Raw genomic sequence first — 57049 nt, forward strand, 5'->3', positions numbered from 1 at the left:
CTGATGGCTGCCTACGCTGCTGACTTCCTGAGGCTCATGGCGCCAGGCGACCACCGAACCGGCTACCGCCAGGATCATCAGGCACAACAGCAACACATACAGGGTTTCATGGCCGGCACCGGCCGGGCGGACGACGTGCGTGGTAGGCGTACTCATGGGGCTTCGATGTCCGCTTGGTCGATCTCGACGACGTGGCCGGGGCCTGCGTCGAACAGCACGTAGAATTCGGCACCGGGCTTCTTGAAAGTGAGGGTCGAATCGGCACCGAGCTTGCCCGGTACCAGGATGGTTTCGTCGTAGCCGATCACATCCAGCGTCACCCCCGGTGCGCCGCTGCCGTCGGAGAAACCGCCCGTGCATTTGATTTGTTCGGCGTCGATGGCTTTGCATTCGCACATCGGGTTGTGGGCCAGGGCGCTGGCGCTGAACCCGGCGCAGAGCACCAGTAAAACCGCGTTTAGAGAACGTAGCATCATGGTTTGCCTCCTTGTTTGTTCAGCCACGCGAGGGTGGCGGGGGATGCCTGGCTCAGGGGGATCGACGCTTGATGCATCGCGCCGTCCCAGCCTTCCATGGTGATCCACAGTTCGGCGTCGGCTTTGGTCTTTTCGGGGATCGGCAGCATCGCGCCCATGCGGTACGGCGTGCCGAAGAAAATCACCCCGGCGGCGCGCAGGCTGCGGGGTTTGCCGATGCGCAGATACGTCGCCTTGACCTGGTCGCGGCAGCTGTCGCACAGCGCCGCGTTGAAGCTCTTCATATGGCCGGCCGGGCCATCGAGGGTCGGGGCTTCGTTGCGCAACTCGGCGAGGCGCAGGCTCCAGGGCCCGACCTGCACTTCACCGATTTCCCGCTCACCCAGGCCGGTGTCGCCGCGAAACAGCGCCGCGTCGGCAAAGTATTTGGGCATGAACCCTAGCGGCACCAGCAGCAGCAGAACGTTGATGTGGAAGCGCCATTTGTGCCAGAAGCGGCTCAGTTTCGAGGCTGGTTTTTCAGCGGTGAACAGGCTCATTGGCTGACCTCCGTGGTTTCGCGGCGATCGACAGCGGCGGTGCGAGGACGTTTGTCTTTGCGCTTGAGGGCATTGGCCGTGGCCAGGGCGGTGCGCTTGGTCCAGATCAGCAGGCCGCTAAGGACCATCATGCTCAGGATCAAACCGAAGAAGAACCAGATCAGCTTGATCCAGAGGCCGCCGAAATCACCGGTGTGCAGCGGCCGCATGGATTCGGTCACCAGCTCCAGGCCGGATCGGTCGGACAGCAGGCGGGTGGCGGCGATATCGCCGGTGTACGGGTTGATCTCGGCAGTCTGGAACATCAACGGATACCAACTGCGACCGCCCACCGTGAGGTAGCTATAGGCGTTGGCGGGCAGGCTGACGAAGCTGTCTTCCAGACCCGGGATGCGTTCCTTGGCCTGGGCAATCGCGGCTTCCAGGCTGATCATCGGCGCTGGCGAGCCATCGGTGCTCACCGGCACGCTCTCACGCGGAACCACCAAGGCCACCGGCGCGGTGGAGATCGACACCTGGTTATCGAACATGAACGCCTGGATGAGGAACCAGGTGCTGGTGATGGAAATCACCGCGATGAACCAGATCGACCAGATGCCGCTCAGGCGGTGAAAGTCGCCCCAGAAAATCCGCGCGCCATGACGGATGCGTAACGTCGGTCTAAAGAAACCTTTCCAGAAGCGCTTGTAGACCACCAGCCCGGTCACCAAAGACGCCAGCAAAGGCAAGCTCAGGAACGACACCAGGTACCAGCCCCAGCTGTAACCGTTGGTGAACGGCACCAGCCACCAGCCATGCAATGCACGGGTGAAGGCCTGGAAATTGAATGGCGGGGCGGCGCCCTGAATCACGCCGCTGTACGGGTTGACGTAAACCTTCACCGAGCGCCCGTCGGGGTAGCTGACATCGACATCGAGCGCGAAGTGCGACTCGTCGGGCCGGCTGATGGCCTCGACCAGGGTGTTCGGTTCCGCCTTCTTGATGGCGGCGACGATCTGGTCATAACTGAGCAGCGGTGCGTCGTCGGTGGGTTGGCTGGCGCGCATCTGCGGGTTGGCCAGCCAGACAATTTCCTGACTGACCACCGCCAGTGTGCCGGTGACACAGACGATCAGTACGAAAAACCAGATCGGCAAGGCCAGCCAGCTATGGACCAGAAACCAGAGTTTGGAGCGGGATTTCTTCGACATGATTAAAGGTCTTGTATCGATGGGAAGGCCTCTGCTGCGGGCTTCCCAGCGATGAGGTCCATGAAAAGTCGTCCGTGGCTTTTGCCTACGCGGACTGACTGCATCTATATAGGACGGATGAGGAACGGAAATCCCGAACGACAATGTGAAAGAAAATGTTTCGCGTTCCGGTCGGCGCGCAGACAACCCCTGTAGGAGCGAGCCTGCTCGCGATAGCGGTCGTTCAGCCCGCTTCAACGTGACTGGCACACCGCTATCGCGAGCAGGCTCACTCCTACAGGGGGGAACCGATCCAACACGAACCATGGTTCACGGGATCACTGTCCGGCCATTGATGGCGATGTCCTACTCCCTAAGATGGAGCTCAGACGCCTTTCACCCGCGAGCCTGAGCGAGCCTTTCCATGCCTCCAGCAAGAACTCTCTACGACAAACACATCGATTCCCACACGGTGTGTCGCCTCGATGACCAGGGTCACGTCCTGTTGTACATCGATCGCCAGGTCATCAACGAATACACCAGCCCCAAGCGTTCAGCGGGTTGCGCGAGGCCGGACGCGGGGTCTGGCGGGCCGGCACCGCGCTGGCGGTGGTCGATCACGTCAACCCCACCGCCCCGGTGCGCATCGCCGCGATGCCGGACCCCGGCGGCGCGCGACAGGTGTCGTACCTGGCGGAAAACTGCCGTGATTTCGGCATCGAACTGCTCGACATCCTCAACAAACGCCAAGGCATCGAACACGTCATTGCGCCGGAGCAGGGTTTCATTCTGCCGGGCATGGTCATCGCGGCGGGCGACAGCCACACCACAACCTATGGCGCCCTCGGTGCGTTTGGTTTCGGCATCGGCACCTCGGAAATCGAGCACCTGCTGGCGTCTCAGACGCTGGTCTACAAACGCCTGAAAAGCATGCGCGTGACGGTGGAGGGGGCGCTGGCGCCGGGGCTGACGTCCAAGGATGTGATCATGGCGCTGATCGGCCAGATCGGCGCCTCGGGTGCCACCGGCTACGCCATCGAGTTTCGCGGTTCGACCATCGATGCCTTGAGCGTCGAAGCACGCATGACCATCTGCAACATGGCCGTCGAGGCCGGGGCGCGGGGGGCGTTCATGGCCCCGGACGAGAAAGTCTTCGCCTACCTCAAGGGAAAACCCCGCGCACCCAAAGGCGCGTTGTGGGAGCAAGCGGTGGAGAAGTGGCGCGCCTTGCACAGCGATGCGGGCGCGCACTTCGACCGTGAAGTCCAGGTGGACGCCAGCGCTCTGGAACCGATGGTGACGTGGGGCACCAGTCCGGACCAGGCTTCCCCGATCGGCGCGCGCGTGCCGGACCCGCAAGACGTCAGCGACTTGATCCTGCGTCAGGACATGCGCCGCGCCCTGAATTACATGGGCCTCGAAGCCGGGATGCCGCTGAGCGACATCGTCATCAGCCACGCCTTTATCGGCTCCTGCACCAACGCGCGCATCGAAGACCTGCGCGACGCCGCCAGCGTGGTGCGTGGCAAACATGTCGCCGGGCACGTGCGGGCGATGATCGTGCCGGGGTCCACCGAAGTGCGCAATCAGGCGGAGGCCGAAGGCCTGGCGGCGATCTTTATCGAGGCCGGGTTCGAGTGGCGTCAGTCCGGGTGCTCGATGTGCCTGGCGATGAACGACGACGTGCTGGCGCCGGGCGACCGCTGCGCCTCCAGCACCAACCGCAATTTCGAAGGCCGTCAGGGCGCGGGCGCGCGCACGCACCTGATGAGCCCGGCCATGGTCGCCGCCGCGGCGATCACCGGCCGCCTCACCGACATCCGTCACTTTGGAGACCGCGCATGAGCCTGCAACCCTTCACCCAGGTCACCGGCCAGGCGGCGCCGATGCTCGCCGCCAATATCGACACCGACGTGATCATGCCCAAGCAGTTTCTCAAGGGCATCGACCGCGCCGGGCTGGATCGCGGTTTGTTTTTTGACCTGCGATTTTTGCCCGACGGTTCACCAAACCCTGAGTTCGTGCTGAACCAACCCGCGTGGCAAGGCGCACGTTTCATGGTGGTCGGGCCGAACTTTGGCTGTGGGTCGAGCCGCGAACACGCGGTCTGGGGCTTGCGGCAGATGGGGATTCGGGCGTTGATCGGCAGTAGCTTTGCCGGGATTTTCTATGACAACTGCCAGCGAAATGGAGTGTTGCTGATCACCCTTGATGAGGCCGTATCGCAGCGGCTTGGGTACGTGGTCAGTCAGCCGGACAGCGCGCTCATCAACGTTGATCTCGAGGCACAGGAAATTCGCCTCCACGACGGTAAAGTCATCTCGTTCGAGATCGACACCCTGCGCAAAACCGCACTGCTGCTGGGCCTCGACGCCATCGGCAGCACCCTGCAGCGCAGCGAGCAAATCAAAGCCTTCGAACGTAATCACCTGGCTGCCAACCCCTGGCTGAGCTGAAATCGCCTTCGTGGGCAAGCCTCTCTTCTTTAGGTTCTGCGCAATCCTTGTAGGAGCGAGGCTTGCCCGCGAAAGGGCCCGCCCTGACACAACCAATCAAACCGACAACCCCTTGAAATGCACCTGCAAAAACTCCACACACGCCCGCAGCTTCCCCGAGTACGCCAGCCGCGTCGGGTACACCGCCCAGACGTTGGCGCTCTGACTGTATTCGGGCAGCAACTGCACCAGCCGCCCCTGATCCAGCAGCGGTTTCACGTCCCACAATGACCGCAGCACCACACCGCGCCCGTCCAGTGCCCACTGCAAGACAATCTCGCCGTTGTTGGATGACAGCGGGCCGCTGACCCGCACGCTTTCTTGAACCCCGTTGCGTTCCAGGTTCCAGATGCCGAACGCGTTGTCGCGCTCCTTGATCACCAGGCAATGATGCTGCTCCAGTTCATTTAAGGTCTGCGGCATGCCCTGCCGTTGCAGGTAACCGGGCGCCGCGCAGACAACCCGTCGATTGCTCACCAACTGCCGACCGATGTGCTGGCCGGGAATGTCGTCGCCAACACGGATCTCAAGATCGAAGCCTTCATTGACGATGTCCACCACCCGGTCGAACAGGTCGAGACGAATCTCCAGCTCCGGATAACGCTCGGCCAGCAACGAAACGGCTGGCGCCACGTGATGACGGCCGAAACCGAAACTGCTGCACAGATGCAGGCGCCCGCGAGGGCTGTCGTGGGCGTCGGAGAGTTCGTCGTGCAGTTGCTGGAAGTCATCGAGAATGCGCAACGCCCAGCGCTGGACCCGTTCACCGTCCTCGGTCAGGGCGATGCGGCGACTGGTGCGATGGAGCAGGCGGGTGCCGAGGGTGGTTTCGAGAATCTGGATGCGCTTGCTGACATAGGCGGGCGACAGGCCCAGCTCATCGGCCGCGGCGGCGAAACCGCTCTTGCGGATCACGGTGAGGAGTACACGCAGGTCTTCGGGTAGGGGCACGTTGTCTTTCTTGGTGGTCATGGCAGAACGAACACTGGCGGCATGAGCCGCCAGCATAGCAGCGGGACGCAGCGATCAGCGCAGGAAGCCCAGCACTTCGGCGAGCAGCAGTTCGGGGACTTCTTCAGCGATGTAATGGCCGGCGGGCAAGGCTTTGCCACGCACGTCGGTCGCCACGTGTTGCCATTCCTTGAGTGGCTCGAAACAGCGCCCGACCGTGCCTTCTGCACCCCATAGCACCAGTAACGGCAGGTGCAGATATTTACCTGCCTGGATATCGGCGCGGTCATGTTCCAGATCGATGCTGGCGCTGGCGCGGTAGTCCTCGCAGATGCCGCGCGCGGTGCCCTGCAGTTGCAGGCAGCGCAGGTATTCGCCGAAGGCATCGGCGGTGAACGGCTTGAGCCCGGCGCTGCGACTGCCCATCACGCTGCGCAGATAGGCGTCGGGGTCGGCTTCGATCAGGGTTTCCGGTAGCGGGGCCGGACGGATCAGGAAGAACCAGTGCCAGTAGGCGCGGGCAAAGGCTTCGTTGGTTTGCGCGTACATCGACAGGGTGGGAGCGATGTCCAGCAGCACCATGCGTTGCACGGCAGCGGGATGATCCAGCGCCAGGCGATGGGCCACGCGAGCGCCACGGTCATGGGCCAGCACCGAGAACTGCTCGAAGCCCAGGGTCTTCATCAGCTCGACGCTGTCCTTGGCCATTTCTCGTTTGGAGTAGTGGGTGTGGTGGTCGCTGGCCGGTGGTTTGCTGCTGTCACCGTAACCGCGCAAGTCGGCGGCGATCACGGTGAAGTGCTCGGCCAGTTGCTCGGCAACCTTGTGCCAGATGACGTGGGTCTGCGGGTGACCGTGCAGCAACAGCAGGCCAGGTCCGCTGCCGCCGATGCGGTAGGCAATGTCCACACCGTTGACGTGGCGCTGGTCTTTCAGGAATCCGGCGAACATGAGGCGAGTCCTTGTTGTAGTGGTCTGCATCCTGAAAGTGTTGCGCCGTGAGGGCAAGGCGTGAAACGTGGTGCGCTTGTTCATGAAGTGTGTTCGAGGGATCTGTGGTGTCAGGGATGCCGCCTCCGCGGGCAAGCCTCGCTCCTAAGGGGGATTGTTTCGTTCGCAAATATCCGGAACCACCCCCCTGTAGGAGCGAGGCTTGCCCGCGAAGAGGCACGCTCAGACATTGAATGATTCAACCCTGCTGAAACATCTCCTTGGCCCGCTGCTCGATCTGCTCCTGAGTCAAATCCTCCTTGCGCGTGGCCAGGAACCACAAATGCCCATAGGGATCTTTCAACGTCCCTGAACGGTCGCCATAAAACTGATCCTTGACCTCGGACACCACCGTCCCACCCGCCGCGATTGCCTGTTTATAGGACTTGTCCACATCGGTCACATACAAATGCAGCCCCACGGACGGCGATGTGTCGGGATTGCTTAACGGCCCTTGATCGCACGGCGTACCGAGCATGATCGGGCAATCGCCAATCCTCAGCTCGGCGTGGCCAATCCCGCCATCAGGCATGGACAGACGCATGACTTCCGTGGCGCCAAAAGCCTTCTTGTAGAACTCGATGGCTTCGGCCGCTTTTTGAATGCCCAGATAAGGCGTGATGCTGTGATAACCCTCTGGAATGGGTTTGACGCTCATGACGGTTCTCCCTTGTTGTTGTGAATTGAAGGTGTTCCTTCGCCGATTTCCGGTCGGATAACTATAGGTCAGCGCTTTTTGCGCCACTGAGTGCCCGACGAGCAGCAGCGCCACTGTTTGCAGAAACGGGCCATGGCGTTGAGCTCCGATGAGTTTCGGCAGTTCATCCTGACCCGCTGCAAAGGACAGATTGCGCCGGGTTTCTAAGCTTTCGGTCTGCCTTGAGGACGTCTTCGCGGGCAAGCCTCGCTCCTACAGGTTTTGTGTCGTTCGCCAGTAACACGCAATCCTGTAGGAGCGAGGCTTGCCCGCGAAGGCCACGCCGCTATTTCGGATCTGCCCCGGATTCCAACAGTTGCGCCCCCGGCCCCTGTTCCCCCAGCACATCGCCAAAGTTACGCAACGGACACGCCTCCATCGACAGACACCCGCAGCCGATACAGCCATTGAGCTTGTCCCGCAGCAAGGTCAATTGACTGATCCGCTCATCCAGATCCCGACTCCACTGCGCCGACATCACCTTCCAGTCCGCCGCCGTCGGCGCTCGGTTATCCGGCAAGGCTTTCAGTGCCTCGCCAATCTCAGCCAACGGAATTCCCAGGCGCTGCGCGACTTTGATCAACGCCACCCGCCGCAGCACTTCCCGCGGATAACGCCGCTGGTTGCCCTGATTGCGATTGCTTTTGATCAACCCCTTGGACTCGTAAAAGTGCAGGGCCGTGACCGCCACGCCGCTGCGCGCGGCCAATTGGCCGACAGTGAGTTCCTTGTGCAGATGGTCCGGGGTGATCATTTGAAAAATGCCTCTTGACCTCTAGTTAAGTCGAGGTTTTACCCTGCAAGCCTTCGGATCGCAAGGTCCGGCTTACACGTCAGTGGGGACTCTTCATGCAAGCGCCAGAGAAAAATCGCAGCTTCACCCAGTTGATCGAATTCGAGATCGAACCCCATCAGCAACCCGCGTTGGTGTCGGCCTTGTCAAAGCAGACCGAGCGCCTGGCCCAAGGCTACAGCGGGTTTTTGAGTGCGAGCATCCAGGCCAGCGACGACGGTCGGCGGGTGCTCAACTACCTGCAATGGCAAACTCGCGAGGCGGGGGAAGCTGCGTTTCAGAGCTTTGAAAGCGGCGAGCAGGATTTCTGGCAGCTGATTCGCGCGCATCAGGCGAAAACCGTGACGTTCGGCTCGTTCCAGGTGTTGCACAGTCTGGAACGTAGCCATGACTACGCGCTGCACTGCAATCTGGTGAGTTAAATCGACAATTGCATCAGGCGCTCGCCTTGCACGTTTTCCGTGGGCCGGCGCTTGTTCACCGCCCGTTCGCCGATCTTGATCAGTCGTGTGCGCGTGACGTTGCGGCTCAAGCGCAGCAGGGCAGCGGTGTGCACCTGGTTGTAATGGCTGAGGCGATACGCTGCGCGCAACAACGTGTGTTCGATGGTTAAACGGTATTAGCCAAATTCGATAGCCACTATCGAGAGCGTTGATTTCTGCCCTTTGAAGGGGGCGGGTAGCCTGTGTTCATTGCCCCGAACCCAGATGCCAGGACGCCACCCATGAAACCTCTAATCGCCATTTTCCTGCTGCTCGCGGTCTCCATTCTTGCCGGATGTGCCAGCCATGTTTCGCCCGAATTGCGACCCTATACCGCTGAAGAAACTCGGGAACTGGCGCTGGAGGACTTGAATCGTCGCGGTTTGTCCTTCGACGAGTACCATGCGAAAAAAGCCGAATTGCTCGGCCTGCCGCAAAAACCGGTCGGTTTCGACAAACATGGCGAGATGAACGCTGAACGTGCTGTACAGCTTCACGGTCGTCCAAGCTGATCTCAAACTGTACCGTTCGAAGTTTCACGTAACTGTCCATGGGTTTCCCCGGGGCGTGCGATAGGGTCAACACCTGACTGACCCTGATTGGACTGCCGCTCATGACGCTCTCGCTCGATCTGCTGCTGGGCTTCGCCCTGTTTGCCCTCGTCACCTCGATTACCCCTGGCCCGAACAACACCATGTTGCTGGCATCGGGCGTGAACTTCGGCTTTCACCGCACTATTCCGCACATGCTGGGCATCACTTGCGGCTTCTTTGTGCTCGTCCTCGCGGTCGGTTTCGGCCTGGGTGCTGTGTTTCAAACCTACCCGTTGCTCTATACGGTGCTTCGCTACGTCGGCGCGGCGTACTTGCTGTATCTGGCGTGGAAAATCGCCCATTCCGGTCCGGTCTCCGAGAGTGAAAAGGGCGACAGCAAACCCATCAGCTATCTCGGAGCGGCGGCGTTTCAGTGGGTCAATCCCAAGGCGTGGATCATGGCCATCGGTGCCATCAGCACCTACACGCCGATGCAGGGCTACTTCACCAATGTGATCGTGATTGCTGCGGTCTTTGCCTTGATCAATCTGCCGAGCGTCGGCGTCTGGGCCGGTTGCGGCACCTTGTTGCGCAATGTGTTGAAGGATCGACGCTGGTTGCGACTGTTCAACTGGGGCATGGCCCTGCTGTTGGTGGCTTCGCTGTATCCGTTGTTGCTCGAGAGCTTTAGCTGACACATCGCTTCAACCGGTTGGCCGATGCCTGTTAAGCTCGACTTCAGGAGCGTTCCTACGCACTTTTAAATGAAGTTGTCCTTCTTTAACGGCCTCCGATCAGGTATTTCTAACGCACTGAACGGTCAGCGCAGCTCACGAGGCTGCGCTTTGATGTTTCAGTGACGAGCCTCCTGATCCCGGAACATGCTCTGCGAGTCTTCTATGAATAAACGTCCTCTGTATTTTGACTACGCCGCCACCACGCCGGTGGATGAGCGGGTCATCAAGGTCATGGTCGAGTGCCTGGGTTTCAACGGAAACTTTGGCAACCCGGCGTCCAGCTCCCATGCCTTCGGCCAGCAGGCCCGGCAAACGGTCGAGCAGGCGCGGCGCCAGGTCGCCGAACTGGTCGGCGCTCAGGCGGACCAGATTGTCTGGACCTCCGGCGCCACCGAATCGAACAACCTTGCCCTCAAGGGCGTGGCCCAGGCCCGCGGGGTGTCCGGCGGACACATCATTACCAGCCAGATCGAACACAAGGCAATCCTCGACACGGCGAAGCAGTTGCAGGACACAGGCGTTGCCGTGACGTATCTGGTGCCTGACGCCGAGGGCCTGATTACCCCGCAAGCGGTCAGCGAGGCGATGCGCGAAGACACCTTTCTGGTGTCGCTGATGCTGGTCAACAATGAACTGGGCACGGTCAATGACATTGCAGCTATCGGCCAGGTGGTGCGTGATCGTGATGCACTGTTCCATGTCGACGCCGCCCAGGGCGCAGGCAAAGTGGCAATCGATCTTGCCCGCTTGCCGGTGGACCTGATGTCGTTTTCGGCGCACAAGATCTACGGCCCTAAAGGCATCGGCGCCCTGTACGTCGGCCCGCGCGCGCACCAGCGTTTGCTGGCGCAGATTCACGGTGGCGGTCACGAGGGCGGTTTGCGTTCCGGCACCTTGGCGACTCATCAGATCGCTGCGATGGGTGTGGCCTTCGCCTTGGCGGCGGCCGCATTCGACGAGGAAAAAGCCACGATCGTGCGGCTCCGCGAACGCTTGCTCGAGCAACTGCTGAGCATCCCCGGCGTGCGGCTCAATGGCAGCCCGACCCAACGCATTCCTCATACCCTGAGCCTGACCTTCAACGAAGGCGAGTTCAATTCTGCGGCGCTGAGCAGCTCGATCGCGTTTTCTGCGACCTCGGCCTGTAACTCCGCCAGCAATGCCCCGTCCCATGTGCTGCTGGCCCTGGGGCATGACGCCCGCTCGGCGGGTCGCACGATTCGCTTGAGCCTCGGCCGGTTCACCACCGAACAGGATGTCGACCAAGCGGCACAACTGATTAAAGCGGCCTGCGCCAGTGCTCCGGCATTCTGGCAATAAGGCCTGAAAGTGTCGGCACTGATCGGCACTCAACAATAATGATGAAGTGATTAGCAGGAGACATGATGAGTACGCAGCCTTCGATCAATGGATCGGTGCCCCAACGTTTGGCGCAAACCCGCGAGCTGATGAGCCGGGAGGGCATTCATGCCCTGCTGGTGCCGTCGGCCGATCCGCACTTGTCGGAATACCTGCCGGGCTATTGGCAAGGGCGGCAGTGGTTGTCGGGCTTTCATGGCTCGGTCGGCACACTGATCGTGACCCCGGACTTTGCCGGCGTCTGGGCCGACAGCCGTTACTGGGAACAAGCGAGCAAGGAACTCAACGGCAGCGGCATTGAACTGGTCAAGCTGCAGCCGGGCCAGCCTGGCCCGCTGGACTGGTTGGCCGAGCAAACCCCTGAAGGCGGTGTCGTCGCGGTAGATGGCGCGGTGATGGCCGTGGCGTCGGCGCGGACGCTGGGCGGCAAACTTGAAGAACGCGGCGCACGCCTGCGCACTGACATCGACCTGTTGAGCGAAGTCTGGAGCGACCGCCCGACGCTGCCGAATGAGCCGATCTACCAGCACTTGCCACCGCAGGCGACGGTCAGTCGGGGTGAAAAGCTCGCGAAATTGCGTGAGGTGTTGAAAGATCGTGGTGCTGACTGGCACTTCATCGCCACCCTGGATGACATCGCCTGGCTGTTCAACCTGCGTGGCGGCGACGTGTCGTTCAACCCGGTATTCGTGTCCTTCGCGCTGATCAGTCAAGAGCAGGCCACTCTGTTCGTGGCCCTGAGCAAGGTCGATGCCGAGCTGCGTGCGGTCCTCGAACAAGACGGCGTGACCCTGCGCGATTACAGCGAAGTGGCCGACGCCTTGCGCGCCGTGCCGAGCGGCGCGAGCTTGCAAGTCGATCCGGCGCGCGTGACGGCCGGTTTGCTGGATAACCTGAACAGCGGCGTGAAACTGGTCGAAGGTCTCAACCCGACCACGTTGGCCAAATCACAGAAAAGCCTGGCCGATGCCGGGCACATTCGTCAGGCCATGGAGCAAGACGGCGCGGCGCTGTGCGAGTTCTTCACCTGGCTGGACTCGGCGTTGGGTCGTGAGCGCATCACCGAACTGACCATCGACGAACACCTGACGGCCGCGCGTACCCGACGTCCGGGTTATGTGTCGCTGAGTTTCAACACCATTGCCGCGTTCAACGCCAATGGCGCGATGCCGCACTACCACGCCACCGAAGAAGAGCACGCGGTGATCGAAGGCGACGGTCTGTTGCTGATCGACTCCGGCGGCCAATACCTGGGCGGTACCACCGACATCACGCGGATGGTGCCGGTCGGTACGCCGACGGATGAGCAGAAACGCGATTGCACGCGGGTGCTCAAGGGCGTCATCGCGCTGTCCCGTGCGCAATTCCCTCGTGGCATTCTCTCGCCTTTGCTCGACTCGATTGCCCGCGCGCCGATCTGGGCTGAAAGTGTTGATTATGGACACGGCACCGGTCACGGCGTCGGCTACTTCCTCAATGTGCACGAAGGCCCGCAGGTCATTGCCTATCAGGCCGCCGCAGCACCGCAAACTGCGATGCAGCCGGGCATGATTACCTCCATCGAACCGGGCACTTACCGACCGGGCCGTTGGGGTGTACGGATCGAAAACCTGGTGTTGAACACCGAAGCGGGCAAGAGCGAATTCGGTGAGTTCCTGAAATTCGAAACCCTGACCCTGTGCCCGATTGACACTCGCTGTCTGGAACCGTCGCTGCTGACTGACGACGAAAAGCAGTGGTTCAACGCCTACCACGCCGAGGTGCGCCAGCGCTTGAGCCCGTTGCTCGAAGGCGCAGCCCTTGAGTGGTTGAACACCCGGACTGCAGCTATTTGACCGGTTGGAGTTCAGGCGCTGTTTCGAGCGCCTGACTCATGTAGTCGACAAAGGCTTTGACCCTGGCGGATTGGCGACGATTCGCCGGGGACACGGCATGAATCGGCAGCGACTGCGCGGTGTAGTCCTGCAAAATCGCAGTCACTCGCCCGGCGTTCAGATCCTCACTGAACAACCACACCGGCGACAAAGCAATTCCCAATCCTCCCAGCACCATCTCGCGGATCGCCTCTGAGTTGTTGCTTTTTGCATTGCCCTTGATCCGCACCTCATGATGCTGGGCTCCGCTTTCGTAAACCCATAGGTTCTGACTGTTCAGCAGGTTGAATTGCAGGCAATTGTGTCCGCGCAGTTCTTCTGGTGTTTGCGGCTGGCCGTGTTGCTTGAGGTAGCCTGGCGCAGCAACGGTCACTCGGTGGGTGGTGCCTATGCGGCGGGCGATCAGACCGCTGTCGGTCAATTCGCCGATTCTGAACGTGACGTCGAGGCCTTCGCTGACCAGGTCCTGATTCTGGTCACTGAGTTGCAGGTCTATCTGCACCTGGGGGTGTTGTTTCAGAAACTCAGGAAGCCGCGGTGCAATCTGCAATCGCCCGAAACTGACCGAGGAACCGATCTTCAGGTTGCCGGCAACGGTTTCGCGTCCTGAATGAAAACTGTGTTCCGCCGCGTCCACGGCCGCGAGGATTTGTCGGCACTCGCTGTAGTACCGCTGACCTTCGTCAGTCAGCGAGAGTTGACGCGTGCTGCGGGAAATCAGCTTCCCGCCCAGTTCAGTTTCCAGCGCCCTTAGCACTTTACTGATGGTTGGCTGGCTGGTCTGCATCTCCCTGGCAACGGCAGAAAAGCTGCCGCGCTCGACGACCCGGACGAAGATGGCCATTGCATTGAGTTTGTCCATGGGGTTTCTCATTGATGCCAAATGGGCATGGTCACTATAGCGATACAGCGTCTTATCGGCATGAGTGAGTGAGAGGAAGATCGTCCTACCGCCACCTCTGACAGGAATTTGCGAAATGACTGACTCACTTCAAATGCGTGCTCTGATTGTTGATGTGGCCAACGGGCCGTTACGCTTGGTTTCCATCCCGCGACCTGTGCCAGGACCGGGTCAGGTGTTGGTCAGGATCAAAGCCAGTGGAGTGAATCCGCTGGATGGAAAAATTCGTTCGGGTCAGGCGGCTCATGCGCGACAACCCTTGCCAGCGGTGCTGGGCATGGATCTGGCCGGGACGATTGAGGCGTTAGGCGAGGGCGTAAGTGGATGGCTGCCGGGTGATGAGGTCTACGCGATGGCGACCGGAATCGGCGGTGCGCAAGGTTCGCTTGCGCAGTTCGCGGTGGTTGATGCGCGTCTGCTGGCGCACAAACCGGGCAATCTGAGTATGCGTGAGACCGCCGGGTTGCCCCTGGTGTTGATTACCGCATGGGAAGGATTGGTAGACCGGGCTCGAGTGCGTGCCGGTCAGAAGGTGCTGATCCATGGCGGTGCCGGGGGTGTCGGGCACGTGGCGGTGCAAATAGCCCGGGCTTTCGGTGCTGAAGTATTCGCCACGGGCTCTGCGGGTCAGCAGGCAATCATCGAAAGCTTCGGTGCGACGTTTATCGACTACCGCAAGTCTTCGGTTGAGGACTATGTGGCGGAGCACACGGGGGAGAGGGGTTCGATATTGTCTATGACACGGTGGGCGGTGAAACGCTGGATGCTTCCTTCAAGGCTGCTCGGGTCTACGAGGGGCATGTGGTGAGCTGTCTCGGATGGGGGCAGCACAGTCTGGCACCGTTGTCGTTTCGGGCCGCGACTTACTCCGGAGTGTTTACCTTGTTGCCTTTATTGACTGGCAAGGGCGGCGAGCACCACGGACAGATCCTTCGGGACGCCGCGAAGTTGATTGAGGCCGGTAAGCTGAAGCCGTTGCTTGACCCGCGGCAGTTCACATTGCAAACCGCCGAGGCCGCCCATGAACTGCTCGCTGGTGGAGCGGCTCAAGGTCGTTTGGTCATCGAGATTTAACGCAGGGCCTCAAGGACGAAGTCCAGTCGATCCTGACCGAAGAACATCTGATCGCCGATGAACATGCACGGTGCGCCGAATACACCGCGCTGGACCGCTTGCTCGGTGTTGTCCTTGAGAGCGGCTTTGACGTCCTCATCGGCGGTAAGGGCCAGTACTTCGTTTGGATCGAAACCATTTCGCGTCAGCACGGCTGCAACAGTCGCCGGATCATCGAGGCTGCGTCCCTCGACCCAGAGTGCGTGGAACAGACAATCGATAAACGCGTGGAAGCGTTCGGGATGACGTAATTGCATACCGGTGACGGCGCGCATCAGCATCAGGGTATTGATAGGGAAGTGCGGGTTGAACTTCAGTGGCACGCCGTATCGTTTGGCGTAGCGGTCCAGGTCCTGAAACATGTAGCGACCTTTGGCCGGAATGGTTGCCGGTGAAGCGTTGCCCGTGGCTTTGAAGACCCCGCCCAGCAGCATGGGTTTGTAGACCAGCTGGCTGTCGGTCTGCTCGCAGATCTTCGGTAATTGGGTATACGCCAGGTAGGTGGCGGGGCTGCCTAAATCGAAAAAGAACTCCACGGTTTTGCTCATGGTCGGTGCGCTCTGCTTATTGTTGTAGGGGGAGGGCTTACCAGCGTTCGTTCCAGGGGCGCAGATCCAGCTCGAAAGTCCACGCGTCCCGGGGCTGGCTGTGCAAGTACCAATAGTTCTCGGCGATGTGCTCGGGATTGAGGATGCCGTCCTCGTCCTTGGTCGCGTACTTTTCCGGAAAACTGTTGCGGATGAAATCAGTATCGATGGCGCCGTCGACGACGACATGGGCAACGTGAATATTCATCGGCCCCAGCTCCCGGGCCATGCTTTGAGCCAGTGCGCGAATCCCGTGCTTGGCGCCGGCGAAGGCTGCAAATCCTGCCGCTCCGCGCAAGCCAGCGGTGGCGCCGGTGAACAGAATCGTGCCGCGTTGGCGCTTGGCCATCCGCTTGGCCACTTCACGGGCATTGAGAAAACCTGAGAAACAGGCCATTTCCCAGATCTTGAAATACTTGCGGGCAGTTTCTTCGAGAATGCTGCACGGCACATTGGCGCCGATGTTGAAAACAAACGCTTCGATGGGGCCGATCCCGGTCTCAATCTGCTCGACCAGCGCAATCACATCCTCTTCCTTACGTGCATCACAGGCAAATCCGTGGGCGTCACCGCCATTGGCCTTGATTGCATCGACCAATGGCTGGAGTTTGTCCGCGCTACGACGAGTGACGCAGGCAATGAAACCTTCCTGTGCAAAACGCTTGGCAATCGCGCCGCCGGTGGCATCACCGGCGCCGACAACCAGTACGACCTTCTTATTATTCATGGGTAGATCCCTTTGATGAACGATCGTTAACTGAACGAACGTTATGCTAGGATTTGGCATGCGTCAAGACAGTCAATCCTGAGGGCAAGGCAATGCGTTACTCGGCCAATCACAAGCTGGAAACAAGAGAGAAACTGCTGACAAGCAGCGCGGTGTCGGCCAAAAAGTCCGGTTTTTCCACGGTAGGCGTCGACGGGCTGATGAAGGCGATCGGCTTGAGTGGTGCTGCTTTCTACAGTCACTTTTCGTCGAAGGACGAACTGTTCGCTTCGATCGTCGAACGCGAGTTGTGCCAAAGCCTGGAGCGTTTGGGTGCTGATCAGGATTGCGACAGGCTCGAACGTTGCCTGAAGCATTATCTGAGCATGGCCCATGTCGAGCACCCGGAGTCCGGTTGTGCATTACCGGTATTGGGAGCCGAAATTGCTCGTTCAGATATCGCTGTTCGCCAGGAGGCGGAGGTCTGGATTTGTCGGCTGCAGGAGCGTTGGGCAAGTATTCTGGAAAGCGACAGTCTGGCGTGGGCGATTCTGTCGCAATGCATCGGTGCCTTGGTCGTGGCGCGAATGCTGGCCACTCCCGACATCCAGCGCACCGTGCTGAAGTCCAGTTACGATGAGATTGGCCGCCAGATTGCCGGGCGGCATCAACCTATTTGCAAATGACGATCATGCTTCGGCTGGTATAGCCGGCAGGGTTGAGACCAAATGGATAATCACCTGGTTCTTCCACGGCATCTCCCGACTTGGCGATGACCTTGTAACCCTTGGGCGCGCACGAGTTGGCGGCGCTGGTGTAGCACTTGTCCCAGGATGACGAAAGCCCTGAACAATTGATATGCAGCCCTTTCTTGCCATGTTTGACTTGTGTTTTCGATGTCGCCGCGCAACCCGCAATTGCGAGCACGGCAATCAATAGCAAAATTCGTTTCATTACTGTCCTTATAGCGCTCCCGGATCTCGCGCCCGGGTGTGGCTGCATTCGCTTTCGATTGAAGCGTTCTGATATCCCTATCCTGAAAAATCCTTGGATGACATTCGGTTGCGGGCCTAAACATGGCCTAATTGAGCGGCAAATACCAGACCTGCGTCAAATCCTGTATCAATCCGCCGCGACCGCGGGCTTGGCAGCACTTCCCATGGTCATGGTCGCCCCCACGGAAGCCAGAATGATGCACATGATCGCCATCCACTGTGACAGTGTGAGGTATTCGTGGAGAAACAGCAGACCAGACAGCGCGCCAATAGCCGGTTCAATGCTCATCAATGTGCCGAAAGTCCGGGTTGGCATTCGGGTGAGCGCGACCATCTCCAGCGTATAGGGCAGGGCGGTGGACAGAAGGGCGACAGCGATGGCCACGGGGATCAATGACGGAGTCAGCAGGGCGGCACCGGCATGGACGATGCCGATAGGCGCGACGAACAGTGCGGCAATCATCACTCCCAGTGCAGCGGTCTGTACGCCATTGTCGGCGCCGGCCTTCTGGCCGAACAGGATGTAAAGCGCCCAGCACACGCCTGCACCCAAGGCATAACTGGCGCCTGCCAGGTCGATTCCCGCACTTGTCGCTCCTGTCGGTATCAATAGCAGCAAGCCGATAGCCGCCAGGGCAATCCACAAAAAGTCGATTGCGCGGCGTGAGGCATAGATAGCCACCGCCAGTGGCCCGGTGAACTCCAGGGCGACGGCAATACCCAGGGGGACGGTGCGCAAAGACATATAGAAGAGGAAGTTCATGCCGCCCAGTGCCATCCCGTAGACGATAACGGTACGCAAGGACTTTGCGGTGAGCTTCGCCCGCCATGGGCGCAACAGGATCAGCATGATCACGCTGGCGAAGAGCAGCCGCAGGGTGGTGGTCCCCTGAGCGCCGATAATCGGGAACATGCTTTTGGCCAATGAGGCGCCGGACTGGATCGACGCCATGGCTATTAAAAGCAGGCCCACGGAGAACAGGGTCGAGACGAGGCTGCGGGGATGGTCATTCATAGCGTGGCATCGTCCGAAGTGGGAAGCGAAAGTGTTGTTCTATGGTTTGGGCAATATATTGCGCATTCGCGACGGTCGCGTCTATATATAAGCAACGATTTTGGGCATCCTGATAGAAAAGCCAAATCAGGGGTTGACGGCAGATTCTGGAAGTCTATAATTCGCCCCACTTCCGGCGCAGTCGAAACGGAAAACTCCTTGGTAAACAAAGAGTTACGCAGTTTTCGACAGCGAGTTGCTTCAGGTCATCGAAGCCCAGAAGGAGTTGATCAGGCGGGGTTGTTTGGCTTGGTTGACGGTTCGATCTTCTCGGTCGAAAGCGGAGAAAAAGAGGTGTTGACAGCAGCGAGTAACGCTGTAGAATTCGCCTCCCGCTAACGAGAGATCGGAAGCGCAAGTGGTTGAAGTTGCAAAGGAAACTTTGAAAACTTCTGAAAATAACCGCTTGACAGCAACAGAGGCTGCTGTAGAATGCGCGCCTCGGTTGAGACGAAAGATCTTAACCAACCGCTCTTTAACAACTGAATCAAGCAATTCGTGTGGGTGCTTGTGGAGTCAGACTGATAGTCAACAAGATTATCAGCATCACAAGTTACTCCGCGAGAAATCAAAGATGTAACCAACGATTGCTGAGCCAAGTTTAGGGTTTCTTAAAAACCCAAAGATGTTTGAACTGAAGAGTTTGATCATGGCTCAGATTGAACGCTGGCGGCAGGCCTAACACATGCAAGTCGAGCGGCAGCACGGGTACTTGTACCTGGTGGCGAGCGGCGGACGGGTGAGTAATGCCTAGGAATCTGCCTGGTAGTGGGGGATAACGCTCGGAAACGGACGCTAATACCGCATACGTCCTACGGGAGAAAGCAGGGGACCTTCGGGCCTTGCGCTATCAGATGAGCCTAGGTCGGATTAGCTAGTTGGTGAGGTAATGGCTCACCAAGGCGACGATCCGTAACTGGTCTGAGAGGATGATCAGTCACACTGGAACTGAGACACGGTCCAGACTCCTACGGGAGGCAGCAGTGGGGAATATTGGACAATGGGCGAAAGCCTGATCCAGCCATGCCGCGTGTGTGAAGAAGGTCTTCGGATTGTAAAGCACTTTAAGTTGGGAGGAAGGGCAGCTACCTAATACGTATCTGTTTTGACGTTACCGACAGAATAAGCACCGGCTAACTCTGTGCCAGCAGCCGCGGTAATACAGAGGGTGCAAGCGTTAATCGGAATTACTGGGCGTAAAGCGCGCGTAGGTGGTTTGTTAAGTTGGATGTGAAATCCCCGGGCTCAACCTGGGAACTGCATTCAAAACTGACAAGCTAGAGTATGGTAGAGGGTGGTGGAATTTCCTGTGTAGCGGTGAAATGCGTAGATATAGGAAGGAACACCAGTGGCGAAGGCGACCACCTGGACTGATACTGACACTGAGGTGCGAAAGCGTGGGGAGCAAACAGGATTAGATACCCTGGTAGTCCACGCCGTAAACGATGTCAACTAGCCGTTGGGAGCCTTGAGCTCTTAGTGGCGCAGCTAACGCATTAAGTTGACCGCCTGGGGAGTACGGCCGCAAGGTTAAAACTCAAATGAATTGACGGGGGCCCGCACAAGCGGTGGAGCATGTGGTTTAATTCGAAGCAACGCGAAGAACCTTACCAGGCCTTGACATCCAATGAACTTTCCAGAGATGGATTGGTGCCTTCGGGAACATTGAGACAGGTGCTGCATGGCTGTCGTCAGCTCGTGTCGTGAGATGTTGGGTTAAGTCCCGTAACGAGCGCAACCCTTGTCCTTAGTTACCAGCACGTAATGGTGGGCACTCTAAGGAGACTGCCGGTGACAAACCGGAGGAAGGTGGGGATGACGTCAAGTCATCATGGCCCTTACGGCCTGGGCTACACACGTGCTACAATGGTCGGTACAGAGGGTTGCCAAGCCGCGAGGTGGAGCTAATCCCAGAAAACCGATCGTAGTCCGGATCGCAGTCTGCAACTCGACTGCGTGAAGTCGGAATCGCTAGTAATCGCGAATCAGAATGTCGCGGTGAATACGTTCCCGGGCCTTGTACACACCGCCCGTCACACCATGGGAGTGGGTTGCACCAGAAGTAGCTAGTCTAACCTTCGGGAGGACGGTTACCACGGTGTGATTCATGACTGGGGTGAAGTCGTAACAAGGTAGCCGTAGGGGAACCTGCGGCTGGATCACCTCCTTAATCGACGACATCAGCTGCTCCATAAGTTCCCACACGAATTGCTTGATTCATTGAAGAAGACGATAGAAGCAGCTTTAAGCTCCAAGCTGATAGCTCCAAGCTAACAGTTGCGCGCTCGAAATTGGGTCTGTAGCTCAGTTGGTTAGAGCGCACCCCTGATAAGGGTGAGGTCGGCAGTTCGAATCTGCCCAGACCCACCAATTTTGTTATGGGGCCATAGCTCAGCTGGGAGAGCGCCTGCCTTGCACGCAGGAGGTCAACGGTTCGATCCCGTTTGGCTCCACCATATAACTGCTTCTGCTGTTAGAGTTTAGAAATGAATATTCCGGTGTGAATATTGATTTCTAGTCTTTGATTAGATCGTTCTTTAAAAATTTGGGTATGTGATAGAAAGATAGACTGAACGTTACTTTCACTGGTAGCGGATCAGGCTAAGGTAAAATTTGTGAGTTGCTCTTAATTGAGTATTATCGAATTTTCGGCGAATGTCGTCTTCACAGTATAACCAGATTGCTTGGGGTTATATGGTCAAGTGAAGAAGCGCATACGGTGGATGCCTTGGCAGTCAGAGGCGATGAAAGACGTGGTAGCCTGCGAAAAGCTTCGGGGAGTCGGCAAACAGACTTTGATCCGGAGATGTCTGAATGGGGGAACCCAGCCATCATAAGATGGTTATCTTAAGCTGAATACATAGGCTTAAGAGGCGAACCAGGGGAACTGAAACATCTAAGTACCCTGAGGAAAAGAAATCAACCGAGATTCCCTTAGTAGTGGCGAGCGAACGGGGACTAGCCCTTAAGTGGCTTTGAGATTAGCGGAACGCTCTGGAAAGTGCGGCCATAGTGGGTGATAGCCCTGTACGCGAAAATCTCTTAGTCATGAAATCGAGTAGGACGGAGCACGAGAAACTTTGTCTGAATATGGGGGGACCATCCTCCAAGGCTAAATACTACTGACTGACCGATAGTGAACTAGTACCGTGAGGGAAAGGCGAAAAGAACCCCGGAGAGGGGAGTGAAATAGATCCTGAAACCGTATGCGTACAAGCAGTGGGAGCCCACTTTGTTGGGTGACTGCGTACCTTTTGTATAATGGGTCAGCGACTTATTTTCAGTGGCGAGCTTAACCGAATAGGGGAGGCGTAGCGAAAGCGAGTCTTAATAGGGCGTCTAGTCGCTGGGAATAGACCCGAAACCGGGCGATCTATCCATGGGCAGGTTGAAGGTTGGGTAACACTAACTGGAGGACCGAACCGACTACCGTTGAAAAGTTAGCGGATGACCTGTGGATCGGAGTGAAAGGCTAATCAAGCTCGGAGATAGCTGGTTCTCCTCGAAAGCTATTTAGGTAGCGCCTCATGTATCACTGTAGGGGGTAGAGCACTGTTTCGGCTAGGGGGTCATCCCGACTTACCAAACCGATGCAAACTCCGAATACCTACAAGTGCCGAGCATGGGAGACACACGGCGGGTGCTAACGTCCGTCGTGAAAAGGGAAACAACCCAGACCGTCAGCTAAGGTCCCAAAGTTATGGTTAAGTGGGAAACGATGTGGGAAGGCTTAGACAGCTAGGAGGTTGGCTTAGAAGCAGCCACCCTTTAAAGAAAGCGTAATAGCTCACTAGTCGAGTCGGCCTGCGCGGAAGATGTAACGGGGCTCAAACCATACACCGAAGCTACGGGTATCACTTAGGTGATGCGGTAGAGGAGCGTTCTGTAAGCCTGTGAAGGTGAGTTGAGAAGCTTGCTGGAGGTATCAGAAGTGCGAATGCTGACATGAGTAACGACAATGGGTGTGAAAAACACCCACGCCGAAAGACCAAGGTTTCCTGCGCAACGTTAATCGACGCAGGGTTAGTCGGTCCCTAAGGCGAGGCTGAAAAGCGTAGTCGATGGAAAACAGGTTAATATTCCTGTACTTCTGGTTATTGCGATGGAGGGACGGAGAAGGCTAGGCCAGCTTGGCGTTGGTTGTCCAAGTTTAAGGTGGTAGGCTGGAATCTTAGGTAAATCCGGGATTCTAAGGCCGAGAGCTGATGACGAGTGTTCTTTTAGAACACGAAGTGGTTGATGCCATGCTTCCAAGAAAAGCTTCTAAGCTTCAGGTAACCAGGAACCGTACCCCAAACCGACACAGGTGGTTGGGTAGAGAATACCAAGGCGCTTGAGAGAACTCGGGTGAAGGAACTAGGCAAAATGGCACCGTAACTTCGGGAGAAGGTGCGCCGGTGAGGGTGAAGCATTTACTGCGTAAGCCCATGCCGGTCGAAGATACCAGGCCGCTGCGACTGTTTATTAAAAACACAGCACTCTGCAAACACGAAAGTGGACGTATAGGGTGTGACGCCTGCCCGGTGCCGGAAGGTTAATTGATGGGGTTAGCTAACGCGAAGCTCTTGATCGAAGCCCCGGTAAACGGCGGCCGTAACTATAACGGTCCTAAGGTAGCGAAATTCCTTGTCGGGTAAGTTCCGACCTGCACGAATGGCGTAACGATGGCGGCGCTGTCTCCACCCGAGACTCAGTGAAATTGAAATCGCTGTGAAGATGCAGTGTATCCGCGGCTAGACGGAAAGACCCCGTGAACCTTTACTATAGCTTTGCACTGGACTTTGAATTTGCTTGTGTAGGATAGGTGGGAGGCTTTGAAGCGTGGACGCCAGTTCGCGTGGAGCCAACCTTGAAATACCACCCTGGCAACTTTGAGGTTCTAACTCAGGTCCGTTATCCGGATCGAGGACAGTGTATGGTGGGTAGTTTGACTGGGGCGGTCTCCTCCTAAAGAGTAACGGAGGAGTACGAAGGTGCGCTCAGACCGGTCGGAAATCGGTCGTAGAGTATAAAGGCAAAAGCGCGCTTGACTGCGAGACAGACACGTCGAGCAGGTACGAAAGTAGGTCTTAGTGATCCGGTGGTTCTGTATGGAAGGGCCATCGCTCAACGGATAAAAGGTACTCCGGGGATAACAGGCTGATACCGCCCAAGAGTTCATATCGACGGCGGTGTTTGGCACCTCGATGTCGGCTCATCACATCCTGGGGCTGAAGCCGGTCCCAAGGGTATGGCTGTTCGCCATTTAAAGTGGTACGCGAGCTGGGTTTAGAACGTCGTGAGACAGTTCGGTCCCTATCTGCCGTGGACGTTTGAGATTTGAGAGGGGCTGCTCCTAGTACGAGAGGACCGGAGTGGACGAACCTCTGGTGTTCCGGTTGTCACGCCAGTGGCATTGCCGGGTAGCTATGTTCGGAATAGATAACCGCTGAAAGCATCTAAGCGGGAAACTAGCCTCAAGATGAGATCTCACTGGGACCTTGAGTCCCCTGAAGGGCCGTCGAAGACTACGACGTTGATAGGTTGGGTGTGTAAGCGCTGTGAGGCGTTGAGCTAACCAATACTAATTGCCCGTGAGGCTTGACCATATAACACCCAAGCAATTTGCTGACCTGAAAAGGCACCAGATTGCGGTGTGTGAAGACGAAACGAACCGAAAGTTCGATTGTTCACAAACACCGAGATCTATCACATACCCATTCGCTGGAGCGTGCGCCGTAAGGCAAACGACCTGGCTACCGAATTTCTTGACGACCATAGAGCATTGGAACCACCTGATCCCATCCCGAACTCAGCAGTGAAACGATGCATCGCCGATGGTAGTGTGGGGTTTCCCCATGTGAGAGTAGGTCATCGTCAAGATTAAATTCCGAAACCCCTATCTGCGTATGCAGGTAGGGGTTTTGTTTTTTCCGCAGGAAAGTGGCGTGACAAAAAAGGATAGCCGACGGGCTATCCCAGGTTTCAGCAGCATCGTTAGTGAAACTTTGGCAGAACGTATTCAGCTATCTCTTCAATAACCTCTGCCACAGGGCGTTCGCTACGACGCATGTGCAAGCCGACATGCTGCACACCAGCCTCACGTAACGCCTGAAGCTCATCAATCAAGGCCAGCCGTCCACAACTGCCACCGAAGCGCACACGTCGCATGGGGGTATGAGGATTAGCAGTCAGGTCCAAGTGTACGAAGCTGATATAAGGCTTATCGCCTCCAACTTCCCGCCACAGCCCCACTCGACGTCGGTGCTCATCCGGCGTACCAGGGTAGGCGAGCCAACCATCCATGTGCTCACCAATCCAGGCCGGTGATTGTTGACCAAGACCTGCAACCAGCAGTGGCATAGGCTGATCTCGCTCCGGTAACAGGCGAGCGCCCTCAGGTAAACGACCTTCACCCTGGCTACGGATCAATTCAACCGTATCGCGAAAGATCTCCCCGCGCTGATCGTAATCCACCCCAAACAACGGATACTCCATCGGCCGGTCACCACTGGCCACCCCAAGGAGCAGACGCCCGTCACTCAGTTCATCAACACTGTTGGCGGCCTTGAGCGTTAGCCAAGGCTGACGCAATGGCAGCACAACCGCTGCTGTACCGAGCATGATGTTCTCCGTAATCCCGGCCAAATACCCAAGGTAAGAAAAGGTCTCAAAGACCTGTGCAGCGTCGCCAAAGTTGGGGTCGTAAACCGGCACATCACGTACCCAAAGTGCGCGAAAACCGGCGTTGTCAGCCAAACGTGCCATCGCGGCGTGCTGCTTCAAGTCGGGGACACCAAAAGGACGATCCTGAGCGATCCGCAGCCGCTGTCCATCACTGGACCAATCGTTATCCAGCGGCAGTTCCAGTCCGATGGAAAATCCATTCGAGCCGAGTAATCGTTGAAATCGTGGATGCATGAAAAGACTCCCAAACAACAAAATGGAATGACATGCACCCAGTATCTACAGGCTCATCTACAAGAAAAATGCATGAATCGGAATATCAATCTTGAGCAAAACGCACGAGTCAAAGAAAAAGCCGACCGTCGTTTTGACCCTCAAGGACAACCATTCGAGAAAATCCCACTAAAGTGACTGCACAGTTTTTGGTATGGTGCAGCTCGTTTTTTAACGGATTGATTTGCAGGCCTAAGGATCGCCCCCCTTTTTTAGTCATAGAGCCGCTACAGAAATGCCCGAACCGATACCCATCAAGGACCACGAAAAAGAGACGCGTCTGGTCAACAAGCGGCTGATCGCCTGCGCCTTGTTCGTCGCCGCCATTTCCTGCGCACTTGTGGTGCGCATGTATGTCCTGCAAGTGGTCGAATACGACTATCACTCGACAATCTCCGAAAACAACCGCGTCCATGTCCTGCCGATCACCCCGACCCGCGGGCTGATCTACGACCGCAACGGCGTAGTCCTCGCGGATAACCGTCCCAGTTTCAACCTCACCATCACCCGCGAACGCGCCTCCGATGTCAAAGAGGAGCTCGATGAGGTGGTCAACCTCCTGCACTTGCCAGCCGAAGACCGGACACTGTTCGACAAGGCCATGAAGCAGGCGCGCCACCCGTTCGTGCCGGTCACACTGTTCTACGAGCTCAGTGAACAGCAAATCGCGGTTCTCGCGGTCAATGAGTTCCGTCTGCCGGGGATCGATGTCGAGCCCCAGTTCGTGCGCCATTACCCGTTTGGCGCACACTTTGCGCACTCGATCGGTTACGTTGGTCGTATCAACGAAAAAGAATCCAAAGCCCTCGACACGGTGGAGTATCGCGGCACCCAATCCATCGGCAAGACCGGCATTGAAAAATTCTACGAGTCGCAATTGCACGGCCAGGTGGGTTACGAAGAAGTCGAAACCAATGCCCAGGGCCGCGTACTGCGAGTGCTCAAGCACACCGATCCGATCCCCGGCAAAAACATTGTCCTGAGCCTGGACGTCAAACTTCAGGAAGCGGCCGAGGAAGCCTTGGGTGATCGTCGTGGTTCGGTGGTGGCGCTCGATCCGTCGACCGGTGAAGTACTGGCCATGGTCAGCAAGCCCAGTTTCGACCCGAACCTGTTCGTCACCGGCATCAGCTTCAAGGAATACGCGGCGCTGCACGACTCAATCGATCGGCCGCTGTTCAACCGCGTTCTGCGCGGCCTCTACGCGCCAGGTTCGACCATCAAACCCGAGGTGGCCATTGCCGGCCTCGACGCTGGCGTCGTCACCCCTCAGACCCGCGTCTTTGACCCCGGTTATTACCAGCTCCCGGACTTTGATCACAAATACCGTAACTGGAACCACAGCGGCGACGGCTGGGTCGACATGGACGCGGCGATCATGCGCTCCAACGACACCTACTTCTATGACCTGGCTCACAAGCTGGGCATCGATCGCCTGCACGACTACATGGCCATGTTCGGCCTCGGCGAAAAAGTCTCGCTGGACATGTTCGAAGAGTCTGCCGGCTTGATGCCATCGCAAGCGTGGAAGCGCGCCACGCGCCGTCAGGCCTGGTTCCCGGGCGAAACCGTGATCCTTGGCATCGGCCAGGGTTATATGCAGGTCACGCCGCTGCAGCTGGCCCAGGCCACCGCGCTGATTGCCAACAAAGGTGTGTGGAACCGACCGCACCTGGCAAAGACCGTGGATGGCGTAGCGCCGGTGGACGAGCACCCTATGCCGAACATCCTGCTCAAGGATCCGCGTGACTGGGAGCAGGTCAACCATGGCATGCAGATGGTGATGCACGACGCCCGCGGGATTGCCAGAGCCGCCGCGCAGGGCGCTCAGTACCGCATTGCCGGCAAGAGTGGTACCGCGCAAGTCGTCGCGATCAAGCAAGGCGAGCGCTACAACCGGGCGAAAACCCTGGAGCGCAACCGCGACAATGCCTTGTTCGTCGGCTTCGCCCCGGCCGAGCACCCGAAGATCGTCATCTCGGTGATGATTGAAAACGGTGAGGCCGGTGGTCGCGTCGCCGGCCCTGTGGTGCGGCAGATCATGGACGCCTGGTTACTCGATCAGGACGGCCATCTAAAGCCGCAATACGCCACGCCGAGCAAAGCTCCGGGCGACCCTCACGTCTAAGCGCTCAAAGCTTCACAGCACAGGCTCATGAATACTGAGCATGTGCTGGAAGCTTTCGAGGAAGACCGTTTCGGCTTGACTCATCTTCTGATCGCGGGTCCACAACAGCTGAATATCGAAACCCACCACCCCATCCTCCGGCGGCCATCTGGTGCTGTCCCTGGGGTTCGATATTTTCGAACTGGACCCGCAGCGCAAAGTGGCAGTGACCCGTGAAGGGTTTGCGGTGTTGGGCGAACGGATTCGTAGCCTTGGGTTGCCGTGTCTGATTGTGCAGGAGGTCGGGTATCACCTGGAGAGTCTTGAGGACAATGCCCGGGCGTTTTTTGTGAATGCCGAGGTGTGGCAGCTCTGAGATCATTGGGGCCAGGTACGTCGCCTTCGCGGGCAAGCCTCGCTCCTACAGGTTATTTGCCTGGCGGGAAATTTTGGTTCGCCTCAACCCTGTAGGAGCGAGGCTTGCCCGCGAAGAACAATGACTCGGTCCACCTGACAGAACCCAAGTGCTGTAAGGCACTTGCCATCGCCCTGACGTTAACGTAAAGATTGCGGCAGGGCGCTGAACTTGAAAGGCGCAAAGCGGACCGATCCGGAGCGCTTGATGACGCTAATAAAAACACCTTCTCCCAAGCTGCACCGCGAAGCCCGGCTGGCCCGGGAAAAACTCCATCTGGAGGGCGAAGTCCCCGATGGTGTTCTGCGGGCAGAAATCGATGCGTCGTGGCGGCGCAGCCTCAGCCATGGCGTGCATTTCAACGCCAAGCACGAACTGGCGCTGGAATCGAGCGCCAGCCTCGACGTGCTGTTGGCAAGTAATCGCCTGCTGATCGACGCCGCATTACCGGCCATCGACTACCTGGCTGAACGCCAAGGCAAGGAAGGCCTGATCATCCTCGCCAACTCCGACGCCACCATCCTCGCCGTCGAAGGACGCGCCGACCGCCTCAAGGGCAGCGGCCTGCAAGACATCACCCTGGGCGCCTGCTGGAGCGAAGCCGCTCGTGGTACCAACGCACTGGGCACCGCACTGGTGGAAGCCCGGCCGACGATGATCGATTGCGGCGAGCATTACCTCGATCGTCTAAGCGATTTCTCCTGCACATCGGTGCCGATCCATTGCCCCCAAGGCGACATCCTCGGCGTCCTTGACCTGACCCGCGAAGGCCCCCTCGGCCGCGTTCATGACAGCACCGCGTTGCTGGCCATGGCCGTCAGCCAGATCGAAAGCCGCGTGTTCAACGCCAGTTACCCGGACGAAATCGTCCTCGCGTTCCACAGCCGTCGGCAATACCTTGAATCCCCTTGGCAGGGCCTGCTGGCGGTGAGTCTCGGCGGACAGATCCTGGCGGTCAGCGCGCAAGCCTGTCAGTTGCTGCGTGCCGAGCGTTCGGCCCTGGTCGGTCGGCGTTGCGAGGAATTTCTCGGTGTCGATGGCCTGCAATTGCTGTCCCGTCTGCATCAAGGTGGCGTCGGCAGTTTGCAGACCGCCAAAGGCGAATTCTTCTACAAAACCCTGCGGGCGCCGCAACGTTCCATCAACGTCAGCACACCGCCGCGCAGCCCCGCGAAAACCGCCAAGCCACAACCGGATCTCGAATCCCTGGCCGGCAGTAACGTGCGTTATGCCCGGGCTTTGCGCATGGCCCGCCAAGGGCTGGCCAATGAATTGCCGGTGTTGCTGCTCGGTGAAACCGGCACCGGTAAAGAAGTCATCGCCCGTGCGCTGCACATGGCCGGAACCCGCTGTGACAAACCTTTCGTTGCGGTGAACTGCGCGGCAATCCCTGAAGGCCTGATCGAGTCGGAACTGTTCGGCTACCGCGAAGGCGCCTTCACCGGCTCCCGTCGTGGCGGCATGATCGGACGACTGCAACAGGCCCACGGCGGCACCTTGTTCCTCGACGAAATCGGTGACATGCCGCTGGCCTTGCAGGCCCGTCTGCTGCGGGTGTTGCAGGACCGTAAAGTGGCGCCGCTGGGCGCGGGCGAGGAACAAGACATCGACGTCGCGCTGATCTGCGCCACCCACCGAGACCTCAAGCGTCTGGTCGAAGAAAAGCACTTCCGTGAAGACCTGTTCTACCGGGTCAACGGCATCAGCGTGATGCTCCCGGCCCTGCGCGAGCGCGAGGATTTCAGCGGTTTGGTTGCCCGTCTGCTGGCCAAACTTGATGCCCCGACGATGGTCCTGCATGACGATCTGAGCCGCTTGCTCGACGGCTACCATTGGCCGGGCAACATTCGCCAACTGGAAATGGTCCTGCGCACCGCGCTGGCCATGCGCGAACCCGGGGACACGGTGCTCACCCTCGACCACCTGCCCGACAGCATGCTCGACGAACTGACCGCGACTGAACGCCCGGCATCGGGCAGCATTCGCGAAAACGAACTGGAGCTGATCCGCCAGGCCTTGGACAGCCATCAGGGCAACGTCTCGGCCGCCGCCGACGCCTTGGGCATCAGCCGCGCGACCCTGTATCGCAAGCTCAAACAGTTGCGTTCGTGATGCAGCGCTTGATCGTTCGGCTGATCGACAGCCAGAACCCCGAAGCCCTGCAAGCGGCGTTGTGTTGGCTCTACAGTTTTGTGCGCCCGCATCGATTGGCGATTGCCGGGCTGCTCGGCTTGTCGGTCTGCGCTTCTTCGCTGGTGCTGGTGCAGCCGTGGCTGACCAAACTATTGATCGACGATGGCTTGCTGGCGAAAAACTTCCCGATGCTGGTGTTGATTGCCGGATTGATGATTCTCGCCGGGCTGCTCGGCACAGCGCTGTCGGGGATCAATCGCTACCTGCACACGCGGCTGTCCGGGCGGATTCTGTTCTCGCTGCGCGACGACCTTTATCGACATCTGCAAACCCTGTCACCGAGCTTCTATGGACAGCGGCGCATCGGTGATCTGATGTCGCGCCTGGATGGCGACGTTGCGGAGATCCAGCGCTTCGCTGTGGATTCGCTGTTCTCGGCGGTATCGAGCGTGGTTGGCCTGGTGGTGGCGGTGGCGATGCTGCTGACCCTGTCGTGGAAACTTTCACTGCTGGCATTGGTGCTGATTCCCCTCGACATCCTCTGGCTGCGCTGGATGCGGCGCAAAGTCGAGCGCGATGTACGGCAGTTGCGCGAGCGCTCGGCGGACATGTCCTCGTTCATGGTCGAGACCTTGCCGGTGATGAAATTCATCCAGTCTGCCGGCCAGCAACAACGCGAATCGCGCCGTCTGGAGTCGCTTGGTCAAGGCTATATGAGCCAGCTGCTGCGCCTGCAAGTCACCGAGTTTTTTACCCAGGCGGTGCCCGGCACGCTGACGTCATTGTCCCGGGCCTGTGCGTTTTTGATTGGCGGTTATTGGGTGGTGCAGGGGACCTGGCAACTGGGCGCGCTGATCGCGTTTTCCACGTACCTGGGGATGGCGGTCGGACCGGTTCAGAGCCTGCTCGGGCTCTATGTCGCGATTCAGCGGATGACCGTCAGCCTCGGCCGGGTCATGGAACTGCGTGGTGAAGAACCCACCGTGCTAACACCGGTTGAACCCAAGCCGATGCCGACCTCTGGCGAGTTGCGTTTCGACGACGTGCACTTCAGCCATCCCGGTCGTCCGACGACCTTGCGCGGCATCGAAGCGCGAATTCCCTATGGCTTGAAAGTCGCCCTGAGCGGCGGCTCCGGCGTCGGTAAATCAACGCTGATCGATCTGCTGCAACGCCATCACGATCCGCAAGCTGGCCGGGTGCTGCTGGGCGAGGTCGATCTGCGTGAACTGGACCTGTTCCAGCTGCGTCGGCGGATAGCCGTGGTCAGTCAGGACATCGTGCTGTTTCGCGGCAGCCTGGCCGACAACCTCGCTTACGCGGTGCCGGACGCCAGCCGTGAAGCGATTGCCGAAGTCGCAAGGCTGGCGCAACTCGACAGCCTGATCGAATCGTTGCCCGAAGGTCTCGACAGTCCGTTGGGCGAACGCGGCCAGCAGTTGTCCGGCGGGCAGAAACAGCGGATCGCCATCGCCCGGGCGTTGTTGCAGGATCCGCTGATTCTGGTGTTGGATGAAGCGACCTCGGCGGTGGATGAAGCCACCGAGCGCGAAGTCATCGAGGCCATCGACCGACTGTTTGCCGGGCGCACGCGGATCCTGATCAGCCATCGTCCTTCCACGCTGGCTGATGCTGATGTGCGTTTTGAATTGCTCGACGGCGTACTCATTTCAAAAGCGGTGCTGCATGAAGCCTGAGCTAAGGATTGGCGTGGTCGACAGCGGACATTCGGCGGCGCAACGGGTGCAGGTGATCGCCGGACGGCGTTTTTCACTGCTGGAGGATGGCCTGGCCGAAAGCGACTTGCGTGACGACCCGCTGGGCCACGGCAGCGCGGTGATCGAAGCCATCGGGCGGCGAGCCCCTGCGGCGGTGTTTTGCGTGGGGCAGGTGTTTGACCAGCGCGGCGTCACCAGCGCCTTGCAGATCGCCAGTGCTATCGACTGGCTGGTGGCGCAGGATGTTCGCTTGATTAATTTGAGCCTTGGATTACGCCAGGATCGCAGCCTGTTGCGCGAAGCCTGCGCAGCGGCGGTGGCGCGGGGCATTTTGTTGTGTGCCTCCAGCCCGGCCCAGGGCGAGGGTGTGTATCCGGCGAATTATCCACAGGTGCTGCGCGTCACCGGCGATGCGCGTTGCGCCGAGCATGAATGGTCGTGGCTCAACAGTGCCCAGGCCGATTTCGCGGCGTGCGTGCATGGGACCTATCCGGGACAGTCCGGTGCGAGCCTTGGGTGTGCGGCGTTGAGCGGACATATTGCGAGTTTCCTGGTTGCCCATCCCGACGCGAGTAACGAGCACATCATCGAGTGGCTGCGCGAGAACGCCCGCTATCGCGGCCCTGAACGGCGCTTCGGCGCATGATTGTGATTCTTGGCGCTGGACCTGCCGGGGCGGCAGTCGCCCTGGGTTTGCGGCGACTCGGTTATGCGGTGACCCTGGTCAGCGAGTGGCGCCGGTTTGCGGCACTGGAAGGCGTTTCGCTTCGGGTGCTGGAGGCCCTGCGCGGCGCGGGCCTGCAGCAGGCGTTGGCGGATGCGGCGTTGCCCTCCCAGCGGCAGGTGTCGTGGAACGGTCAGCAACATGCGCAGAACATCGAATTTCTGTTGGATCGCCCGAGTTTCGACCGAGGTTTGCGCGAAGACCTGCGTCAGGCAGGTGTTGAGCTGATCGAAGGGCGGGTGCTGAGCGTTCAGGCCTCGGCGGTGGGGCATCGGGTCGAGATTGAAGGGCGCCAGGCGCTGTTTGCGGATTTTCTGGTAGAAGCCCGCGGACGCCAGGCGCCCGCACTGGGCAAAGGCCTGCGTGGGCCGGAGACGGTCAGCCTGCTCAATCGTTGGCAAGGTACGCCGGGCAGCACCGCCAGCGCGGTGGAAAGCCTTGAGGACGGCTGGGCGTGGATGGCGCGGCGGGCCGACGGTCAGTGTTATTGGCAATGGACGGTGGACGTGGCCAGCGCGCAATTGCCAGGCAAGGCGACGTTGCCGGATTACTGCCGCGCACGGCGTCAGGGTTCGGCATGGGCGCGTGAGTTTTTCGGTGCCGGGCCTGAGACCGATCTCCAACTGCATGCGCGCAGCAGCACGGCGATTTTGAGTCCGCAGGTCTGTGGTGATCACTGGATCCGGGTCGGCGATGCCGCGATGGCGGTGGATCCGCTGTCGGGCAATGGCATTTTCCAGTCCTTGTCTTCAGCGTTACAGGCGCCCACGGTGATCAACACGTTATTGCGTAAACCGGAACGGGCGGCGTTGGCCCAACGGTTTCATCAGCAGCGGGTGGAGCAGCTGTTTTTGCGCTTTGCGCGGATCGGTCGCGACTTTTACGCCGATGAACAGAGGTGGCTGGAGCAGCCGTTCTGGCAGGCACGGCGGCAGTGGCCGGATGCCGAAGTTGCCCATGCCGAGGCGGATTTTGCGGCGTTGAGGATTGAGCGGGCGCCGGTGTTGAAAGATGGGTTTGTCGATGAAGCCGAGGTGGTGATCACGGCGGATCAGCCGTTGGGGATCTGGCATGTGCAAGGGGTTGAACTGGCGCCGTTGGTGCGGCGGTTGCGGACCGAACCGGCCGAGCAGGTGCTGGCGGGGTTGACGGTGGAGCAGGGGCGGATGGTTCGGAGTTGGTTACTGTCGCAAGGCTTCAAACCCTAACCGATCGTTCCCGCGCAGAGCGTGGGAACGATCAGCGAAGAACGGCGCTATTACAACTTGATCAACACCGACTTCAACTCGGTGTAATGCTCAATCGCCGCATACCCCATCTCCCGCCCGACCCCGGACATTTTGTACCCGCCAAACGGCAGCGCCGGATCGAGCGCGCTGTGGCAGTTGACCCACACCGACCCCGATTTGATTCGCGGAATCATCCGGTGCACCGCCGCCAGGTCGTTCGACCAGATACTCGCGCCCAGCCCATAAGGACTGTCATTGGCCATGCGCAACGCATCGGCTTCATCATCGAACGGAATCGCCACCAGCACCGGGCCGAAGATCTCTTCCTGCACCAGCGAGTGCTTCTGGTCGACATCGACAATCACCGTCGGCTTGACGAAAAACCCTGGCCCGAACTGCTCGCCGCCGCAGGCGATGGTCGCGCCACTTTGCCGGCCTTTTTCGATGTACCCGTACACCCGTTCCTGCTGGCGAGCGGAAATCAGCGGCCCCATCTCGACGCTTGGGTCCAGACCGTTGCCGAGTTTCATGGCGTTGGCGATGTCGGCGATGTCCGCCACCACATTGTCGAAATGCTTGCGCTGCACATACAGCCTGGAACCGGCGCAGCACACCTGGCCCTGATTGAAGAAAATTGCGCTGGCGGCCCCGGCTGCGGCGGTTTTCAGGTCGGCGTCGGCCATGACGATGGTCGGTGATTTGCCGCCCAGTTCAAGCGTGACACGGGTCATGGACTCCATGGCGATCTTGCCGATCTGCTTGCCCACGGCGGTGGAGCCGGTGAAGGTCAGCTTGTCCACCAGAGGGTTGTGGGTCAGCGCGGAGCCAGCGGTGATGCCGGTGCCGGTGACCACGTTGAACACGCCCTCCGGGTACCCGGCTTCCAGCACCAGTTCGGCCAGTTTCAGCGCGGTCAGCGGGGTTTCGTCGGCGGGTTTGAGCACAACGGTGCAACCGGTGGCCAGGGCCGGGCCGAGTTTCCAGCAAGCCAGCAGCAGCGGGAAGTTCCAGGCAACGATGGCGCCCACTACACCTACCGCTTCGCGGCGGATGAAACTGTGGAACTGATCGTTGGGCATCAGCGGCAACGACACTTCAACGCTCGAGCCTTCGATCTTGGTCGCCCAGCCCGCCATGTAGCGCAGGAAGTCGATGGATAACTGCACGTCCATCACCTGGGCCACCGCTGCGCTTTTGCCGTTGTTCAGGCATTCCAGTTGCGCCAGCAGTTCGGCGTCGCGTTCCATCAGGTCGGCGAGTTTCCACAACAGGTTCTGCCGCTCTCGTGGGCGGGTGCGGGTCCAGGTCGAATCATCGAAGGCCTGACGAGCGGCCAGCACGGCGCGGTCGACGTCCTCGGGCGTTGCCCTTGGCACGACGCACAGCACTTCCCCGGTGGCCGGGTTGTGCAGGGGCATGGTCTGGCCGTCGGCAGCCTCGACCCAGTCACCGCCGATAAGCATGCGCGGGGCGCGCTGGATGAACGCCGAGGTGGCGGGAAGCAAATAAGGGAGGGGCATGGCGAGACCTCTTGTTGTTCGTGAGAACGGAGGCTTTCGCAATGGCTGTGCCAAGTGCCAAGAAAGGCAGGGACGCCCTTGGTCGGCGGGGTTTTGGCGGCTCATGGGAACAGCGGACACAGAGGGGGTTGTTGCAAATTGCGACAACTATGAGACGACGAGCGACCTGCTGCGACCTTGAGACACCCACTTTAGGGGACTAGAATTTTCTGGCTCGGTGGATGAAGCGATGGTCCGTTCATCCGGCCAACCATCTGGCGTGAGGGAGGTAACGATGTTCCTTTCAACCCTGGAAATTCAAAACATCATTGAACACAGTATGTTGCCCGCTGTGCACACATGCGTCATGGAGGCAGACCAGTCCCTGACGATCCGGGTCTGTGACTGCATGACAGGAAAAGTGGAACTGATCGCCACTAACGTCCCCATATGGAACTTGAACAGTCCCCATGACATTGCTGTACTTGTGGCGGATATTCAGCAAAAAATCGAGGCTCACAAAAACATTTCCTCGACATTGGCCAGTTGAGCCGGCGTCCCCCCGCAACACGCAAGTGCTGCGGGGAATTGGCGGATCAGGAATGGATCTTCCGCGAAATCTCTTCAAACGTATCGCCATCTACGGCAGCCAACAGCTTTTTTTCATCATTGAGCGTCGCCAGAAAGGTCACTTCGGTCTCCTTGCCGGCCAACATGAACCCGGCGAGGGCGCCGATGGGCCCCAGCAACATCGCGCCCGCCACGCCGAAGCCGATGGCGTCCTTGATGTTGTTGATCGATTCCTGGTTAGCGACTTCCACACGCTTGAACGCTGAGAGCGGGAGGGTGATGCCGGGCCACGGGTGCAGCGACGTTCTAAGGGTAAAAACGCCGTCTCTGTACTCTCCATCACCCTGCAGAAAGTCCCCCGCCAGGACAGTGATGCTTGCCATTTTGTTTTCCCCTGACTGGCAATCGGTGAATCACCATTTCGCACCCGCCTGCAATGGCCGTCAATCGTCGGGCGATGAACTGTTCCGGCCGGGGGATCTATGCTTGTCTCAGGTTGCAACAACTGTCGCGATATTAGACGCAGGCGAACCCGCCCAGCCTCGATTCGCGGGCCTTGTCTTCGTGTAAGTGCTTGATAAAAAAGGCTGTCGTCAAGCTGGCACGCTCCGTGTATTGCTCATTGCAGACGTTTCTCTTGCCTCCGTCAGCGCTGCGCCGCCGACGGCAGAAACCATAAAAACGATAAGCCACAAAAATAAGAAAGCACTGTGCGAGGTTCGACGTTGATGAAGAGAAGACTCCGATCAGGCCTGAGCGCCAGTCTGCTGGCCGTGGCCGCGTGTGTGGCGCTGCATTCGCCATACAGCCTGGCAGCCCGCGACGCCCAGACCATCCTCAAGGAAACCTGTCAGGGCTGTCACACCCCCGAAGCTGACAATGCCCTGAGCCGCATCAGCCACCAGCGAAAAACCCCGGAAGGCTGGCTGATGAGCATCGCCCGGATGCAGACCATGCACGGTTTGCAGATCAGCGATGACGACCGCCGCACTCTGGTCAAATACCTGGCCGACACCCAAGGCCTGGCGCCGAGTGAAACCGATGGCGTGCGTTATGCGCTGGAGCGCCGACTCAATACCGTCGAGAAGTTCGACGACCAGACCAGCCAGATGTGCGGCCGCTGCCACTCCGGTGCGCGGGTTGCCCTGCAACGGCGTCCGGCCCAGGAATGGGAACGCTTGGTGAACTTCCACCTCGGCCAATGGCCGTCACTGGAATATCAGGCGCTGTCTCGTGACCGCGACTGGTTCGACCTGGCTCGAAAAGACATGGTGCCGCTGTTGGCCAAGCGTTACCCGCTGGACAACCCGGCCTGGAAAAAATGGCTGGGCAGCGCACCGAAAGCCGAGTCGCTGGTCGGCGACTGGAGCTTCAGCGGCCACTTGCCGGGTAAAGGCGAACTGGCCGGCATGATGAGCGTCACCGCCGATGGCAGCGACACCTTCAAGGTCGGCGTCAAAGGCCAATACGCCGACGGCAGCCCGTTCAATGGCGAGGGCAGCGCGATTCTCTACACCGGTTACGAATGGCGCGGCAACGTGACCATCGACGGCGTGACCATGCGCCAGGTGTTCGCGGCCCAAGGCAATGCCATGCAGGGGCGGATGTTCGAGGCCGAGCACGATGAGCGCGGTCTGGACTTCGTCGCCACCAAACACGGCAGCAGTCGTTTGCTGGCGGTGCAGCCGGGTTATTTGAAGGCAGGTACCGAAACGGAAGTGACCCTGATCGGCAGCGGTCTCACCGGTAAACCGAACTTCGGCAAAGGCGTGGACGTGGTGGAAGTCGTCGAGCAAAGCCCTGATCGCATCAAGGTCAAACTCAAGGCGGCCGCCAACGCCCAGCCGGGGCTGCGCAACGTCACCGTTGGCACGCTGAAAGGTCCGACCCTGTCGGTCTACAGCAAGATCAACCAAGTCAAAGTCGTGCCCGAGTTCTCGGTGGCACGGATCGGCGAGGGCGGTGGTTCTACACCGAAAGTCCAGGGCCGTTTCGATGCCGAAGCCTGGGGCAAGGGTGCAGATGGCAAGCCGTATCGCATCGGCGTGTTCCCGGCGCAGTGGTCGGTCGAAGCCTTCGACGATCGCGCCAAGGAAGACGAAGACGTCAAGTTCGCCGGCACCATGCAGGCCGACAGCGGCGTGTTCACACCGGGCGATGCCGGGCCGAACCCGCAACGCAAGATGTCCACCAACAATGCCGGCAACCTCAAGGTGATCGCCGCCGTCGACGACGCAGGGAAATCCCTGACCGGCGAAGGCCACATGATCGTCACCGTGCAACGCTGGAACAATCCACCCATTCCATGAGTTGGCTGATCCCTAAGGCTTCAGACACTTTTTCGGAATGACCGCAGGCCCCGTCAACCGGGGTTTGCACAGGAGGTTGCAATGGGCGCTATTTTGAATCTGGTCGAACGGAACCTGCACGAAGTGCACGTCGATGCCGACCGCATGCTGTTCCACATCCCCAGCAGTTCGCTGTTCGCCAGCGATGAGCTGACGGGCACCATCATCGATACCTTGCGCGGTCCCGGCTGTTCGTCGGAGGACCTGATCCAGCGCCTGGCCTCGCGTTTCAACGGCGAGGAAATCACTGAGACCCTGCGCGAGCTGATGTCCCTGGAACTGGTCAGCGACGGCTCGCCGCTGACCCCGGACATCGGCACCAAACGGGTCGAGCGCACGGCGATCAATACCGTGGTGCTTAACGTCAACACCGGCTGCAATCTGAGCTGCACCTACTGCTACAAGGAAGACCTCGACAAGCCCTCGGCCGGCAAGAAAATGGACGTCGAAACAGCCGTCGCGTCGGTGGAAATGCTGCTGCGCGAATCGCCGGATGAAGAGCGCTTCACCGTGGTGTTTTTCGGTGGCGAGCCGCTGAGTAATCGCAAGCTGATCGAGTACATGGTCGACTATTGCGAGAAGCGCTTCCGCGAGGCGGGCAAGTTCGTCGAGTTCGTCATGACCACCAACGCGACGCTGCTCACTGAAGAGACCTTGGACTACCTGAATGCCCACCGTTTTGGCCTGTCAGTCAGTATCGACGGACCGAAAACCGTGCACGACCGCAACCGAATCACCGTGGGCGGGCAGGGCACTTACGACGTGGTACGGCGCAAGGCCGAGATGCTGCTGTCGCGCTACAACAGTCGTCCGGTGGGTGCCCGGGTCACGTTGACCACCGGCGTCACCGATGTGGAAACCATCTGGGACCACCTGTTCAACGAACTGGGTTTTGCCGAGGTCGGCTTCGCCCCGGTGACCTCCGGCGACATCAGCACCTTCAACCTGTCCAGCGACGAGCTGATCGAAGTCTTCGCCAGCATGAAGAGACTTGGTCGGCGTTACCTGGAAGCGGCTCTGGAACACCGCAACATCGGTTTCTCCAATCTGCACCAGCTGATCACCGACATCCACGAAGGTCACAAAAAAGCCCTGCCTTGCGGCGCGGGCCTGAAGATGCTGGCGGTGGATCACAAGGGCGAACTGAACCTGTGTCATCGCTTTACCGGGTCGAGCCTGCCGACCTTCGGCAACGTCCACAGCGGTGTGAAACAGGTGGAGTTGAATGACTTCCTGTCCCAGCGCCTGGACCGTACCAACACCGGCTGCGAAGACTGCCAGATCCGCAACCTGTGCTCCGGCGGCTGCTACCACGAGAGTTACGCCCGGTACGGCGACCCGACCCACCCGACCTATCACTACTGCGAACTGATGCGTGACTGGGTCGACTTCGGCATCGAGGTCTACACCCGGATCATGGCCCACAACCCTGCGTTTATCAGCAGCTACATCACTCCGCGCAAGGCTCACTGATATGAAACATCTCAAGGCAATCAATAACAAAGCGTTGAAACTGGATGAGGCCGCGGCCGAAAACCGTATCGAAGAAGTGGTGGCGATGAGCTCTGTCGCGGGCTGTGCCTCGACCACTGACCCGGGTTGGGAAATCGATGCGTTTGGCGGGGTGTCGTCGCTGTGCCAGCCGATGGAAGCCGACCTGTATGGCTGCTCCGACCCTTGCTGGTGGCCGGCCCAGGTGCCCGACATGATGAGCACCTACCCGGACTGGAACAAGGATGCCCAGGCGTCCAACGACAACTGGCGCAACCTCGGCACTGTCTTCCCGAAAGACAAGTGATCGGACATGAAGAAGGATTCCAGCATGCATCGCATTAAAGCCTGCGGCCTGGCCGCGTTCGCCGTCCTGAGCGTCTGTTCAATCAACGTTCTGGCCGATGAAAACACTGCATTACAAGCGGGTCACGAGTACATGGTGACCACCAATTACCCGAACAATCTGCACGTGCTCGACCTGGCGACGGACACCTTGTTCAAGACCTGCAAGATGCCGGACGCCTTCGGTCCGGGCACTGTGCAGTTATCGCCGGATCGCAAGACCGCTTACGTGTTGAACAATCACTACGCGGATGTCTACGGCGTCGAGCTGGACAGCTGCAAGCAAGTGTTCCACGCCAGCATCACCCAGAAACCCGGGGAGAAAGCGAAGTCGATGTTCGCCTTTACCCTTAGCCACGACGGCAAGGAACTGTTTGCCATCGCCAACCCGACGTTGATGCTCAACGACCGCTACGAAGTGCAGCAACCGCGGCTCGATGTCTACGCCACCGACGCCGGCCTGGACGCCAAGCCCGTGCGCAGTTTCCCGGCGCCACGGCAGCTGACCATCATGCAGAGCGGTGACGACGGCACGCTGTACGTGGCGGGGGCGGATGTCTATAAGGTCGACGTGAAGACCGGCAAGTTCGACGTGCTGATCCCCAGTCGTCATTGGAAACGGGCGAACTACAGCGCGCCGGACGTGCTTTACGTGTGGAACCAGCAGACCTATCGCCATGATTTCTCGCTGCTCTACACCGCCGCAAAATTCAAGGACAAGAAACAGGATCCGGCCACCGCTGAATACCTCTACGGGCTGTTCAGCATCGACCTGAAAACCGGCAAGACCGAAACCACCGACTTCGGCCCTCTGACGGAAATCTACTTCAGCGGCATGCGCTCGCCCAAGGATCCGAACCTGATGTTCGGCGTGCTCAACCGCCTGGCCAAGTACGACATCAAGGAGAAGAAAATGCTCCAGGCGGCAACGCTGGATCATTCCTACTACTGCATTTCCTTCAACAAGGACGGCAGCAAGATCTACCTGGCGGGGACGTTTAATGATGTGGCGATCTTTGATCCGGAGAGCATGAAACAGATCGGCAACATCAAGTTGCCGGGGGGGACATGGCGATCACGACGGCGCAGATATTTGTCCGGTAACGTGTGGCGTCTGAACTGACGCCTTCGCGGGCAAGCCTCGCTCCTACACGGTCGCCTCGCACCCAATAGTGCGATCACTGCGAACCTGTAGGAGCGAGGCGTGCCCGCGAAGAGGCCCTCAGCGTCACCGAAGTGTTACACCCCAGGTACCGGGCAACCCATATCCCCTTCCTGACACTTCAGATAATTCTTGAAAGTCTCCACCCGCGCCTTGGTCAATTCATTCACGCAGTTGCTGTAGATCAGCGGATACACACTCCCGCCTTCCACCCCGGCACTCGCGAACTTGCACTCGGCATCCCGAAACGCCATCCACGAACGCTGTGCCCCGAGCAGCAGCTTTTTGCTGTCCGGGTTGCTCTTCAAGCGCTGGGTGATCTGCTGGTAAAGCGCATTCAACTCTTTGTCCGCCGCCTTGTGCTGCTGCGCCGCGCATTGATTCATCGTGGCCTGGTCGGTGGCGTTGTCACAGTCCGCCGCGTGGGCGACGGTGGTGAACAGCAAAGGGGTCAGGGCCAGGAGGAAGCGTGGGTGCATAGTGATTCTCGCTGTGATGCGTAAACGTTGAGATGCAGTGTAGCGAAGAGGGTGGTCAACCAATAACGAAGTCAGGTGTAACCTCTTTAGCCAAGGGGCTAGCCTGCGTCAACGGTCCGCGTACTGTGCCAGGCATTCGGCTGCGAGCCAGAACTTCCCACTGGAAATGCAGCCGAATATTTCAGACATGCTTGATAACAACGCCCCCTTGATACAACTTTAAGGTTGGTCTTGTGGTCTTACAGGCCTACTGTTCAGTACAGGAGGTGACTTATGAACCCAGCATCAGATCGCATCGAAAGGAAAATCCTGCTCAAAGTACCGCGCTCGCAGGTGTGGCGCGTGCTGGCCAATGCCGAGGCCTTCGGGCAGTGGTTTGGCGTGGCGCTGGAGGGCAAGCGCTTTGTCGCCGGTGAATGGACGCAGGGGCAGATTACTTACCCGGGTTATGAGTACCTGCTGTGGAATGTGCTGGTGGAGCGGGTCGAGCCGGAGCGGGTGTTTTCGTTTCGCTGGCATCCCTATGCGGTGGAGCCGGACACCGATTATTCCCAGGAACCCACCACGCTGGTGAAGTTCGAGCTCGAAGACATGGATGAGGGCACGTTGCTGAAGGTCACCGAGTCCGGTTTTGATCACATCCCGCAGACGCGCAGGCTCAAGGCGTTCCGTATGGACAGCCGTGGCTGGGATGAGCAGATGAGCAATATCGAAGAATTTCTGAAAACCGGCGCCAAGGCTCGCGAGCGTCAGGAAGAGTAAAGGCTGCATGTTTGAAACCTGGTTGAAACGCTGGGCCCTGGTGCCGGACGGCGAACCGATCATCACGCCTGGCAGTCGTTTGCTGCCGGTACGGATGGGTGATTTGCCGGCCATGTTGAAGGTCGCCGTCGATGCCGAGGAAAAGTTCGGCAATCTGCTGATGACCTGGTGGGACGGCGAGGGCGCCGCGCGGGTTTACGCTCATCATGGCGATGCGTTGGTGCTGGAACGTGCCGAGGGCGATCGATCGCTGATGCACATGGCGCTCAACGGCCAGGATGACGAGGCCAGTCGGATACTGTGCACAGCGCTGGCTCGTTTACACGCACCGCGTTCATCATCGCCGCCGCCCCTGATTCCCTTATCGTCATGGTTCGCTTCCTTGCACATGGCCGCCGAACAGCAGGGCGGCACTTACTTGCTCAGTCTGAAAGCCGCCGAAGCGCTGCTCGCCGAGCCGCAGGATGTGGTGGTTTTGCACGGCGATATGCATCACGACAATGTTCTGGATTTCGGCCCGCGAGGCTGGCTCGCTATCGATCCGAAGCGGGTGATCGGCGAGCGCGGGTTCGACTACGCCAACTTGATCTGCAATCCCGATTTGCCGACGGCTAATGATCCGCAGCGCTTCAAAAAACAGATCGAGGTCGTGGCCCAGGCCGCAGGGCTGGAGCGTCAACGACTGCTGCAATGGGTGTTGGGGTTTGCCGGGTTGTCGGCGGCCTGGTTTCTCGAGGATAAGGATGAGCTTGCGGCGCAAGGTCAGCTGCAGGCCGCTGAACTCGCGGCTTTCATGCTGATTGGCTGACGCGACTAAGGGTTTTCGGAAGGGCGGGTATAGCGAATGTCTTACACGCGATGGTAGCTATGTCGTCTATTACACATTGGATCCGAAGCGTAATCTAGCCTCATCAACTGAAGCACAGGAAGTGCTCCAGGATCACGGATGATCGACCATTAGCAAGGATTCGCTGCCGACAGGGAGTCGATATGGTCTTGGGAAAACCCGCTTCGGCGGGTTTTTTTTCGCCTTTTGAAAACTGTAGTGTTCGTGTGGATTTTTGATCTTATGGTCAAAGGCTTACACCGGCTAACGGGTATGTCGTCTTTTGGTGCTTCACCATTGCGCTTATTCTGGATCCATCAACTGAAGCACAGGGAGTGCTCAGGATCAGGGATGATCGACCATTGGCCAGGATGGCTGCCGACAGGATGTCGAAAATGGTCTTGAGAAACCCGCCGAAGCGGGTTTTTTTTCGCCTGTTAAAAAGTACTGCTACAGCCTGGCCGCCGCCCGTCCAGTGATCTGCGCCCTTTGCTGCAGGGATGGCGCCGCCCGCCGATGCGCTTCTGCCAATACGCTCGGCGGCGCTGTTTCGGGGCTGCCGGACTGGAACGGCGGTGCCGGCGCGTATTCCAGCTGCAACTGCACCAGCGCGGCCGTGTCCTTATCGAACAACTCGGCCGCCAGGGTCAGGGCAAAATCGATCCCTGCGGTAATCCCGCCACCGGTCAGCAGATTGCCGTCGCGCACGACGCGATCCTTCACCGGTATTGCCCCCAAAGGCCCCAGCAATTCGTGATAAGCCCAGTGCGTGGTCGCGCGTTTGCCTTTCAGCAGACCGGCCGCACCGAGCACCAGCGCGCCGGTGCACACCGACGTGACATAACGCGCGTTAGCCGCTTGGGCCTTGATAAACGCCAATGTCTGCTCATCCTCCATCAACGGCCCGACGCCGCTGCCCCCGGGAATGCAGATCACATCGAGTGGCGGGCAATCATCGAAGGTCATGGTCGGCTTCAGCACCAGCCCGGTGCTCGAAGTAACCGGCACCAGGTCCTTCCAGATCAGATGCACCTTCACGTCCGGCAGCGATGCCAGCACGTCGTAAGGGCCGGTGAGGTCCAGTTGTTGAACCTGTGGAAACAACAGAAAACCGATCTGCAACGTCATGGTGTTTTCTCATGAAGTGGGTGGACGGCTTCACTTTAGGCTCGTAGGATCTGGCGTATACGCCAATAACCCCACGAATTACGCCAATATGCCAAAAACCATTCATGTGCTCGCGTTCGCCAATGTGCAATTGCTCGACGTCACCGGGCCGTTGCAGGTGTTTGCCTCGGCCAACGACATCGCCCGTCAACAAGGCTTGCCGGCGCCCTACGCGCCGACGGTAATTGCCAACGGTGGCGGGGTGGTGATGTCGTCGGCGGGGCTGGCGCTGTTAGCCGAGCCGTTGCCCGAGCAAGGCAGCGACACCTTGATCATCGCCGGTGGTTGGGGTGTCTACGCGGCGGCGGAGGATGAGTCGCTGGTGGCCTGGGTGCGTGAACATGCGACGGCATGTCGGCGGGTTTCATCGGTGTGCACCGGGGCGTTCTTGCTGGCGGCCAGTGGTTGGCTTGACGGTCGGCGTGTGGTGACGCACTGGACCCGTTGCGAGCAATTGGCGCAGAAACATCCCCGGTTACGGGTCGAGCCCAACCCGATCTTTATCAATGACGGCCCGGTCTGGACCTCGGCCGGCGTTACGGCCGGCATCGATCTTTCATTGGCGATGGTCGAAGAGGATCTCGGTCGCACCATGGCCCTGGACGTCGCTCGGCAACTGGTGGTGTTCCTCAAGCGCCCGGGCGGTCAGTCGCAGTTCAGCGTGACCTTGTCTCTGCAAAAGGAAGGCAGCCGGTTCGACGAACTTCACGCCTGGATCAGCGAAAATCTCACCATGGACCTGGGCATTCCGACACTCGCCTTGCAGGCCGGCATGAGCGAACGCAGCTTCGTTCGCCATTACCGCGCCGACACCGGCCAGACGCCGGCGCGGGCCATCGAGCTGATCCGGGTCGAGACCGCGCGACGCTTGCTCAGTGATACCGGTCTGCCGATCAAACGGGTGGCGGTGCAGTGCGGGTTCGGCAGTGAGGAAACGCTTCGCCGCAGTTTTCTGCGGGCCATGGGCGTAACGCCGCAAGCCTATCGCGAGCGGTTTTCTGTCAGCGCTGAAGCAGATCCAGTAATGCCTTGAGCGTCGCTTCGGGTGCTTCTTCGGGAATGTTGTGGCCGACGCCCGCCAGCACTCGCCGCTCATAAAACCCGGTGAAATGTTCGATGTCCTCATCAATCTCCTCGGCCGGTCCGACGCCATCGTCGGCACCACACAGGGAAATCGTCGGGACGCTGATCGACGGTTGCCGGGTCAGCGCTTCTTCCATCCACGCCAGTGCCGGGTCCCCTGGCGCGTACATGAAGCGGTGACGGTACGAGTGAATCACCACCTCGACGAAATCCGGGTTGTCGAAGGCCGGCGCGCTCAGTGGGTAGCGCTCAGGACCTTTGGCCCAGGTCGGTGACCATAATTTCCAGAGCAATTCGCACAAGTCCCGGCGATTTTTCGTCAGGCCCTCGACACCGCGCGGGGTGTGAAAGTAATACTGATACCAGAGACGATGCTCGGTTTCCGGGGCCTGTGGCTGGGTGGAGCCGGGAATATTCTGCAGGTTGTAGCCATCGCCCGTCACCAGACAGCGAACCCGCTCCGGCCAAAGCGCCGCGACGATGCACGCCGCCCGACCGCCCCAGTCGTAGCCGCAAAGGGCGGCCTTCGGGAGGGCCAGCGCGTCCATCAAGTCCAGCAGATCCTGGGCGAGGGCGGCTTGCTGGCCGGAGCGCAGGGTGTCGGGGCTGTTGAAGCGGGTCGGGCCGTAGCCGCGCAGGTACGGAACGATAACGCGGTAGCCCCGAGCGGCTAGGGCCGGGGCGATATCGTCGTAGCCGCGTGGGGAATAAGGGAAGCCGTGAAGGAGGAGGATCGGGTCGCCGGTGGCAGGGCCATGTTCTTCGTAGGCGACCGTCAACGTCGGGGTCTTGATGTTCTGGATCAACGCTTCAGTGTTCATCGGACACTCCAGAGGTGTTTGTCAGACGGAGGATGCAAAGAGACCAGGTTCCGCCAACTCAGACTTCGACTTCGGCCACCTGATTGAAGTACTTCGACCGGTCCGGCGTAAACGTCACCACCATCCTCGTCCGCGAACACGTCAGAGGCCGCTCTTCACCCAGATCAACATCCAGATCCTCCCCACGCAAACCCTGCCACTGGGCCAGGTATTTGAGGGATCCGTACTTTTCGAGTTTCTTCAGGCTGCGGCTGACGCCACCTTTCCAGCCCAGCACCGGCAGTTCGCCGGCAAGGCAGCGTTGGGCGAGTTCGGGGAAACGGGCGGCGCGTTGGCGGCCGATTTCCCAGCATTTGATGAGGCCTTTGTCGTGGGCCTCCCACAGTTCATCGCGGTTCAGGCCTGAACGCAGAGGGGTGTCGATGGGGCGATGGATACGCTGGCTCATTCTGGTTCCTTGAATTCGGGTTTTATCGGGCAGCTCCGCTGCACCCGTTGACGGTGGATGGTAGGGGGGGATGTAACGGCTGGCAACAAACGTTTTCGGGCTGTTGGAATGAGCGGTTTCGGGTGATTGGGCAGGTTTGTTTAATGGTTGTAGGAGTCTGGACCCTACCGCTCACTTTTTTCTCTGGTATTCAGCCAGTCCTGTGCGATGGCTGATGACGTCTTCGCGAGCAGGCTCGCTCCCACAGGTTTGGTGTCGTTCACAAATAGCGTGTTTGACACAAATTCTGTGGGAGCGAGCCTGCTCGCGATAGGGGCAACGCGGACTCAAGGCTGCCAGTAATTTTTCTCCCCACTCAATTTCCGATCCAGAAAGCTGGCCGCGCTGATCAGCGCCAGGTGCGTCAACGCTTGCGGCGTGTTGCCCAGGTGTCGCCCATGGCTGTCGAACTCTTCGGCGTATAAGCCCAGCGGGTTGGCGTACCTGAGCAATTGTTCAAACTCCAGGTGCGCCTTTTCCACCTGGCCTGCCCGGGCCAGGCATTCGACGTACCAGAACGAACACGCAGCAAAGGCGCCTTCGTTGCCGTTGAGGCCGTCGATCTGGCTGTCTTCGTTGCGATAGCGGTAGACCATGCCATCGCGCACCAGGGTTTTCTGAATGGCTTCGAGGGTCGATAACCAGCGCGGGTCCTTGGCGCTGACGAAGCGCACCAGCGGCATCAGCAACATCGAACCATCCAGCGTGGTGCCGCCGATGTACTGCACGAAATGCCCGCGTTCTTCGTTCCAGAAGTTGTCCCAGATGTCGGCGTAGATCGCTTGACGGGTCTGGTCCCAGCGGGGAAACGGCGCGGACAGGGAGCGTTTGGAGGCGAGTCGAATGGCCCGGTCCAGGGCCACCCAGCACATCAGTCGCGAGTGCAGAAAGTGATGCTGTTCGCCGCGCATTTCCCAGATGCCCACATCCTCTTGCTGCCAGGTTTCACAGACTTGATCCACGACGCCCACGGCGTGTTTCCAGCCTTCATGGGAGATCGCGTCGCCGTATTTGTTGACCAGGTACACCGCGTCCATCAGCTCGCCGAAGATGTCGAGCTGGACTTGGTCATACGCTTGATTGCCAATGCGCACCGGCGTCGCGCCGCCATGGCCGGACAGATGCGAGAGCTCGGTTTCCGGCAGTTCCTGGCGCCCGTCGATGGCGTAGAGGATGTTGAGTTTCATCGGTTTGCCGTGGCAATCGCTGACCCGCCCGCGCAGCCAGCGCATGTAGTCGTTGGCTTCCTGAACGAAGCCCAGGCGCATGAACGCGTAGACGGTGAACGAGGCGTCACGGATCCAGGTGTAGCGGTAGTCCCAGTTGCGTTCGCCGCCGGGTGTTTCCGGCAGGCCGAACGTGGCCGCCGCGAGGATCGCGCCGTGTTTGCGCGAGGTCAGCAGCTTCAGGGCCAGGGCTGAGCGGTTGACCATTTCCCGCCAGCGACCACGGTAGTTGGACTGACCGCTCCAGTCGCGCCAGAACTTCAGCGTGCGTTCCAGGCACAACCCGGCCGCGCCTTCGTTGAAACGCGGGTCGTCGATGCCGCCGAGCAGGAATTCCGCGCTCTGATCCTGTTTGAGGGTGAATTCAGCGACGGCCGCGTTGCCGTCGATACGCAAGGTCTGATCCGATGCCAGGCGCAGAGAGGGCTGATCATCGGCCTCGAATGCCACGTCTTTGGCATCCATGCGTGCGTGGGTCCTGGCGCGAGCGTAGTCATGCCGCACGGCGCAGCGCATGTGAAACGTTGCCTGGCCGCTGACCACCCGGACCCGGCGCATCAACACCGGCAGATCATCTTCGCTGTCGCCGATGGGCAGCAGGTCGGTGACTTCGACCACGGCGCGCTCGCTCAGCCAGCGGGTTTGCAGCACGTTGGTGTCGGGCAGGTAAATCTGTTCGCGGCGCGCATCAGGCAAGTCCGGCGATAGCTGGAAAATGCCTGCCTCGGGCGTGTCCAGCAGCGAGCAGAAGATCGACGGGCTGTCGAATTCCGGCCAGCAGAAAAAGTCGACGCTGCCCTTGTCATTGACCAGCGCCGCGCTGCGCATGTCGCCGATGATGCCGTGGGCGTCGATGTTGCTTTGTCGCTCGGGATGATGATCAGCCATTGCCGCGAAACTCCGGATAGAGGCTCATGCCGCCGTCGATGAACAGGGTGGTGCCGACGATGTAGTCCGACGCATCGGAGGCGAGGAAGACCAGCGCGTTGGCGATGTCCTCGACTTCACCGACCCGACCGTAAGGAATAAGTTTGAGCAGTTGCTCCTCGTTGGCATCGCGATTGATGTCTGTACGAATCGCCCCCGGTGCGATGCCATTGATGCGGATGCGCTGGTGGCTGACTTCCTGGGCGAGGGTTTGCATCAGCATGTCGACGCCGCCCTTGGACGCGGCGTAATTGACGTGGCCGGCCCAGGGAATGCGCTGGTGCACCGAGCTCATATGAATAATCTTGCCGGCGGCCCGGGACACGCCTTCGCGAATACCCTGACGGTTGAAAATACGCAGGGCGGCGCGGGCGCAGAGGAACTGTCCGGTGAGGTTGACGCCGATCACCTGGTTCCAGTCGGCGAGGGTCATGTCCACCGCCTTGGCGTCTTTTTGCATACCCGAATTGGCCACCAGAATGTCCAGCGAACCGAACGCCTCGAGGGTTTGCGCGAACAGCCGTTCGACGTCTTCTTCTTTGGAAACGTCGGCACCGATGGCGATAGCCCGACCGCCTTCAGCGTTGATCTGCCGGGCCAGTTCTTCGGCGGGTTCAGCCTGGGAATGGTAGTTGATCACCACCGCGGCCCCGGCGGCGGCCAATGCCTTGGCGGCGCCTGCGCCGATGCCTGAGCTGGCACCGGTGATGAGGGCGACTTGTTGGTCGAGGGAAATCTGCATCAGCGTGAGCGCCTTGAGTGTGAGGGCTTAATTAGCTGACTGACGGGGGCTGGCGAGAGTTCACGTCGAACCATGAAAGTTTCGTCACCTGACCGCGTGACACCTGATCGTTCCCACGCCGAGCGGGGGAACGATCAACGTGTGAGGCCTTCACATTCAACCAACAATTGCCTGCTTTCCCCTCGGTTCGCCTTATGGCAACTTGCTCGCCCTGACTGAGACTCGCACCCCATGACCAACCCCTACCGCGACCTGTTCAAAGCCCCTGGCAGCCGAGCGTTCGTGCTGGCCGGGATGATCGCGCGCATGCCCATTTCCATGACTGGCATCGGCCTGATCACCATGCTCTCGCAACTGCAAGGCGGCTACGGTCTGGCCGGTGCGGTGGCGGCGACGTTTGCCCTGGCCACGGCGTTTTGTGCACCGCAAGTCTCGCGGCTGGTGGATCGCTTTGGTCAAGGCCGGGTTCTGCCGGTTTCGGCGTTGATCGGTGGTGGGGCGTTGTTGCTGGTGTTGATTTGCACCCGCTTGCAGGCGCCGATCTGGACGTTGTTTGTGTTCGCCGCGCTGGCCGGTTGCATGCCGAGCATGTCGGCGATGGTCCGTGCGCGCTGGACCGAGGTGTATCGCGGCCAGCCGGAGCTGCAAACCGCTTACGCGCTGGAATCAGTGCTGGACGAAGTCTGCTTTATTGTCGGGCCGCCGCTGTCGGTGGGGTTGTGCGTGGTGGCGTTTCCCGAGGCCGGTCCGTTGGCGGCGTTGCTGATGCTGGCGATCGGGGTGACGGCGTTTGTCCTGCAACGGGACACCGAGCCGGCGGTGCATCCCCATGAAGAACACCATCAGGGCTCGATTATCCGTTCGCTCGACATTCAATTGCTGATGCTGTTGATGGTCGCCATGGGCACCATCGTTGGCGTGGTGGATGTGGTCAGCGTGGCCTTCGCCCAGCAGCAGGGCCAGCCGGCAGCAGCGAGCATTGTGTTGTCGGTGTATGCCATTGGTTCCTGCCTGGCGGGATTGGCGTTCGGGGTGTTGCGCTCGAAAGTGCCGCTGCCGCGATTGTTCTTGTATGGCGGGGTGGCGACGGCGGTTACCACGCTGCCGTTGCTGCTGGCGACGAACATTCTCGGGCTGTCGCTGGCGGTGTTTGTCGCCGGTCTGTTCTTTGCGCCGACGCTGATTGTGGCAATGGCGTTGGTGGAGCGCATCGTGCCGCCAGCCAAACTGACTGAAGGCCTGACCTGGCTGGTCACCGGGTTGAGTATTGGCGTGGCAATCGGTGCGGCCGGTTCGGGTTGGCTGATCGATGCATTTGGGGCCCGTAGTGGATTCTGGCTGGCGATTGCTGCCGGTGCGGTGATCCTCGGTTCCGCAGTCCAAAGCTATCGCCACCTGAGATAAGCGAAACACAGAACCTGTGGCGAGGGAGCTCGCTCCCGCTGGGTCGTGAAGCGGCCCCAAAACCATTCACTGAGATTTTTCAGTTACACCGCATCCACCCGTTTTACGACTGCTGCGCAGACGAGCGGGAGCAAGCTCTCTCGCCACGATGTCAGTGTTCGGCACTTCTACAACCTTGGGACTAATTCAAGGCCGGCCTCATCCGTTCCCTTGATAGACAACTTTTCGAGGTAAGCCCGGTGACCCAGCTGACATTGCTGTGCCTGCCCTATTCAGGCGCGAGCGCCATGGTCTATAGCCGCTGGCGGCGCAAGCTGCCGGAATGGCTCACGCTGCAGCCGGTGGAACTGCCGGGGCGTGGCGCACGGTATGGCGAGCCGTTGCACACCGACATGCGACGCCTGGCGCTGCAACTCGCCCAGGAACAAAAAGCCACGCTCAAGGCGCCATACGCATTGTTCGGTCATAGCCTGGGCGCGTTGCTGGCCTGTGAAATGGCCCATGCGTTTCGCTCGCTGGGGTGCCCGGAGCCAGTGGCGCTGTTCGCCTCGGGCACGGCTGCACCCACCATGCGGGCCGACTACGATCGCGGCTTCGCCCAGCCCAGGACCGATGCCGAATTGATCGATCAACTGCGCGCCCTCAATGGCACCAGCGAAGAAGTGCTGGCCAATAAAGAGCTGATGAGCCTGACACTGCCGGTCCTGCGCGCGGACTTCCTGCTGTGCGGGCGATTTGAACCGCAGCAGCGTCCCTTGCTCAAGTGCCCGGTGCATGTGCTCGGTGGCAAGGATGATCGGGCCACCACCGAGCAGTTGATCGGCTGGAGCAAGGAAACCCACGGTAGTTTTTCGGTGGACATGCTCGCGGGCGGGCACTTCTTTATCCATGAGCACGAAGCCAAGGTGTTGCGGGTGATCAAGGATCAGCTTGAGGTTCACCATCGGCGGCACGCCATGGCTGCCAGCGCCTGACGCAATCCCGGGCGTCACTCAATCCCTGTGGGAGCAAGCTCTCTCCCACAATGATTTTTATCCCTCTGACACCCCGCGTTTTACCTCCTGCCTGATACTTGTTCTCATTCGCTAATTTTTCCGGTCTGCATTCGTTTTATAGGGACGACGTGCCTTTGTGCTTCCCGCCACTGATCCGGATGCTTAGAAATGAATGCTGAAGACTCCTTGAAACTTGCTCGCCGGTTTATCGGGTTGCCCCTGGAAAAGCGCCAGATGTTCCTTGCGGCCTTGCAAAAGGAAGGCGTTGATTTCGCCCGGTTCCCCATTCCAGCCGGCGTCGACGCCGAAGATCGCCAGGCGCTGTCGTATGCCCAGCAACGCATGTGGTTTCTCTGGCAACTGGACCCACAAAGCGGCGCCTACAACCTGCCCGGTGCGGTGCGCCTGACCGGGCGTTTGAGTCTGCCGGCGCTGGAGCAAGCCTTCGCCAGCCTGGTGGCGCGTCACGAAACCCTGCGCACGGTGTTCCAGCGCCAGGCCGACGACACGTTGCTGCAAGTGCCGGCCAGCGCGCCGCTGGTCATCGATCATGTGGATTTCAGCGCCTTGCCAGCCACGGAGCGCGAAGTGGCAGTTGCCAAGGCAGCCGAGCAGCAATCGGTGTTGCCGTTTGATCTGTCAGTCGGCCCGCTGCTGCGCGTCACTTTGCTCAAGCTCGCCGAGCAGGAACACGTCCTGCTGCTGACCCTGCACCACATCGTGTCCGATGGCTGGTCGATGAACGTGCTGATCGACGAATTCATCCGCTGCTACGACGCCTTTGAGGCGGGCGCGCAACCGCAAGTCGCGCCATTGCCGATCCAGTACAGCGACTACGCGTTGTGGCAACGCCGCTGGCTCGAGGCGGGCGAACAGGCGCGTCAACTCGACTACTGGCAAGCACAACTGGGTGATGAGCACCCGGTGCTGGAACTGCCCACCGATCACCCGCGCCCGGCGATGCCGAGCTATCGCGGCACCCGTTACGAGTTTGCGGTCGACCCGCAACTGGCCGAGCAACTGCGGGCCACGGCGCAGAAACACAGCGTCACCCTGTTCATGCTGCTGCTCGGCGCCTTCAACGCGCTACTGCATCGCTATACCGGGCAGACCGACATCCGCGTCGGCGTGCCGATTGCCAACCGTAACCGCGCCGAGATCGAAGGCCTGATCGGCTTCTTCGTCAACACCCAGGTGTTGCGCACGAAGCTCGATGGTCAGACCCGCGTCGACGAGTTGCTGCGCGCCATCAAGGAAACCGCCCTTGGCGCCCAGGCCCATCAGGACCTGCCATTCGAGCGCCTGGTCGAGGCGCTGAAACTGGAACGCAGCCTCAGCCACACGCCGCTGTTCCAAGTGATGTACAACCACCAGCCGCAGGTCGCGGACATTTCCACGGTCAGCACCGCCTCCGGCCTGGCGCTGGGCGTAATCGAGTGGGAAGGGCGCACCACGCAGTTCGACCTGACCCTCGATACGTATGAAAAGGGCGGCAAACTGCACGCGGCGCTGACCTACGCCAACGACCTGTTCGACGCCGCGACCATCGCGCGCATGGCGCAGCACTGGACGCATCTATTGCAGGGCATGGTCAGCGATTCGCAGCAGCGCATCAGCGATTTGCCGCTGCTGGAAAGCACTGAATACCAGCGCATCGTGCATGACTGGAATCGCGCTGACGAAAGCTTCGCGCAGGATTTGTGCATTCATGAACTGATCAGCCAGCAAGTCGCGGCCAGCCCGGACGCGTTGGCAGTGACCTTCACCACCCAGCATCTGACCTACGCCGAACTCGACGCTCAGGCCAATCGCCTGGCCCACCGGCTGATCGAACTGGGTGTCGGCCCGGAAGTCCGGGTCGGCGTGGCGATGCAGCGTTCCGACAGCTTGCTGGTCGCGCTGCTTGCCGTCCTCAAGGCCGGTGGCGCCTACGTGCCACTGGACCCGGATTACCCGGCCGAACGCGTCGCCTACATGCTCGAAGACAGCCGCGCCCTGGTGCTGCTGACCGAGCATTCGGTCGCCGCGACATTGGCCGTGGCCGCCGATACCCAGGTGTTGCTGATGGACGATATGACCTGGGCCGCTTACCCGAGCAGCGCGCCGGTCACCCGCGTCACGCCGGACAACCTGGCCTACGTGATTTACACCTCCGGCTCCACCGGAAAACCCAAGGGCGTGTCCATCGCCCATCGCAACGTGCTGGCGCTGATCGACTGGTCTAAATCGGTGTACAGCCGCGAAGACATCCAGGGCGTGCTGGCCTCGACCTCGGTGTGCTTCGACCTGTCGGTATGGGAGCTGTTTGTGACCCTGGCCAACGGCGGCTCGGTGATCATCGCCCGCAACGCCCTGGAGTTGCCGCAACTGCCGGCCCGGGATCAGGTGCGCCTGATCAACACCGTGCCGTCGGCAATCAACGCCTTGCAGCGCGACGGACAGATCCCGCCGAGCGTGCGCATCATCAACCTCGCCGGCGAGCCGCTGAAGCAGAGCCTGGTGGACGCGTTGTATGAGCAGTCGACCGTCGCACACGTCTACGATCTGTACGGGCCGTCGGAGGACACCACCTATTCGACCTGGACCCGCCGTGCAGCGGGCGGTCGCGCGAACATCGGCCGTCCCCTCAAGCACACCGCCAGCTATTTGCTGGACGCCGACCTGCAACCGGTGCCCCAAGGCGTGTCCGCCGAGCTATACCTGGCGGGCGCCGGCATCACCCGCGGTTACCTCGCACGCCCAGGCATGACTGCCGAAAAATACGTGCCGAACCCGTTCGCCAGCAACGGCGAGCGCTTGTACCGCACCGGCGACTTGACCCGTTATCAGGTCGACGGTTCGCTGCAATACGTCGGGCGCATCGACCATCAGGTCAAGGTCCGTGGCTTCCGTATCGAGCTGGGCGAAATCGAAGCACGGCTGTTGCAGCAAGCGGACGTGCGCGAACTGGCCGTGTTGGCGCAGGACGGCGTCAACGGGCAGCAACTGGTGGCCTACATCGTGCCGACCGATCCGGCGTTGCTCGATGACGCCGATGCGCAAGCCACCCTGCGTGAAACCCTGAAAGCGGCATTGCGCCAACACCTGCCGGACTACATGGTCCCGGCGTTCCTGCTGTTCCTCGCGCAGCTGCCGCTGACCCCCAACGGCAAACTCGACCGCAAGGCCTTGCCGGCGATTGACGGCGCGCAGCAACAGCGCGAGCACGTCGCTCCGCGCACAACGATGGAAAAAGCCCTCGCCGCGATCTGGCAGGACGTGCTGGCCATCGACAACGTCGGCCTTGAAGACAACTTCTTCGAACTGGGCGGCGACTCCATCGTCTCGATGCAAGTGGTCAGCCGTGCGCGCCAGGCCGGGATCGTGTTGAGCCCCAAGGACCTGTTCCAGCACCAGACCGTCCGCAGCCTGGCCCAGGCTGCCCGCAGCGGCGAGCACGCGTTGATCGATCAAGGTCCGGCGACTGGCGCGGTCGCGCTGGCGCCGGTGCAACAGGGGTTCTTCGAGCAAGCAATTCCCGAGCGTCAGCACTGGAACCAATCGCTGTTGCTGGTGCCGCGCGAGGCGTTGAACGTCGAGGCGCTGGACCGCGCGCTTGAGCAGTTGCTGACCCATCACGACAGCTTGCGCCTGCGTTACGAGCAGACCGCTGAAGGCTGGCAACAGGTCTATGCGGCGCCGACCACCGAGTCAGTGTTGTGGCAGCGTCAGGCGCAATCGGTCGAAGCACTCAATGCGCTGTGCGACGAAGCCCAGCGCAGCCTCGATCTGCAAAATGGCCCGTTGATCCGGGCGCTGCTGGTGGCGATGGCGGACGGTTCTCAGCGTTTACTGCTAGTCATCCATCACCTGGCGGTGGACGGTGTTTCCTGGCGCGTGCTGTTGGACGATCTGCAACAGTTCTACAGCGGCAGCGCCGTGAAGAGGGCGAAAACCAGCACGTATCAACGCTGGGTCGCCCGTCTGCAAGATCATTTGCCAGCGTTTGAAAACAGCCTCGGTCACTGGCAGGCCCAGCTGCGCGACGCACCGACCGATTTGCCGTGTGACCGTCCGAACGGCGCGCTGCAAAACCGCTTCGAGCACAAACTCGAAATCAAACTCGACGCCGAGCAAACCCGCAAACTGCTGCAACACGCCCCGGCGGCGTATCGCACCCAGGTCAACGACCTGCTGCTGACCGCACTGGCGCGGGTGGTGTGCCGCTGGAGCGGGCAGGGCAGCACGCTGATTCAGCTCGAAGGCCATGGTCGTGAAGACCTGTTTGACGACATCGACCTGACCCGCACCGTCGGCTGGTTCACCAGCCTGTTCCCGGTCAACCTGATGCCGTCGAGTGACCTCGGTGCGTCGATCAAGACCATCAAGGAGCAACTGCGTGCCGTGCCGGACAAAGGCCTCGGCTACGGCGCGCTGCGTTACCTCGGCGACCCGGCGATGCGCGCCGAACTGGCCGCGTTGCCGCAACCGCGCATCACCTTTAACTACCTCGGGCAGTTCGACCGCCAGTTCGACGACGCCGCGCTGTTCGTGCCGTCCACCGAAGGCAACGGCGTGGCCCAGGATCCGTCGGCGCCGCTGGGCAACTGGCTGACGGTCGAAGGCCAGGTCTACGGTGGCGAGTTGGCGCTGAGCTGGGGTTTCAGTCGCGAGATGTTCAACACCGCGACCATCCAGCGTCTGGCGGACGATTACGCCCAAGAACTCAACGCGCTGATCGAACACTGCTGCGGCGTTGAAGTGCCTCAGGTCACGCCGTCGGATTTCCCGTTGGCACGCATCAGTCAGGTGCAACTCGACGAATTGTCGGTCGCGACCCTTAAAGACCTGTATCCCCTGTCGCCAATGCAGCAGGGCATGCTGTTCCACACGCTGTACGAACCGCAAGTCGGCGCCTACATCAGTCAGTTACGTCTGGACATTCAGGGCCTCGATCCGCAGCGATTCGCTCAGGCCTGGCAAATCGCGCTGGAGCGTCACGACATCCTGCGCAGCCGCT

The 57049-nt window shown here is 59.8% G+C and carries 44 protein-coding genes, 2 tRNA genes, 3 rRNA genes and 7 pseudogenes (2 of these 56 only partly in view); 32 read left to right on the plus strand and 24 right to left on the minus strand.

Annotated elements, in window-relative coordinates:
* The 4 genes in view from HP062_RS30195 to HP062_RS30210 are tightly spaced (each overlapping or abutting the next) and all read right to left on the minus strand, a layout consistent with a single transcriptional unit that may run on beyond the window.
* A protein-coding gene (locus HP062_RS30195) for a DUF6162 family protein (protein WP_154503909.1) crosses the window boundary here: on the minus strand, nt 1-156 show its start. It extends 417 nt beyond the left edge of the window; the window shows 156 of its 573 coding nt (coding positions 1-156); its start codon is at nt 154-156; its stop codon lies off the left edge, out of view.
* Nucleotides 153-476: a hypothetical protein gene (locus tag HP062_RS30200; protein WP_010461170.1), complete on the minus strand. Its 324-nt coding sequence runs from the start codon at nt 474-476 to the stop codon at nt 153-155. The genes HP062_RS30195 and HP062_RS30200 overlap by 4 nt, the downstream gene beginning before the upstream one ends.
* Nucleotides 473-1015: a hypothetical protein gene (locus HP062_RS30205; RefSeq protein WP_010461169.1), complete on the minus strand. Its 543-nt coding sequence runs from the start codon at nt 1013-1015 to the stop codon at nt 473-475. The genes HP062_RS30200 and HP062_RS30205 overlap by 4 nt, the downstream gene beginning before the upstream one ends.
* On the minus strand, nt 1012-2205 hold the full coding sequence (locus HP062_RS30210; RefSeq protein ID WP_010461167.1) for a PepSY domain-containing protein: 1194 nt from the start codon (nt 2203-2205) through the stop codon (nt 1012-1014). The genes HP062_RS30205 and HP062_RS30210 overlap by 4 nt, the downstream gene beginning before the upstream one ends.
* Before the next feature lie 403 nt (nt 2206-2608).
* Here HP062_RS30210 and leuC point away from each other — a divergent pair.
* Nucleotides 2609-4029: pseudogene (gene leuC / locus HP062_RS30215) on the plus strand (3-isopropylmalate dehydratase large subunit).
* Nucleotides 4026-4640 carry a 3-isopropylmalate dehydratase small subunit gene (gene leuD, locus HP062_RS30220; protein WP_172792472.1) on the plus strand — a complete coding sequence of 205 codons (615 nt, stop codon included), beginning with the start codon at nt 4026-4028 and terminating at the stop codon, nt 4638-4640. Before leuC ends, leuD begins: the two are co-directional and overlap by 4 nt.
* 96 nt (nt 4641-4736) lie before the next feature.
* On the opposite strand, the gene HP062_RS30225 is transcribed toward leuD, so the two are convergent.
* From HP062_RS30225 to HP062_RS30235, 3 genes are all read right to left on the minus strand, one after another.
* Nucleotides 4737-5687, minus strand: coding sequence for a LysR substrate-binding domain-containing protein (locus HP062_RS30225; RefSeq protein WP_154503915.1), 951 nt, complete (start codon nt 5685-5687; stop codon nt 4737-4739).
* 18 nt (nt 5688-5705) lie between these two features.
* On the minus strand, nt 5706-6581 hold the full coding sequence (locus HP062_RS30230) for an alpha/beta fold hydrolase (protein WP_102594890.1): 876 nt from the start codon (nt 6579-6581) through the stop codon (nt 5706-5708).
* 238 nt (nt 6582-6819) lie between these two features.
* Complete coding sequence (locus tag HP062_RS30235) at nt 6820-7278, minus strand: VOC family protein (protein WP_010461157.1); 459 nt, start codon at nt 7276-7278, stop codon at nt 6820-6822.
* A gap of 120 nt (nt 7279-7398) precedes the next feature.
* Here HP062_RS30235 and HP062_RS31365 point away from each other — a divergent pair.
* Nucleotides 7399-7485: pseudogene (locus HP062_RS31365) on the plus strand (methionine ABC transporter substrate-binding protein); the annotation flags it as partial.
* A 118-nt stretch (nt 7486-7603) separates the two neighbouring features.
* Here the strand turns inward: HP062_RS31365 and soxR are convergent.
* Nucleotides 7604-8071, minus strand: coding sequence for a redox-sensitive transcriptional activator SoxR (gene soxR, locus HP062_RS30240; protein WP_154503917.1), 468 nt, complete (start codon nt 8069-8071; stop codon nt 7604-7606).
* 95 nt (nt 8072-8166) lie between these two features.
* Here soxR and HP062_RS30245 point away from each other — a divergent pair, with 95 nt between their 5' ends.
* Nucleotides 8167-8532, plus strand: a complete 366-nt coding sequence (locus tag HP062_RS30245; protein WP_154503919.1) for an antibiotic biosynthesis monooxygenase — start codon at nt 8167-8169, stop codon at nt 8530-8532.
* Here the strand turns inward: HP062_RS30245 and HP062_RS30250 are convergent.
* A pseudogene (locus HP062_RS30250) lies at nt 8529-8717 on the minus strand (sigma-54-dependent Fis family transcriptional regulator); the annotation flags it as partial. The gene HP062_RS30245 and the pseudogene HP062_RS30250 overlap by 4 nt on opposite strands.
* Before the next feature lie 117 nt (nt 8718-8834).
* On the opposite strand from HP062_RS30250, the gene HP062_RS30255 reads away from it, so the two are divergent.
* The 4 genes from HP062_RS30255 to HP062_RS30270 all read left to right on the plus strand — a co-directional run bounded on the left by HP062_RS30255 (nt 8835) and on the right by HP062_RS30270 (nt 13056).
* Nucleotides 8835-9104: a hypothetical protein gene (locus HP062_RS30255; RefSeq protein WP_154503921.1), complete on the plus strand. Its 270-nt coding sequence runs from the start codon at nt 8835-8837 to the stop codon at nt 9102-9104.
* Between the two features lie 101 nt (nt 9105-9205).
* The gene (locus tag HP062_RS30260) at nt 9206-9820 is read left to right on the plus strand and encodes a LysE family translocator (protein ID WP_077747875.1); all 615 of its coding nucleotides are present in this window, start codon (nt 9206-9208) and stop codon (nt 9818-9820) included.
* Between the two features lie 204 nt (nt 9821-10024).
* Nucleotides 10025-11182 carry a cysteine desulfurase family protein gene (locus HP062_RS30265; protein WP_010461142.1) on the plus strand — a complete coding sequence of 386 codons (1158 nt, stop codon included), beginning with the start codon at nt 10025-10027 and terminating at the stop codon, nt 11180-11182.
* A gap of 65 nt (nt 11183-11247) precedes the next feature.
* On the plus strand, nt 11248-13056 hold the full coding sequence (locus HP062_RS30270; protein WP_010461140.1) for an aminopeptidase P family protein: 1809 nt from the start codon (nt 11248-11250) through the stop codon (nt 13054-13056).
* Here HP062_RS30270 and HP062_RS30275 read toward each other — a convergent pair.
* Entirely contained in the window at nt 13049-13957 is a 909-nt protein-coding gene (locus HP062_RS30275; RefSeq protein ID WP_077747874.1) for a LysR family transcriptional regulator, read from the minus strand. The genes HP062_RS30270 and HP062_RS30275 overlap by 8 nt on opposite strands.
* A 115-nt stretch (nt 13958-14072) precedes the next feature.
* Between HP062_RS30275 and HP062_RS30280 the strand changes: the two are divergent.
* Nucleotides 14073-15070, plus strand: a pseudogene (locus tag HP062_RS30280) (zinc-dependent alcohol dehydrogenase family protein).
* Here HP062_RS30280 and HP062_RS30285 read toward each other — a convergent pair.
* Together HP062_RS30285 and HP062_RS30290 are read right to left on the minus strand one after the other, a co-directional pair.
* Nucleotides 15067-15657, minus strand: a complete 591-nt coding sequence (locus tag HP062_RS30285; RefSeq protein ID WP_010461134.1) for a 2-hydroxychromene-2-carboxylate isomerase — start codon at nt 15655-15657, stop codon at nt 15067-15069. The pseudogene HP062_RS30280 and the gene HP062_RS30285 sit on opposite strands and share 4 nt — an antisense overlap.
* Nucleotides 15658-15694: 37 nt before the next feature.
* On the minus strand, nt 15695-16423 hold the full coding sequence (locus tag HP062_RS30290; protein ID WP_172792473.1) for an SDR family oxidoreductase: 729 nt from the start codon (nt 16421-16423) through the stop codon (nt 15695-15697).
* Nucleotides 16424-16515: 92 nt separating this feature from the next.
* Between HP062_RS30290 and HP062_RS30295 the strand changes: the two genes are divergently transcribed.
* On the plus strand, nt 16516-17088 hold the full coding sequence (locus HP062_RS30295) for a TetR/AcrR family transcriptional regulator (RefSeq protein ID WP_077747872.1): 573 nt from the start codon (nt 16516-16518) through the stop codon (nt 17086-17088).
* Here HP062_RS30295 and HP062_RS30300 read toward each other — a convergent pair.
* A complete protein-coding gene (locus HP062_RS30300; protein ID WP_010461128.1) occupies nt 17075-17356 on the minus strand; it encodes a hypothetical protein in 282 nt (93 codons plus the stop codon). The genes HP062_RS30295 and HP062_RS30300 overlap by 14 nt on opposite strands.
* 168 nt (nt 17357-17524) lie before the next feature.
* Nucleotides 17525-18412, minus strand: coding sequence for a threonine/homoserine exporter RhtA (gene rhtA / locus HP062_RS30305; RefSeq protein ID WP_010461127.1), 888 nt, complete (start codon nt 18410-18412; stop codon nt 17525-17527).
* A gap of 670 nt (nt 18413-19082) precedes the next feature.
* Here rhtA and HP062_RS30310 point away from each other — a divergent pair.
* The 5 genes from HP062_RS30310 to rrf all read left to right on the plus strand — a co-directional run bounded on the left by HP062_RS30310 (nt 19083) and on the right by rrf (nt 24313).
* Nucleotides 19083-20621, plus strand: a 16S ribosomal RNA gene (locus tag HP062_RS30310).
* 123 nt (nt 20622-20744) lie between these two features.
* Nucleotides 20745-20821, plus strand: a tRNA-Ile gene (locus tag HP062_RS30315).
* A 10-nt stretch (nt 20822-20831) separates the two neighbouring features.
* Nucleotides 20832-20907, plus strand: a tRNA-Ala gene (locus tag HP062_RS30320).
* Between the two features lie 240 nt (nt 20908-21147).
* Nucleotides 21148-24039: ribosomal RNA gene (locus tag HP062_RS30325) — 23S ribosomal RNA — on the plus strand.
* Nucleotides 24040-24197: 158 nt separating this feature from the next.
* Nucleotides 24198-24313, plus strand: a 5S ribosomal RNA gene (rrf, locus tag HP062_RS30330).
* The 16S, 23S and 5S rRNA genes sit together here with 2 tRNA genes alongside, the layout of an rRNA operon.
* 114 nt (nt 24314-24427) lie before the next feature.
* On the opposite strand, the gene HP062_RS30335 is transcribed toward rrf, so the two are convergent.
* On the minus strand, nt 24428-25351 hold the full coding sequence (locus HP062_RS30335; RefSeq protein WP_010458390.1) for a TIGR03571 family LLM class oxidoreductase: 924 nt from the start codon (nt 25349-25351) through the stop codon (nt 24428-24430).
* A 274-nt stretch (nt 25352-25625) separates the two neighbouring features.
* On the opposite strand from HP062_RS30335, the gene mrdA reads away from it, so the two are divergent.
* On the plus strand, nt 25626-27518 hold the full coding sequence (mrdA, locus tag HP062_RS30340) for a penicillin-binding protein 2 (RefSeq protein WP_010458391.1): 1893 nt from the start codon (nt 25626-25628) through the stop codon (nt 27516-27518).
* Between the two features lie 12 nt (nt 27519-27530).
* Here mrdA and HP062_RS30345 read toward each other — a convergent pair.
* Nucleotides 27531-27668: pseudogene (locus HP062_RS30345) on the minus strand (LysR family transcriptional regulator); the annotation flags it as partial.
* On the opposite strand from HP062_RS30345, the pseudogene HP062_RS30350 reads away from it, so the two are divergent.
* The 5 genes and pseudogenes from HP062_RS30350 to HP062_RS30370 all read left to right on the plus strand — a co-directional run.
* Nucleotides 27667-27873, plus strand: a pseudogene (locus tag HP062_RS30350) (histone deacetylase family protein); the annotation flags it as partial. The pseudogenes HP062_RS30345 and HP062_RS30350 overlap by 2 nt on opposite strands.
* Nucleotides 27874-28119: 246 nt before the next feature.
* Nucleotides 28120-30024 carry a sigma-54-dependent Fis family transcriptional regulator gene (locus tag HP062_RS30355; protein WP_172792474.1) on the plus strand — a complete coding sequence of 635 codons (1905 nt, stop codon included), beginning with the start codon at nt 28120-28122 and terminating at the stop codon, nt 30022-30024.
* Entirely contained in the window at nt 30024-31742 is a 1719-nt protein-coding gene (locus HP062_RS30360) for an ABC transporter ATP-binding protein (protein ID WP_172792475.1), read from the plus strand. Before HP062_RS30355 ends, HP062_RS30360 begins: the two co-directional genes overlap by 1 nt.
* Nucleotides 31732-32409, plus strand: a complete 678-nt coding sequence (locus HP062_RS30365; protein WP_172792476.1) for a S8 family serine peptidase — start codon at nt 31732-31734, stop codon at nt 32407-32409. The genes HP062_RS30360 and HP062_RS30365 overlap by 11 nt, the downstream gene beginning before the upstream one ends.
* Entirely contained in the window at nt 32406-33695 is a 1290-nt protein-coding gene (locus HP062_RS30370) for an NAD(P)/FAD-dependent oxidoreductase (RefSeq protein ID WP_172792477.1), read from the plus strand. Before HP062_RS30365 ends, HP062_RS30370 begins: the two co-directional genes overlap by 4 nt.
* Nucleotides 33696-33745: 50 nt before the next feature.
* On the opposite strand, the gene HP062_RS30375 is transcribed toward HP062_RS30370, so the two are convergent.
* Entirely contained in the window at nt 33746-35236 is a 1491-nt protein-coding gene (locus HP062_RS30375; protein WP_172792478.1) for an aldehyde dehydrogenase, read from the minus strand.
* Nucleotides 35237-35510: 274 nt separating this feature from the next.
* On the opposite strand from HP062_RS30375, the gene HP062_RS30380 reads away from it, so the two are divergent.
* Complete coding sequence (locus tag HP062_RS30380; RefSeq protein ID WP_172792479.1) at nt 35511-35765, plus strand: DUF1652 domain-containing protein; 255 nt, start codon at nt 35511-35513, stop codon at nt 35763-35765.
* A gap of 46 nt (nt 35766-35811) precedes the next feature.
* On the opposite strand, the gene HP062_RS30385 is transcribed toward HP062_RS30380, so the two are convergent.
* Nucleotides 35812-36168, minus strand: a complete 357-nt coding sequence (locus tag HP062_RS30385) for a hypothetical protein (protein WP_172792480.1) — start codon at nt 36166-36168, stop codon at nt 35812-35814.
* Nucleotides 36169-36513: 345 nt separating this feature from the next.
* On the opposite strand from HP062_RS30385, the gene peaA reads away from it, so the two are divergent.
* From peaA to peaD, 4 genes and pseudogenes are all read left to right on the plus strand, one after another.
* Complete coding sequence (gene peaA, locus HP062_RS30390) at nt 36514-38094, plus strand: quinohemoprotein amine dehydrogenase subunit alpha (protein ID WP_077748916.1); 1581 nt, start codon at nt 36514-36516, stop codon at nt 38092-38094.
* Between the two features lie 81 nt (nt 38095-38175).
* Nucleotides 38176-39606: a quinohemoprotein amine dehydrogenase maturation protein gene (peaB, locus tag HP062_RS30395; RefSeq protein ID WP_172792481.1), complete on the plus strand. Its 1431-nt coding sequence runs from the start codon at nt 38176-38178 to the stop codon at nt 39604-39606.
* A gap of 1 nt (nt 39607) precedes the next feature.
* Nucleotides 39608-39931 carry a quinohemoprotein amine dehydrogenase subunit gamma gene (gene qhpC / locus HP062_RS30400; protein ID WP_008027961.1) on the plus strand — a complete coding sequence of 108 codons (324 nt, stop codon included), beginning with the start codon at nt 39608-39610 and terminating at the stop codon, nt 39929-39931.
* 24 nt (nt 39932-39955) lie between these two features.
* Nucleotides 39956-41073: pseudogene (gene peaD, locus HP062_RS30405) on the plus strand (quinohemoprotein amine dehydrogenase subunit beta).
* Nucleotides 41074-41208: 135 nt separating this feature from the next.
* Here the strand turns inward: peaD and HP062_RS30410 are convergent.
* A complete protein-coding gene (locus HP062_RS30410; protein WP_172792482.1) occupies nt 41209-41610 on the minus strand; it encodes a lysozyme inhibitor LprI family protein in 402 nt (133 codons plus the stop codon).
* Between the two features lie 273 nt (nt 41611-41883).
* Here HP062_RS30410 and HP062_RS30415 point away from each other — a divergent pair, with 273 nt between their 5' ends.
* Nucleotides 41884-42372 carry an SRPBCC family protein gene (locus tag HP062_RS30415; RefSeq protein ID WP_077748914.1) on the plus strand — a complete coding sequence of 163 codons (489 nt, stop codon included), beginning with the start codon at nt 41884-41886 and terminating at the stop codon, nt 42370-42372.
* Nucleotides 42373-42379: 7 nt separating this feature from the next.
* The gene (locus HP062_RS30420; RefSeq protein WP_172792483.1) at nt 42380-43180 is read left to right on the plus strand and encodes an aminoglycoside phosphotransferase family protein; all 801 of its coding nucleotides are present in this window, start codon (nt 42380-42382) and stop codon (nt 43178-43180) included.
* A gap of 468 nt (nt 43181-43648) precedes the next feature.
* On the opposite strand, the gene inhA is transcribed toward HP062_RS30420, so the two are convergent.
* Complete coding sequence (inhA, locus tag HP062_RS30425; protein WP_172792484.1) at nt 43649-44326, minus strand: isonitrile hydratase; 678 nt, start codon at nt 44324-44326, stop codon at nt 43649-43651.
* Nucleotides 44327-44414: 88 nt separating this feature from the next.
* On the opposite strand from inhA, the gene HP062_RS30430 reads away from it, so the two are divergent.
* A complete protein-coding gene (locus HP062_RS30430; RefSeq protein ID WP_154911477.1) occupies nt 44415-45398 on the plus strand; it encodes a GlxA family transcriptional regulator in 984 nt (327 codons plus the stop codon).
* Here HP062_RS30430 and HP062_RS30435 read toward each other — a convergent pair.
* From HP062_RS30435 to HP062_RS30450, 4 genes are all read right to left on the minus strand, one after another.
* The gene (locus tag HP062_RS30435; RefSeq protein ID WP_083374660.1) at nt 45367-46269 is read right to left on the minus strand and encodes an alpha/beta fold hydrolase; all 903 of its coding nucleotides are present in this window, start codon (nt 46267-46269) and stop codon (nt 45367-45369) included. The genes HP062_RS30430 and HP062_RS30435 overlap by 32 nt on opposite strands.
* A gap of 58 nt (nt 46270-46327) precedes the next feature.
* On the minus strand, nt 46328-46717 hold the full coding sequence (locus tag HP062_RS30440) for a hypothetical protein (RefSeq protein WP_169857421.1): 390 nt from the start codon (nt 46715-46717) through the stop codon (nt 46328-46330).
* 326 nt (nt 46718-47043) lie between these two features.
* Nucleotides 47044-48870, minus strand: a complete 1827-nt coding sequence (locus HP062_RS30445; RefSeq protein WP_172792485.1) for a glycoside hydrolase family 15 protein — start codon at nt 48868-48870, stop codon at nt 47044-47046.
* The gene (locus tag HP062_RS30450; RefSeq protein WP_172792486.1) at nt 48863-49651 is read right to left on the minus strand and encodes a glucose 1-dehydrogenase; all 789 of its coding nucleotides are present in this window, start codon (nt 49649-49651) and stop codon (nt 48863-48865) included. Before HP062_RS30450 ends, HP062_RS30445 begins: the two co-directional genes overlap by 8 nt.
* A 231-nt stretch (nt 49652-49882) precedes the next feature.
* Between HP062_RS30450 and HP062_RS30455 the strand changes: the two genes are divergently transcribed.
* The 3 genes from HP062_RS30455 to HP062_RS30465 all read left to right on the plus strand — a co-directional run.
* Entirely contained in the window at nt 49883-51055 is a 1173-nt protein-coding gene (locus tag HP062_RS30455) for an MFS transporter (protein ID WP_172792487.1), read from the plus strand.
* Between the two features lie 239 nt (nt 51056-51294).
* Complete coding sequence (locus HP062_RS30460) at nt 51295-52029, plus strand: thioesterase II family protein (RefSeq protein ID WP_102595305.1); 735 nt, start codon at nt 51295-51297, stop codon at nt 52027-52029.
* Nucleotides 52030-52218: 189 nt separating this feature from the next.
* Nucleotides 52219-57049, plus strand: the 5' end (the start) of a protein-coding gene (locus HP062_RS30465) for a non-ribosomal peptide synthetase (protein WP_172792488.1). 6137 nt of this gene lie beyond the right edge of the window; the window shows 4831 of its 10968 coding nt (coding positions 1-4831); it begins with the start codon at nt 52219-52221; the stop codon falls past the right edge of the window.

The organism is Pseudomonas sp. B14-6 (assembly GCF_013260315.1).
In the GTDB taxonomy this organism is placed as follows: domain Bacteria; phylum Pseudomonadota; class Gammaproteobacteria; order Pseudomonadales; family Pseudomonadaceae; genus Aquipseudomonas; species Aquipseudomonas mandelii.

Excerpts from the sequence above, each read along its gene's own strand:
- HP062_RS30200 (WP_010461170.1), bottom strand. The coding sequence starts at position 476 with ATGATGCTACGTTCTCTAAACGCGGTTTTACTGGTGCTCTGCGCCGGG.
- HP062_RS30205 (WP_010461169.1), bottom strand. The coding sequence starts at position 1,015 with ATGAGCCTGTTCACCGCTGAAAAACCAGCCTCGAAACTGAGCCGCTTC.
- HP062_RS30210 (WP_010461167.1), bottom strand. The coding sequence starts at position 2,205 with ATGTCGAAGAAATCCCGCTCCAAACTCTGGTTTCTGGTCCATAGCTGG.
- leuD (WP_172792472.1), top strand. The coding sequence starts at position 4,026 with ATGAGCCTGCAACCCTTCACCCAGGTCACCGGCCAGGCGGCGCCGATG.
- HP062_RS30225 (WP_154503915.1), bottom strand. The coding sequence starts at position 5,687 with ATGCTGGCGGCTCATGCCGCCAGTGTTCGTTCTGCCATGACCACCAAG.
- HP062_RS30230 (WP_102594890.1), bottom strand. The coding sequence starts at position 6,581 with ATGTTCGCCGGATTCCTGAAAGACCAGCGCCACGTCAACGGTGTGGAC.
- HP062_RS30235 (WP_010461157.1), bottom strand. The coding sequence starts at position 7,278 with ATGAGCGTCAAACCCATTCCAGAGGGTTATCACAGCATCACGCCTTAT.
- soxR (WP_154503917.1), bottom strand. The coding sequence starts at position 8,071 with ATGATCACCCCGGACCATCTGCACAAGGAACTCACTGTCGGCCAATTG.
- HP062_RS30245 (WP_154503919.1), top strand. The coding sequence starts at position 8,167 with ATGCAAGCGCCAGAGAAAAATCGCAGCTTCACCCAGTTGATCGAATTC.
- HP062_RS30255 (WP_154503921.1), top strand. The coding sequence starts at position 8,835 with ATGAAACCTCTAATCGCCATTTTCCTGCTGCTCGCGGTCTCCATTCTT.
- HP062_RS30260 (WP_077747875.1), top strand. The coding sequence starts at position 9,206 with ATGACGCTCTCGCTCGATCTGCTGCTGGGCTTCGCCCTGTTTGCCCTC.
- HP062_RS30265 (WP_010461142.1), top strand. The coding sequence starts at position 10,025 with ATGAATAAACGTCCTCTGTATTTTGACTACGCCGCCACCACGCCGGTG.
- HP062_RS30270 (WP_010461140.1), top strand. The coding sequence starts at position 11,248 with ATGAGTACGCAGCCTTCGATCAATGGATCGGTGCCCCAACGTTTGGCG.
- HP062_RS30275 (WP_077747874.1), bottom strand. The coding sequence starts at position 13,957 with ATGGACAAACTCAATGCAATGGCCATCTTCGTCCGGGTCGTCGAGCGC.
- HP062_RS30285 (WP_010461134.1), bottom strand. The coding sequence starts at position 15,657 with ATGAGCAAAACCGTGGAGTTCTTTTTCGATTTAGGCAGCCCCGCCACC.
- HP062_RS30290 (WP_172792473.1), bottom strand. The coding sequence starts at position 16,423 with ATGAATAATAAGAAGGTCGTACTGGTTGTCGGCGCCGGTGATGCCACC.
- HP062_RS30295 (WP_077747872.1), top strand. The coding sequence starts at position 16,516 with ATGCGTTACTCGGCCAATCACAAGCTGGAAACAAGAGAGAAACTGCTG.
- HP062_RS30300 (WP_010461128.1), bottom strand. The coding sequence starts at position 17,356 with ATGAAACGAATTTTGCTATTGATTGCCGTGCTCGCAATTGCGGGTTGC.
- rhtA (WP_010461127.1), bottom strand. The coding sequence starts at position 18,412 with ATGAATGACCATCCCCGCAGCCTCGTCTCGACCCTGTTCTCCGTGGGC.
- HP062_RS30335 (WP_010458390.1), bottom strand. The coding sequence starts at position 25,351 with ATGCATCCACGATTTCAACGATTACTCGGCTCGAATGGATTTTCCATC.
- mrdA (WP_010458391.1), top strand. The coding sequence starts at position 25,626 with ATGCCCGAACCGATACCCATCAAGGACCACGAAAAAGAGACGCGTCTG.
- HP062_RS30355 (WP_172792474.1), top strand. The coding sequence starts at position 28,120 with ATGACGCTAATAAAAACACCTTCTCCCAAGCTGCACCGCGAAGCCCGG.
- HP062_RS30360 (WP_172792475.1), top strand. The coding sequence starts at position 30,024 with ATGCAGCGCTTGATCGTTCGGCTGATCGACAGCCAGAACCCCGAAGCC.
- HP062_RS30365 (WP_172792476.1), top strand. The coding sequence starts at position 31,732 with ATGAAGCCTGAGCTAAGGATTGGCGTGGTCGACAGCGGACATTCGGCG.
- HP062_RS30370 (WP_172792477.1), top strand. The coding sequence starts at position 32,406 with ATGATTGTGATTCTTGGCGCTGGACCTGCCGGGGCGGCAGTCGCCCTG.
- HP062_RS30375 (WP_172792478.1), bottom strand. The coding sequence starts at position 35,236 with ATGCCCCTCCCTTATTTGCTTCCCGCCACCTCGGCGTTCATCCAGCGC.
- HP062_RS30380 (WP_172792479.1), top strand. The coding sequence starts at position 35,511 with ATGTTCCTTTCAACCCTGGAAATTCAAAACATCATTGAACACAGTATG.
- HP062_RS30385 (WP_172792480.1), bottom strand. The coding sequence starts at position 36,168 with ATGGCAAGCATCACTGTCCTGGCGGGGGACTTTCTGCAGGGTGATGGA.
- peaA (WP_077748916.1), top strand. The coding sequence starts at position 36,514 with ATGAAGAGAAGACTCCGATCAGGCCTGAGCGCCAGTCTGCTGGCCGTG.
- peaB (WP_172792481.1), top strand. The coding sequence starts at position 38,176 with ATGGGCGCTATTTTGAATCTGGTCGAACGGAACCTGCACGAAGTGCAC.
- qhpC (WP_008027961.1), top strand. The coding sequence starts at position 39,608 with ATGAAACATCTCAAGGCAATCAATAACAAAGCGTTGAAACTGGATGAG.
- HP062_RS30410 (WP_172792482.1), bottom strand. The coding sequence starts at position 41,610 with ATGCACCCACGCTTCCTCCTGGCCCTGACCCCTTTGCTGTTCACCACC.
- HP062_RS30415 (WP_077748914.1), top strand. The coding sequence starts at position 41,884 with ATGAACCCAGCATCAGATCGCATCGAAAGGAAAATCCTGCTCAAAGTA.
- HP062_RS30420 (WP_172792483.1), top strand. The coding sequence starts at position 42,380 with ATGTTTGAAACCTGGTTGAAACGCTGGGCCCTGGTGCCGGACGGCGAA.
- inhA (WP_172792484.1), bottom strand. The coding sequence starts at position 44,326 with ATGACGTTGCAGATCGGTTTTCTGTTGTTTCCACAGGTTCAACAACTG.
- HP062_RS30430 (WP_154911477.1), top strand. The coding sequence starts at position 44,415 with ATGCCAAAAACCATTCATGTGCTCGCGTTCGCCAATGTGCAATTGCTC.
- HP062_RS30435 (WP_083374660.1), bottom strand. The coding sequence starts at position 46,269 with ATGAACACTGAAGCGTTGATCCAGAACATCAAGACCCCGACGTTGACG.
- HP062_RS30440 (WP_169857421.1), bottom strand. The coding sequence starts at position 46,717 with ATGAGCCAGCGTATCCATCGCCCCATCGACACCCCTCTGCGTTCAGGC.
- HP062_RS30445 (WP_172792485.1), bottom strand. The coding sequence starts at position 48,870 with ATGGCTGATCATCATCCCGAGCGACAAAGCAACATCGACGCCCACGGC.
- HP062_RS30450 (WP_172792486.1), bottom strand. The coding sequence starts at position 49,651 with ATGCAGATTTCCCTCGACCAACAAGTCGCCCTCATCACCGGTGCCAGC.
- HP062_RS30455 (WP_172792487.1), top strand. The coding sequence starts at position 49,883 with ATGACCAACCCCTACCGCGACCTGTTCAAAGCCCCTGGCAGCCGAGCG.